Origin of the sequence: Pseudodesulfovibrio cashew, assembly GCF_009762795.1 — a bacterium.
In the GTDB taxonomy this organism is placed as follows: Bacteria; Desulfobacterota; Desulfovibrionia; order Desulfovibrionales; family Desulfovibrionaceae; genus Pseudodesulfovibrio; species Pseudodesulfovibrio cashew.
In genome coordinates, this window is sequence record NZ_CP046400.1 from 57,672 (window position 1) to 115,342 (window position 57,671).

The 57,671-nt window shown below is 63.2% G+C and carries 41 protein-coding genes (2 of these 41 cut by a window edge); 31 read left to right on the forward strand and 10 right to left on the reverse strand.

The window, feature by feature from the left end:
• Positions 1–3,853: the 3' portion of an alpha-2-macroglobulin family protein gene (locus GM415_RS00320; RefSeq protein WP_158945654.1), read on the forward strand. 1,457 nt of this gene lie to the left of the window's left edge; the window shows 3,853 of its 5,310 coding nt (coding positions 1,458–5,310); its start codon lies off the left edge, out of view; its stop codon occupies positions 3,851–3,853.
• 6 nt (positions 3,854–3,859) lie between these two features.
• Entirely contained in the window at positions 3,860–6,172 is a 2,313-nt protein-coding gene (pbpC, locus tag GM415_RS00325) for a penicillin-binding protein 1C (RefSeq protein ID WP_242012299.1), read from the forward strand.
• 15 nt (positions 6,173–6,187) lie between these two features.
• Here pbpC and GM415_RS00330 read toward each other — a convergent pair whose 3' ends face one another.
• The 6 genes from GM415_RS00330 to GM415_RS00355 form a co-directional block, all read right to left on the reverse strand.
• The gene (locus GM415_RS00330) at positions 6,188–7,531 is read right to left on the reverse strand and encodes a sigma-54-dependent transcriptional regulator (protein ID WP_158945656.1); all 1,344 of its coding nucleotides are present in this window, start codon (positions 7,529–7,531) and stop codon (positions 6,188–6,190) included.
• A gap of 9 nt (positions 7,532–7,540) precedes the next feature.
• Positions 7,541–8,785 (reverse strand): PAS domain-containing sensor histidine kinase, encoded by a 1,245-nt coding sequence (locus GM415_RS00335; protein WP_158945658.1) that lies wholly within the window; start codon positions 8,783–8,785, stop codon positions 7,541–7,543.
• 1 nt (position 8,786) lies between these two features.
• On the reverse strand, positions 8,787–9,929 hold the full coding sequence (locus tag GM415_RS00340) for an iron-containing alcohol dehydrogenase (protein ID WP_158945660.1): 1,143 nt from the start codon (positions 9,927–9,929) through the stop codon (positions 8,787–8,789).
• A 167-nt stretch (positions 9,930–10,096) separates the two neighbouring features.
• A complete protein-coding gene (locus GM415_RS00345) occupies positions 10,097–11,494 on the reverse strand; it encodes a B12-binding domain-containing radical SAM protein (protein WP_158945663.1) in 1,398 nt (465 codons plus the stop codon).
• A gap of 181 nt (positions 11,495–11,675) precedes the next feature.
• Positions 11,676–13,820, reverse strand: coding sequence for an aldehyde ferredoxin oxidoreductase N-terminal domain-containing protein (locus GM415_RS00350; RefSeq protein ID WP_158945665.1), 2,145 nt, complete (start codon positions 13,818–13,820; stop codon positions 11,676–11,678).
• Positions 13,821–13,845: 25 nt separating this feature from the next.
• Positions 13,846–14,511, reverse strand: a complete 666-nt coding sequence (locus GM415_RS00355) for a 4Fe-4S dicluster domain-containing protein (protein ID WP_242012300.1) — start codon at positions 14,509–14,511, stop codon at positions 13,846–13,848.
• 403 nt (positions 14,512–14,914) lie between these two features.
• Between GM415_RS00355 and GM415_RS00360 the strand changes: the two genes are divergently transcribed.
• The 7 genes from GM415_RS00360 (at position 14,915) to GM415_RS00390 (ending at position 23,887) form a co-directional block, all read left to right on the forward strand.
• Positions 14,915–15,691, forward strand: coding sequence for a LytR/AlgR family response regulator transcription factor (locus GM415_RS00360; protein ID WP_338419781.1), 777 nt, complete (start codon positions 14,915–14,917; stop codon positions 15,689–15,691).
• A 19-nt stretch (positions 15,692–15,710) separates the two neighbouring features.
• A complete protein-coding gene (locus GM415_RS00365) occupies positions 15,711–17,426 on the forward strand; it encodes a LytS/YhcK type 5TM receptor domain-containing protein (RefSeq protein ID WP_158945667.1) in 1,716 nt (571 codons plus the stop codon).
• A 191-nt stretch (positions 17,427–17,617) separates the two neighbouring features.
• Entirely contained in the window at positions 17,618–19,354 is a 1,737-nt protein-coding gene (locus tag GM415_RS00370; RefSeq protein WP_158945669.1) for a carbon starvation CstA family protein, read from the forward strand.
• Positions 19,355–19,412: 58 nt separating this feature from the next.
• Positions 19,413–19,889, forward strand: coding sequence for a hypothetical protein (locus tag GM415_RS00375; RefSeq protein ID WP_158945671.1), 477 nt, complete (start codon positions 19,413–19,415; stop codon positions 19,887–19,889).
• 3 nt (positions 19,890–19,892) lie between these two features.
• Entirely contained in the window at positions 19,893–20,183 is a 291-nt protein-coding gene (locus GM415_RS00380; RefSeq protein ID WP_158945673.1) for a DUF7990 family protein, read from the forward strand.
• A 14-nt stretch (positions 20,184–20,197) separates the two neighbouring features.
• Positions 20,198–21,112, forward strand: a complete 915-nt coding sequence (locus tag GM415_RS00385) for an ArsA family ATPase (protein ID WP_158945675.1) — start codon at positions 20,198–20,200, stop codon at positions 21,110–21,112.
• Positions 21,113–21,265: 153 nt separating this feature from the next.
• Positions 21,266–23,887: a PAS domain S-box protein gene (locus GM415_RS00390; RefSeq protein WP_158945677.1), complete on the forward strand. Its 2,622-nt coding sequence runs from the start codon at positions 21,266–21,268 to the stop codon at positions 23,885–23,887.
• 185 nt (positions 23,888–24,072) lie between these two features.
• On the opposite strand, the gene GM415_RS00395 is transcribed toward GM415_RS00390, so the two are convergent.
• The 3 genes from GM415_RS00395 to GM415_RS00405 are packed head-to-tail and all read right to left on the reverse strand — an operon-like array spanning position 24,073 to position 27,496.
• Positions 24,073–25,089 carry an HD-GYP domain-containing protein gene (locus GM415_RS00395; protein WP_158945679.1) on the reverse strand — a complete coding sequence of 339 codons (1,017 nt, stop codon included), beginning with the start codon at positions 25,087–25,089 and terminating at the stop codon, positions 24,073–24,075.
• Positions 25,086–26,237 (reverse strand): HD domain-containing phosphohydrolase, encoded by a 1,152-nt coding sequence (locus GM415_RS00400; RefSeq protein ID WP_158945681.1) that lies wholly within the window; start codon positions 26,235–26,237, stop codon positions 25,086–25,088. Before GM415_RS00400 ends, GM415_RS00395 begins: the two co-directional genes overlap by 4 nt.
• 2 nt (positions 26,238–26,239) lie before the next feature.
• Positions 26,240–27,496 carry a response regulator gene (locus GM415_RS00405; RefSeq protein WP_158945683.1) on the reverse strand — a complete coding sequence of 419 codons (1,257 nt, stop codon included), beginning with the start codon at positions 27,494–27,496 and terminating at the stop codon, positions 26,240–26,242.
• A 385-nt stretch (positions 27,497–27,881) separates the two neighbouring features.
• On the opposite strand from GM415_RS00405, the gene GM415_RS00410 reads away from it, so the two are divergent.
• The 10 genes from GM415_RS00410 (at position 27,882) to hydA (ending at position 40,065) form a co-directional block, all read left to right on the forward strand.
• Positions 27,882–29,852, forward strand: coding sequence for a HAMP domain-containing methyl-accepting chemotaxis protein (locus tag GM415_RS00410; RefSeq protein ID WP_158945685.1), 1,971 nt, complete (start codon positions 27,882–27,884; stop codon positions 29,850–29,852).
• A 189-nt stretch (positions 29,853–30,041) separates the two neighbouring features.
• A complete protein-coding gene (locus tag GM415_RS00415; protein ID WP_158945687.1) occupies positions 30,042–31,103 on the forward strand; it encodes a TOBE domain-containing protein in 1,062 nt (353 codons plus the stop codon).
• Between the two features lie 704 nt (positions 31,104–31,807).
• Complete coding sequence (gene modB, locus GM415_RS00420; protein ID WP_158945689.1) at positions 31,808–32,497, forward strand: molybdate ABC transporter permease subunit; 690 nt, start codon at positions 31,808–31,810, stop codon at positions 32,495–32,497.
• A gap of 21 nt (positions 32,498–32,518) precedes the next feature.
• Entirely contained in the window at positions 32,519–33,283 is a 765-nt protein-coding gene (gene modA, locus GM415_RS00425) for a molybdate ABC transporter substrate-binding protein (protein WP_158945691.1), read from the forward strand.
• 15 nt (positions 33,284–33,298) lie between these two features.
• Positions 33,299–34,042, forward strand: a complete 744-nt coding sequence (locus tag GM415_RS00430) for an ABC transporter ATP-binding protein (RefSeq protein ID WP_158945694.1) — start codon at positions 33,299–33,301, stop codon at positions 34,040–34,042.
• 738 nt (positions 34,043–34,780) lie between these two features.
• Positions 34,781–35,857, forward strand: coding sequence for an ABC transporter substrate-binding protein (locus GM415_RS00435; protein WP_158945696.1), 1,077 nt, complete (start codon positions 34,781–34,783; stop codon positions 35,855–35,857).
• Between the two features lie 3 nt (positions 35,858–35,860).
• A complete protein-coding gene (locus tag GM415_RS00440) occupies positions 35,861–36,976 on the forward strand; it encodes an ABC transporter ATP-binding protein (protein ID WP_158945698.1) in 1,116 nt (371 codons plus the stop codon).
• Entirely contained in the window at positions 36,973–37,860 is an 888-nt protein-coding gene (locus GM415_RS00445; protein ID WP_158945700.1) for an ABC transporter permease, read from the forward strand. The genes GM415_RS00440 and GM415_RS00445 overlap by 4 nt, the downstream gene beginning before the upstream one ends.
• Positions 37,860–38,645, forward strand: a complete 786-nt coding sequence (locus GM415_RS00450; RefSeq protein WP_158945702.1) for an ABC transporter permease — start codon at positions 37,860–37,862, stop codon at positions 38,643–38,645. The genes GM415_RS00445 and GM415_RS00450 overlap by 1 nt, the downstream gene beginning before the upstream one ends.
• 13 nt (positions 38,646–38,658) lie before the next feature.
• Entirely contained in the window at positions 38,659–40,065 is a 1,407-nt protein-coding gene (gene hydA, locus GM415_RS00455) for a dihydropyrimidinase (protein WP_158945704.1), read from the forward strand.
• A gap of 406 nt (positions 40,066–40,471) precedes the next feature.
• On the opposite strand, the gene GM415_RS00460 is transcribed toward hydA, so the two are convergent.
• Positions 40,472–42,229, reverse strand: coding sequence for a sigma 54-interacting transcriptional regulator (locus GM415_RS00460; protein WP_158945706.1), 1,758 nt, complete (start codon positions 42,227–42,229; stop codon positions 40,472–40,474).
• Positions 42,230–42,597: 368 nt separating this feature from the next.
• On the opposite strand from GM415_RS00460, the gene GM415_RS00465 reads away from it, so the two are divergent.
• The 12 genes from GM415_RS00465 to GM415_RS00520 all read left to right on the forward strand — a co-directional run.
• Positions 42,598–43,146 (forward strand): TRAP transporter small permease, encoded by a 549-nt coding sequence (locus tag GM415_RS00465; protein ID WP_158945708.1) that lies wholly within the window; start codon positions 42,598–42,600, stop codon positions 43,144–43,146.
• Entirely contained in the window at positions 43,140–44,423 is a 1,284-nt protein-coding gene (locus GM415_RS00470; RefSeq protein ID WP_199244316.1) for a TRAP transporter large permease, read from the forward strand. The genes GM415_RS00465 and GM415_RS00470 overlap by 7 nt, the downstream gene beginning before the upstream one ends.
• A 30-nt stretch (positions 44,424–44,453) precedes the next feature.
• A complete protein-coding gene (locus tag GM415_RS00475) occupies positions 44,454–45,488 on the forward strand; it encodes a TRAP transporter substrate-binding protein (RefSeq protein WP_158945710.1) in 1,035 nt (344 codons plus the stop codon).
• A gap of 74 nt (positions 45,489–45,562) precedes the next feature.
• The gene (locus GM415_RS00480) at positions 45,563–46,828 is read left to right on the forward strand and encodes a threonine synthase (protein ID WP_158945712.1); all 1,266 of its coding nucleotides are present in this window, start codon (positions 45,563–45,565) and stop codon (positions 46,826–46,828) included.
• Between the two features lie 47 nt (positions 46,829–46,875).
• Complete coding sequence (locus tag GM415_RS00485) at positions 46,876–48,351, forward strand: pyridoxal-phosphate dependent enzyme (RefSeq protein ID WP_158945714.1); 1,476 nt, start codon at positions 46,876–46,878, stop codon at positions 48,349–48,351.
• A gap of 1 nt (position 48,352) precedes the next feature.
• The gene (locus tag GM415_RS00490; RefSeq protein WP_158945716.1) at positions 48,353–49,546 is read left to right on the forward strand and encodes a YgeY family selenium metabolism-linked hydrolase; all 1,194 of its coding nucleotides are present in this window, start codon (positions 48,353–48,355) and stop codon (positions 49,544–49,546) included.
• A gap of 40 nt (positions 49,547–49,586) precedes the next feature.
• The gene (locus tag GM415_RS00495; RefSeq protein ID WP_158945718.1) at positions 49,587–51,188 is read left to right on the forward strand and encodes an N-acyl-D-amino-acid deacylase family protein; all 1,602 of its coding nucleotides are present in this window, start codon (positions 49,587–49,589) and stop codon (positions 51,186–51,188) included.
• A 229-nt stretch (positions 51,189–51,417) separates the two neighbouring features.
• On the forward strand, positions 51,418–53,331 hold the full coding sequence (speA, locus tag GM415_RS00500) for a biosynthetic arginine decarboxylase (RefSeq protein ID WP_158945720.1): 1,914 nt from the start codon (positions 51,418–51,420) through the stop codon (positions 53,329–53,331).
• Positions 53,332–53,376: 45 nt separating this feature from the next.
• Positions 53,377–54,567, forward strand: coding sequence for a saccharopine dehydrogenase family protein (locus tag GM415_RS00505; protein ID WP_158945722.1), 1,191 nt, complete (start codon positions 53,377–53,379; stop codon positions 54,565–54,567).
• A complete protein-coding gene (gene nspC, locus GM415_RS00510) occupies positions 54,567–55,736 on the forward strand; it encodes a carboxynorspermidine decarboxylase (protein ID WP_158945724.1) in 1,170 nt (389 codons plus the stop codon). The genes GM415_RS00505 and nspC overlap by 1 nt, the downstream gene beginning before the upstream one ends.
• Positions 55,737–55,747: 11 nt before the next feature.
• Positions 55,748–56,602, forward strand: a complete 855-nt coding sequence (speB, locus tag GM415_RS00515; protein ID WP_158945726.1) for an agmatinase — start codon at positions 55,748–55,750, stop codon at positions 56,600–56,602.
• Between the two features lie 248 nt (positions 56,603–56,850).
• A protein-coding gene (locus tag GM415_RS00520; protein WP_158945728.1) for an ankyrin repeat domain-containing protein crosses the window boundary here: on the forward strand, positions 56,851–57,671 show its 5' portion. Its footprint extends 463 nt past the window's final position; 821 of the gene's 1,284 nt are visible here — the first part of the coding sequence; the start codon lies at positions 56,851–56,853; its stop codon lies beyond the right edge, outside the window.

A 57,671-nucleotide genomic window follows, 5' to 3' on the forward strand; every position in this document is an offset into this window, starting at 1 on the left:
ACTCGGCAGGGCGGTGACCGGCAATTACGGCACGGCCAGCCTGAAGCTGCCGGAAAACAACGACGACGGCTCCCCCTATCTGATCATGGCTGAAGGCCAAAGCGGGGACTTCACCTTTTTGCTGCTCTCCCGCTTCGGCGTGGACACCACCGGGCTGGACGTATCCGGCGTGCGCACCTCGCGCACCGGCATGCGCGCTTTCCTCTACGGCGAACGCGACCTGTACCGCCCAGGCGAAACTTTCAAGGGCATGGCCGTGGTACGGCAGAACGACCTTGCCGCGCCCCCGTCCCAGCCGCTGGTGCTCGTCCACCGCGACTCCAAGGGACGCGTGGCCCGCAAGATACGGTTGACCACAGGCAAGGACGGCACGGCGGACTTCACACTGGCCCTGCCCGCCTACGCCCTGACCGGCACCCACTCCCTGGCCCTGATGGCCGGAAAAACAGTCATCGGCACCTACCGGTTCAAGGTCGAGGAGTTCATCCCGGACCGCATCAAGGTGGAGCTGCTGACCGGCAAGACCGCCTATGAACCCGGCCAGGCCATCGGGCTTAACGTCAGGAGCAGCTATCTGTTCGGGCCGCCCGCCGCCAACCTGCCGGTGACCCTGCGCGGCGTGCTGCGGGCCGCACCCTTTGCGCCCACCGGGCTTGAGGACTACGTCTTCGGCGATCCGGAACGCGAGTTCCAGGCCCAGGAGTTCTACGCCTCGGACGGCACCCTGGACGCCAACGGCACTCTCTCCGGCTCCCTGCCGGTGCCCGAGGGGCTCACCCCCCCCGCCGCACTCGAAGCCGTCCTTTACGGACGGGTAAGCGAGGCCGGAGGACGCGGCGTGACCGCCGGAAAAACCGTTCTGGTCCACCCCTACGCCTATTACCTCGGCCTCGGCAGGCTTGAGCGCAACGGCCTTGATCCGGGCAAGCCCATCTCCTTCCGCTACGTGGCCGCCGCACCGGGCGGCAATGTCTGCGCCCACGGCGAACTGACGGCCAAGCTGTATCGCGACCGGTGGCGCACAGTGGTCCGCCAGGCCCCCTCGGGCGGGTTCCGCTACGAGTCCGTCAACGACCCGCAACTGGTCGATTCCTCGACCATACCTCCGGGCGAGGGCAAGGGCGAGGTGATGTTCACCCCGCCAAGCTACGGCAGCTACCGCGTAACCATCGCCGCCGCCGATTCCGGCGCGTCATCCGCAACGGCATTCTATTGCGGCGGCTGGGGCTACTCGCCCTGGGCGTTGAAAAACCCGGCGCGGCTGGAGCTGGCCACGGACAAGGACCAGTACCAGCCGGGTGAAACCGCCGTGGTCCAGATCCGCGCTCCGTTCCCGGGCCGGGTCCTGGTGGCCGTGGAGGGAGACACCGTCCACGACACGCAAATCGTTGACCTCGAAGGCAACACCGGCGAAGTCCGTCTGCCGGTCAAACAGGCTTACGCGCCCAACGCACACGTCACCGCCCTGCTGGTGCGCAAGGCCGCTGATGTGGACGAAGGCTCGGTGGGCCGGGCCTTCGGCGCCGTCCCCCTGCTGGTGGACAACCTCTCCAACAAAATGGCGCTGCAAATCGACGCCCCCGAGGAGATTCGCCCCGAGTCCGAACTCACGGTCCGGATCAAGGCCGACCCCGGCGCGGTGGTCACCGTCGCCGCCGTGGACGAGGGCATCCTGCAACTCTCGGGCAGCAATGACCCCGACCCGTTCGGCTTCTTCTACGCCCGCCGGGCGCTGGGCGTGCACAGCTACGACACCTTCGCCATGCTCTACCCGGACATGGCCCGCGTCATGGGCCACGCCAAGGCGGGCGGCGGCATGGCCATGATGGCCGAGAGCCAGTTCATGCGCACCGGCAGCATCCTGCGGGTCAAGCCTGTCTCCTTCTGGTCCGGCCCGCTCAAGGCCGACGCGAAGGGCGACGTTTCGTATACCGTGCGCCTGCCCGATTTCCAGGGCGCGCTCCGGCTGGTGGCCGTGGGCCTCGACGGCAAGCGGTTCGGCCTGAGCCGGTCCATGACCCGGGTCCGCTCCCCATTGGCAGTGACCCCGACCCTGCCGCGCTTCCTGGCGGCGGGAGACACCATGGAGATGCCGGTCACCCTGCGCAATGATCTGGGCAGGGACGGCGCCGTGACCATGGACGTCACGGCGGAGGGAGCCGTGGAAACGGACGCCCAGCCCATAACCAGGGATATCGCCGACGGCAACGAGACCACGGTCTACGTGCCGCTGAAGGCCAAACCCGGCGCTGGCGGCGCGGCCAAAATCACCATCCACGCCACCAGCGGGGACGAATCCCGCCGCATCGTGGTGGACCTGCCCGTGCGCCCCGCCCTGCCCTACCGCAGGGACGCCGCCTTCGGCGTGCTCAAGGACAAGGAGGGCGAACTGCTCCCGGCTCCCGAAGGCTTCGTGCCCGGCACCGTCACCCGCACCGTGACCCTGGGCGCGCTGCCCATCTCCGGTTTCGCCGGGAAGCTCGAATACCTGCTGCGCTACCCCTACGGCTGCGCCGAGCAGACCACGTCCAAGGCATTCCCCCTGATCCGCTTCAACGCCCTGGCCCGGGCCTTTGCCCCGGACCTGCTGGGCGAGACGGGTGCCCCCTTCATGGTCCAGGCGGCCCTGTCGCGGTTGTCCGCCATGCAGACGGACAGCGGCGGCTTCGCCTTCTGGCCGGGCGGACGCGAGGCCAACCCGTGGGTCAGCGCCTACGTCGCGCACTTCCTGCTGGAGGCCTCCCAGGCCGGCTTCGGCGCGGACTTCATGTTGCCGCGCGCCCTGAACTACCTGCGCGTCCTGCCCTCCACACGGAACAGGAACCTTGATACTGTGTCCTACGCCCTCTTCGACCTGGCCAAGGCGGGCGAACCCGAGCGGGGGGCCATGGACGAGCTGCGAGACAAACACGCGGACAAGCTCTCGGCAGCGGGCCGCACCCTGCTGGCCTGCGCCTACGCGTTGTCCGGCGACCCGGACTCCTTCAATGCGCTGCTGGCCAAGCTGCCAGAACTGCCCGAAGGCAGGGAGCACGGAGGAGGCATGGGCTCGGGGTTGCGCGACGCCGCGCTCATGCTCATCACCCTGGCCGACGCCGCGCCGGATGACAGGCTGGTGCCCGAGCTGGCGGCAAAGGTTTCGCGCCTCATGCACGTCAGCCGCTGGGGCACCACCCAGGAGAACGCCCTGGCCTTCACCGCTCTGGGCAAGACCCTGGACACGGCCGACCCCGGTCCGTTCAGCGGCATGCTGGTATCCGGCGACACCGAATATCGCTTCGATGACGTGCCCACCTTCTCCAAGCGGGACATCCCGTCCGGCGGCCCGATCCGGGCGGCCATGGCCTCGGACAACGCCACGGTCTACTGGTCAGCGACCACGCGCGGCGTGCCCGAACCGGAGACCGTCAAACCGGTCTCCAACGGCCTGGAGATCCGCCGCACCTTCCTCGACCGGGAAGGCAACCCGCTCAAGGCGACCAGCCTGCGGCAGGGCGACCTGGTGATCATGAAGACCGAACTTCGGGCAACGGGCACCGCCGTGGAAAACGTGGTGGCACAGCTACTGCTGCCCGCCGGGCTGGAGGTGGAGAACCAACGCCTGGCGACCACGGAGACCGCCGCGTTCGCGCCCAAGGGCGAGCGCGCCATCTCCGGCCACCAGGACATGCGGGACGACCGCATCCTGTTCTTCACGGACCTGCGCCGCACCGGCTGGCACGCCGGATACACGCAACTTCGGGCCGTGACGCCGGGCTCCTTCGCCCTGCCTCCGGCCCAGGCCGAGGCCATGTACGATCCGGCCATCATGGCCCGAGGCGAGACCGGGCGCATGGACGTGACCCGGAGGTAGGCTGAAGTGAAGCGGCTTTCAAGCTTGGGGCTCGGGCTTGCATCGGGCCTCATGGCCGCGCTGCTGGTCTTCATGGCCTTGAACGCGCTCTTCCCGTTCCCGGAGGAGCGGCTTTACCCGCCGTCCGGCATGCGGGTGCTGGACCGCAATGGCACGGAGCTGCGCCGCTTTCCGGCGTCCGATACCATGTGGCGCTTTCCGGTCACTCTGGACCGGGTCTCGCCGCAACTGATCGAGGCCCTGATCGAGTCCGAGGACCGGTGGTTTTACGTCCATCCGGGCGTGAACCCCCTGGCCGTGCTCCGCGCCGCCTGGGGCAATCTCCTGGCCGGGCGCGTGGTCTCCGGGGCGTCGACCATCCCCATGCAGATCGCCCGAATGACCGAACCCAGCGAGCGAACTCTCGCTGCCAAGCTGGCCGAGGCCTTCCGCGCCCTGCAACTGAGCCTGACCCACTCCAAGAAGGAGCTGCTCGGAATCTACCTGAACACCGCGCCCTTCGGCGGCAACATCGTGGGCGTGGACGCGGCCTCGCGCCTCTACTTTGGCAGGCCGCCGGACCGCCTCTCCCTGGGTGAATGCGCCCTGCTGGCCGTGCTGCCGCGCTCGCCCAACCGGTATGACCCGGCCCGCCACCCCGAGGCGGCCATGCGCGTGAGAGACCGCGTCCTCAAGCAACTGGCTGAACGCGGCGCGGTGGATGCGGAGGAAGCCCGCCGGGCCATGCGCCAGCCCATGGTGGCCCACCGCCGCCCCTCGCCCATGCTCGCCCCCCACTTCACCCTGCTGGCGAGGCAGCGTCTGGGCGCGGAGACGGAGCTGCGGACCTCGCTGGACCTCGCAGCCCAACACACCGTGGAGCACCTGCTGGCCCGGCATATTGCCCGCGTAAGGCAGCAGGGCATTTCCAACGGGGCGGTCGTGGTCCTCGACAGGCGCACGCGCCAGGTGCTGGCCATGGCCGGGTCCGCCGACTTCTTCGACGACCAGCGCCAGGGGCAGGTCAACAACGGGCTGGCCCCGCGCTCGCCGGGTTCGGCCCTCAAGCCGTTTCTCTACGCCCTGGCCTTTGACAAGGGACTGGCCATCCCCGAGTCCCGGCTGCTCGACGTCCCCACGGACTACGCGGGCTACGCGCCGGAGAATTACTCAGGAACCTTTTCCGGCCAGGTCACCGCGTCCGAGGCCCTGGCCCGCTCCCTCAACGTCCCGGCGGTGCGCCTGTTGGCCCGCACCGGGCTCAAGGAGTTTCACGCCCTGCTCCGAACCGGCGGACTGGAGACCGTGGACCGCCCGGCGGCCAGCTACGGCCTGCCCCTGGTCCTCGGCGCATGCGAAGTCCGGCTCGTGGACCTGGTGAACCTGTACGCCACCCTGGCCCAGGGCGGGACCCACCGCCCCTGGCGCATCACCCCCGGTGAGCAGAAAACGGGCACGCCGTTGTTCTCGACCGAGGCCGCACGCTCCGTTGCCGACATCCTGACCACCGTGACCCGGCCGGACATGCCTGAGTCCTGGCGGCTGACACGGGACAGGCCCGCAGCGGCGTGGAAGACGGGCACCTCCTTCGGCCATCGCGACGCCTGGGCCGTGGGCTTCGGCCCCACCCTGGCCGTAGGCGTATGGGTGGGCAACCCGGACGGTACGCCGGTCAAGGGTATTTCTGGCGCAACCCACGCCGGCCCACTCTTTTTTGATATCTTGCACGCTCTGGAGTCCCCCTCGCGCGACCTGCGCCTGCCGGATGCGCCCGACCTGCGAAAGGTCCGGCTGTGCGCCTTCAGCCGCATGCCCGCCGGGCCGGACTGCCCGGAGACGATCACGGCCATGGCCGGACCGAAAATGATCCTGCCACGCTGCACCGCCCACAAGCGATACATGGCTGACCGGAAGACCGGCCTTAGGCTCCAGGGGAGCTGCCTGGCCCTCAGGCCCGCCGTATCCCGCGTGGCAGCAACCGTGCCCCCGGAGCTGGCCGCCTGGCTCAAGGCGCAGGGAAAGCCGGTCCCGGCCCTGCCCGCGCTCAGCCCGGCCTGCACCGACGTGCCCGAGGGGAGCGGCCCGAACATCCTCTCACCCTCGGCCAGGACACCCTACGTAATGCGCCACGACGCCCCGGCCCGCTTCCAGCAGATCGCCCTGCGCGCCGAGACTGCCGACCCGGACCAGCCTTTATGGTGGTATGTGGACGGCGATTTTGCGGGCAGCGCAAAGCCCGGCGCGCCGCTCTTCCTGCCCATGGTGCCGGGCGAGCACGCCGCATCCGTCACGGACAGCCAGGGCCGGACGAACTCGGTCCGGTTCACGGTAATTGAATAAGGAAAATCGACAGACTCAGACCACACCGAAGGACTGGAGCTTGCGGTAAAGCGTCTTTCGCCCGATGCCGAGAATCCCGGCCGCCTTGGTGCGATTGTGCCCCGTGTGTTCCATGACACGCAGGATGTACTGCCGCTCGTGCTGAGCCAGGGTCGGAAGCGCGCAGCACTCGCCCTCCTCCGGGGAGTCGGCGATATCCAGAGGCAGGCACTTGGCCGTAATCAAATCGTTTTCTGCCAGGATGATGCCCCGCTCGATGACGTTGCGCAGCTCGCGGACGTTGCCCGGCCAGTCGTAGGCGATCATGCACTCCTTGGCCCGCTTGGACATGCGGTAGGGCGGACGGTCCGGATAGAGCTTCTCCAGAAAATGCTCCAACAGGGTGGGGATGTCCTCCTTGCGCTCCCGCAGCGGGGGGATGGCGATGCTGAACACGTTGAGGCGGTGATAGAGCGCCTCGTGAAAGCGCCCCTCCTCCACTTCCACGGAGAGGTCCCGGTTGGTGGCGAAAAGGAAGCGCACGTCCACGGAGCGCTCCTCGCGGTCGCCCACGCGCCGGTACTTCTGGGATTCGAACACGCGCAGAAGCATGGCCTGGACCTCCAGGGGCAGTTCGCCCACCTCGTCGAAGAAGATGGTCCCCTTGTCCGCCTGGGCCAGGACGCCCTCCTGGGAGTGCTCCGCGCCGGTGAAGGCTCCCTTGCAGTAACCAAATAGCTCACTGCGCAGCAGGTCCTTGTTGAACGAACCACAGTTCTTGATGATGAGCGGCATGTCCGCGCGCAGGCTGCGCGAGTGCAGGACGTTGACCACCACGTTCTTGCCCACGCCGGACTCGCCGGTGATGAGCACCGGGGCCTCGGTGGGCGCGACCTTGTCCACCAGATATTCGACATGGCGCATGGCCGACGAGGAGCCGATGATCCGGTGCATGATCTCGCCGCCCTTGCGCCTGCGCAACTGGCGCAGCTCACGCTGCATGAGCTTGCGCTGGTAGGCCCGGTCGATGAGCATGTTCATACGGTCCAGGGAGAAGGGCTTGGTCACATAGTCGTAGGCCCCCATCTTCATGGCCTCCACGGCGCTGTCCACCTCGGAGTAGCCGGTGATCATGATCACCTCCACGTCAGCCAGGTTCTCGCGGAAATGCTCCAGCAGGCGGATGCCGTTGCCGTCGGGCAGCCGGACGTCCAGCAGGACCACGTCGAAGTCCTGCTTTGCGGCGAGCTTCATGGCCTGGACCGCGTTGTCCGCCGTGGTCACCTCGCGGCCCGGCAGGGCCAGCTCCCGTTCGGCAAGCTTGCGGATGAAGAATTCGTCGTCGACAACCAGGACGCGTATGGATTTCGTCTTTTCCATGGCACACCCCTATTCGCTGAAGAAAGGCAGAATGACCTCGAAGACCGCGCCCTCGCCCTCTTCGCTCGAAGCCGTGATCTCGCCGCCGTGCTTTTTGATGATGTTGTAGCAGGTCGAAAGACCGACGCCGATGCCCTGCCCCGGCGGCTTGGTGGTGAAGAACGGCTCGAACAGCTTGTCGATGTTCTCCTGGGCGATGCCATGGCCGGTGTCGATGACCCGAAGCAGGACCATGCTCCCCTCCACCTCGCTATCGATGGTGATGGAGCCCGACTCCCGCACCGCGTACAGGGCGTTGAGAATCAGGTTGAGCGCCACCTGCATGAGCTCGCCGGGGTGTCCCATGACGCACGGTTCTTCATCTGAGAGGGAGAGCGAGATGATCCCGGGCGGCAGGGCCGAGAGCCTGGGATGCAGCAGCTTCAGGCAGTTGAGGATGATGTTGTTGACGTTGACGATGGTCATGGCCCGCACGTCGCGGTGCCCGAAAGAGAGCAGGTTCTGGACGATCTCGGAGCAGCGGTTGCACTCCTTGAGCACGATGTCGAGATACTCGGCGAAGACTTCCAGCAGGTCGGTGCACTCCTCACCCTCGCGCAGGCAGGAGCCGAGCCGTCCCATGTACCCGGACAGGGCCTCGGCAAACCCCCTGATGCTCGTCAGCGGGTTGTTGATCTCATGGGCAACGCCCTCGGCAAGCACGCCGATGGTCGCCATGCGTTCGGCCTGAAAATACTTGGCCTGATACTGCTTCTCCATGGTCACGTCGCGGTGCAGGAGCAGGACCTTGTCCGGATTGCCCTCGGTCCCGGACATGAGCGCGGCGGAGCACTCGATCTGCCGGTTCTCGCCGTCCACCTGCATGATCTGCAACTGGCGGCAGACCTTCTTGCCCTCCTTGCGGGCCATGAGCAGGGGGCACGGCGAGCACGGCCCGTCCGCGCCCTTGAAGACCTTGTAGCAGGGCTCGCCCAACGGATCGTCCGGGCTCCGGTACGTCTCGAAAAAAGCGTTGTTGACCGAGAGCAGCCGGTAGTCCGGCGAGACCACGGCCACCACGTCCGGGATGCCGTTGAGAATGTCCTGAACGTCGCGCCGCTTCTGCTCAAGTTCAATGTTCGATGCCTTGAGCTCGTTGATGGTCTTCTGGACTTCCTTGAAGAACCCGAGCTTGATGGAGTCGATTCCGATGATGTCCTCGATACCCGCCTTCCTGCCGCGTCCGCCCCCTTCGTCCGATCCGTGCCGTGTCATATCACCACGCCTCGTAGTACAGGTTGAGGATGTCCTTCCACGTGGCCTCGCGCGGGTTGGTCAGCATGCAGATGTCCTTGACCGCGTTGTGGCTGGCCTGGGACAGCATGGTCCTGTCGGGCAGGATCTCGCGCAGACGGCACGGGATTCCCAACTCCTCGCGCAGTTCCTCCAGGGCCGCGATGCCGGCCATGGCCGTCTCCTCGTCGCTCCCGTAGCGCTTGCCGGTGATAATTTCACCAATCTTCGCCATCTTCTCCTTGCATGCCGGCAGGTTGTAGCGCATCACCACGGGCAGCAGTAGGGAATGGGCCGTGCCGTGTACCACGTCGAACATGCCGCCGAGGGAGTGGGCCAGAGCGTGCCCCAGCCCCACGCTGGCGTTGGTGAAAGCCATGCCCGAGGAAGACCCGGCGATGGCCAATTGCTCCAGGTCGTCGATATGCAGGTGCTCCAGAGCCGGGCGGATGTGCCGGATCAGCAGGTCCAGCCCCTTGAGGCTCCAGACCTCGGTGAACGGGTTGGCAATGGGCGAGACGTAGGACTCGACGGCGTGGGCCAGCGAGTCGTACAGGGGCGGAATGAGCAGCTCGCGGGTCAGTGTGCCCAGAAGCAACGGGTCGGAGATGGAGATATTGGGCACCAGAGTCCGGCTGATCAGGGTCATTTTGACCCGGCGCTCCAAGTCGGTGATCACCGTGAACTGGGAGATGTTCGACTCGCTGCCCATGGTGGTGGGTATGAACACCATGGGCGGCAAGGGATTGCGAACCTGATTGGCCCCTTCGTAGTCCCGGATGTCACCGCCGTTGCTGACGATCAGGGCAATGCCCTTGGCCGTGTCCATGGGGCTCCCGCCCCCCAGGGCCATGATGACGTCGGCCTCTTCCCGCTGGTAGAGCTCCACCCCCTTGCGGACCTGGAAATCCCTCGGGTTGGGCGACACGTCGCAGTAGTAGACGAAATCGAGGTCCTCGGCCCTGAGAACGTCCAACAGCTTCTCCACCCATCCGGCTTCCTCCACGCCCGGGTCGGAAACGACGAAAATCTTCGACGCGCCCAGCCGCTTGGCGCAGATGCTGGCATACTGAAGGCTCCCCCGGCCGAAAATGAATTCCGGCGTCGCAAACTTGAATACATCCACACTCGTTTCCTTTTGCTTCACCACACCGGCCCGTCCCGTTCCCTCCGCTCCGAAAAGCTCCTGTGCCTCGGCGCGAAGCCGAGACCTTTCCGGTCCATATTCTCCCGACTAGGGGAAACTGGCAAGGATAATTGCGAAAAAATCGCAATGAACCGTGCCCTGTATCCCTACGTCCGGGCGGCGAAATCCCTGGCCATGCGCCGCATGAGAAAGTATTTCTCGTCAAATCCCATCTCGCACATGTGTGCATAGACCTCGGGTGCGATGCCCTTGGTCAGCATCATCTGCATGTAGATCAGGTCATCCACGTCGTGCTCTGCCGTATAGAGCGGCGGGGCCTCGTCCGAGAGCCAGTACTCGTCTGAGATGAGCCGCAACTCCTTGGCCCGTGAATACTGGGCCGAGGCGGGCAGAATCGTGTTGATGCCCAGGATGGGCATGGTGGCGGGACGAATGTCGCGGATGAGCTCCACGGTCTCCCCGATGGTGTCCATGGTTTCACCGGGGTTGCCGACCATGAGGAAACAGCAGGGCTCCATGCCGGCCTGATGGGTGAAGCGAAAGGCGTCCCGCACCTGGTCCGGAGTAAACCCCTTGTTGGCGGTCTTCAGGACACGGGGACTGCCGGACTCCACGCCGTAGTAGATGCGATAGCACCCGGCCCGGCGCATCCAGGCAAGGAGTTCCTCGTCCACCAGATCCACCCGGGTCTCCGCCATCCAGAGGAACTCCAGCTTGCGGTCGATGATCTCCCGGCACAGGGAGATGACCCGCTCCCGGTTCAGGGAAAAGAGGTCGTCGGAAAAATAGATGTGGCGCACGTCGAACCGCTCCATGAGCATCTCGATCTCGCCGATGACGTTGAGGGGCGACCGGGAGGCCCACCGTCCGTCGAAAAAGCTATGCACCGAGCAGAAGTTGCACTGGAACGGACACCCCCTGGAGGTCAGGATGTGCGTGCCGGTCAGTCCCTGGTACTGGGGGGGAATCTCCGGGGATTTGTACTCGGAGAGATCGAAGGTATCGTAGACCGGCAGGGCCAGGCCGTTGAGCACGGTGCCCCGCTTGCGGGGCGGCGTCCTGACGAACGAATTCCCGGCCCGAAGGGCCAGCCCGCGCACGCGATGCACGTCGCCCCCCTGCTCGAAGCAACGGACCAGCTCAACGATGGTCTCCTCGCCCTCTCCCAGGGCCACCACGTCCACGGCCTTGTTCCTGAGCATGTGGCCGGGGAAGAACGTGGCGTGAGGTCCGCCCATGACGATGCGGGCCTCGGGCAGGACCATCCGCGCCAGGGTTGCCAGACGCAGGGCGTGGGCGCGCCCCAGGGTGAAGCAACTGATGCCCACCACGTCGGGCTGCTCGCGCTCCAGCAGCTCGGCCGCCGCCATCCAGGTATACGAGTGGAGGTCGTAGCAATGGGCCTCTATCCCGTCCATGCGGAGCGCGCCGGCCAGATAGGCGATGCCCAGCGGCACCCAGGTCTTGGGAGGCAACAGGTCCACTTCGGCCGTGGCCGGATTACGCAGTTTGGGCGCGGGCGGAGTCAGCAACAACACTTTCATGCGAAAAACCTCCTGGTAGAGCACGGGCTCGGTCGGAATTCCAACCCACCTCCAGTTGGCCGAGATGCTTCGTTTGTGCCATGAATCGCCCCGGCTTCCCCGCGAGGCGCACGGTGAAGGGGAAGCCGGGGGCTTGTTTTGTTCCTATGTGAGGAGGTGTCTCAGGAACATTGATCCATCATCACGAGGGGAGACGGAACGCCTTCTTTTCGAAGGAGGCGATCACGTCCTCCATGCCGAGCCGCTTCATGGTCTTTCTGGTCGGGAGCCCCGTCTCTCCATCCCAGCCCATGAGTTTGTAGTACTCGTCCTTCACCGCTTCGAAGTTCTCGCGGACGAGCGGCGGATGCGGGTGTTCCGCCGGTGGGTAAGGCGGCAGCAATCGCGTCTCCACGGCTGCGAAGAAGTGCGGAGGCAACTGGTCGTGTTCCTTGCGAAGGTTGACCTTTCTGCCGCCGCCCCATTCTATGGCGGTCAGCAGACGGTGCAGGACCCAGATCCTCGCGGCCTTGTCGTCGAGCGATTGCTGGGTCATCTTTTCCCCGGTAACCAGCTCGAACAACTTGTATTCCACGGAGATGTCCCCGGCGTAGTCGCGGTCCTTGCGCCCGCTGGTCATGATCGGGAAGACCCAGTCGCAGACCGTGATGCTGTCCTTGACGCAAGCCCGATAATGAATGAACTGCCCCAGGTAGGCATTGGCCTTGGCCGACTTGTCCCCGTTCCAGGTCAGGGGCTCGTTGCGATCGCGGTGCAGGTCGCTCAGGCCGTTCTCCGCGATCTCGCGTCCCCAGTGGCGGGTTGCCACGGGCAGGGCCTGTTCAAAGGTCAAGCCGGTCCACTCCAGCAGGTTGGTCATGGAGTGACGGTTGGGGTCGCGGTTCTCCACCGCGAAGTTGACCGCCCAGTAGTAGCCGAAGGTTCTCGGGTCATAGTGGGCCGACATGCCCCAGCCGCCGTTGCCGCCGACGACGCCGCCCATGATGCCTTCCATGTTCTCGAAGTAGAGGACCCGCTTGGCGGCCTCCTTCATGTGCAGGGACTCGAACTTGGCGGCGATGATGTCCACGGCCCGGCGGAAGCCTTCCGCCAGTGCGTCGCCCAGGAAGTCCGTGCGGAAGGTGATCATGTTCATCAGGGTCTCAAGGCCCACGGTGCTCAGGTCGCCCTTGGGCGGGTAGTGGCCCTTTTCCAAACCCTTCATATTGTCATTGCTGACCAGCTTGTGGGCGTTGAGGTGCCGGAGCAGGCTCTTGCCGTCGATCTCCTCGTCCTGCAGGTGCCAGACGAACTGGATCATGGGGAACATCTCGAAGGTGTCGATGCCCAGCTTGTTGGCCAGCTGGTTGGCCAGGAAGGTGGCCTTGTCGCGGTTGCCCATCCAGGAATAGAACCACTGGGTGCAGCTCACCGCACCGCCGCCCATGCCGTCCACGTTCATGTACGAGTAACAGCCCTGGGGGCAGGAGTAACAGGACTGGGACTTGATATGGTACTTGTTCAGCCAGGGTGCGCAGCTCTCGGTCTGGTCGAAGCGCAAGGCCTGCTTGTTGATGTCCTTGGGGTCGATGTGCTTCTCGGTCCAGCTCAGCGGACCGGTGGAAAGCGGCGTGGAGCCCAACGGACCGGGCTGGAACTCGCGCACGCTCTTCACGTACTTGACCAGGTTCTTCTTGTCCGCCACCTTCACGCCCTTGGTGCCGCGCACGGCGATGGCCTTGAGGTTCTTGGACCCCATGACCGCACCGAAACCGCCCTGACCCGCCGCGTTCCCGATGCGGTGGATGATGGGGGAAATGCGGACCAGGTTCTCGCCCGAGGGACCGATGACCGCGATCTGGACCTTTTCGTCGCCGACCTTGGCCTTGATCATGTCCTGGGTTTCGAAGGTGTCCTTGCCCCACATGGGCTGGGCGTCCTCGATGGTGACCTCGTCGTTGTTCACATTGATGAACACGGGCTTCTTGGCCTTGCCGTGGACCACGATGGCGTCGTAGCCGGCGAACTTCAGCTCGGCGCCCCAGTAGCCGCCGAAGCCGCTCCGGGTCACTAGCGGACGCTTGGACCCGGGCGCGTAGACGTGGGGAGAGATGGAGATGACCTCGGAACGTCCCGTGGAAGGTGCCAGGGACCCGGTAAGCGGGCCCACGGCAAAGACGATCCGGTTCTCCGGACTGAAGGGATCGACGGCGGGGGCCTCATCGTAGATGACCTTGTAGCCGATGCCGATTCCTCCGGTGTACTTGATATACTTGGACGTATCTTCCGTCTTTATGGAGCCGTCGTCCAGGTTGACTCGCAGAATCTTTCCAGCCCATCCATACATTGTGCTGTCTCCTTGCATATTGTGATTAGCCCAGTTCGATGAACTTGAGGGCGTCGGCCGGGCAGTACTTGACGCACTGCGGATCGCCGCCGCAGAGGTCGCACTTGGAGAAGATTCCCCTCTCCTCGTTCTCGATGATCATGTCGTACGGGCACGCCGCGAAGCACTCGCCGCACCCTTCGCACTTGGCCGGGTCGATGATGCGGGCACCGGTCTTGGGGTCCAGGATCAGCGCATCGTATTCGCAGGCCAGGTAGCAGTCGGCCATGTTGCACTGGCGGCAGACGTCGGGCATGACCGCCAGCTTCGCCAGGGTGTGCTGTGGATCATAGATGGTGTGAATCCGGGCCAGGGAAGGCTGACAGGCATCGTCATGCCCCAGGGAGCAGACTATCTCGCAGGTCCGGCAGCCAACGCAGGTGGTCGGGTCCGACACGAGCCAGGCGCGGGTGCCCGGAAGCTGGTCCGGCGTAATGCCCCTGTTGTAGTGCTCGGGCTTGAAGTTCTTGGGCGCGGCGATGGCCGCGGTGGCGAGGGTTCCGGCCACGACCTGGACGCCGAGGAACCCCAGCATCTTGCGTCGTGAAATCCCCGTCTTCTCGGGCAGGGACGTCTCTTCCATCGCCAGTTCTTGCCTGGCAGCCTCCTCCGTGACCGGAGCCGGGCTTTTCAGTTGGTTGGTAGTGCTCACAAAGGCCTCCTGTTGAGTTACGCATTGAATCGCATGCCCTCTTTTGAGCAAATCCAGGACCAGCACGGCGGAGGCCTCCGGGGCCGGATTAAAATTGCACGATTTGGGCATAATACTAGATTCGAAAATCCGGCATGTTGTGAAAATTTACAAAAATTTTAATGGGTAGGAAAAACGGTGCCACAGGCCTCGGCGAGCGTTCTCCGAATCGTGTCAGAGTGACCCGAACGGGGGGAACGGACCGGGTCGGAGTGACTCGATATTTCGGAGCCTCATGGGAAGACGGTAGCGAAAACGAATTCGAAAAGACGGCTCCCGGGATCTTCCGGGTCGGAATTGACACGGGGGTGACGCCGGGAGTAAGGCTGGCTTAACTGGACTAAAATCCAAGACAAACCGCAGCATGATGAAAATACGCACGCTCATAGTCGACGACGAGGCCCCGGCCCGCAACGAACTCGCCTACCTGCTGACAAGCTTCCCGGACATAGAGTGCCGTGAAGCCGGAACCGCACGGCAGGCCCTGGAGCTGATCCGAAACGACTCGCCCGATCTGGTCTTCCTCGACATCCAGATGCCGGGAAGGGACGGTTTCGACGTGCTCCGGGAGGCGCGTTGCCTGCCTGATCCGCCCCTCTTCGTCTTCGTCACCGCCTATGACCAGTATGCCATCCGCGCCTTTGAGAAGAACGCCGTGGACTACCTGCTCAAGCCCCTGACCTCGGAGCGGCTCAAGGTCAGCGTGGAGCGGGTCCGAGACCTGCTAGGCGGCAGGGAGCCCGGGGCCGACCCGCAGCCGGAGTTGAACACTCTCCTGGCCGCCAGGCCCGAGAGCGCTCCCCTGCCCCGCCTGACCGTGGAGCGCAACGGGCGGCTCCAGCTCATCGATTACGAAGACATCGTCTATTTCGAGCTGGTGGAGCGCAAGATCGTGGTCAACACCTTTGACGGGAGCTTTCCCTGCCATGGTCTGGCCACCCTGGACGATCTGGAGGCCCGCGTGGGGGGCGCGCCATTCCTGCGTATCAACCGCAGCGCCGTGGTCAACCTCAACCGGGTCAAGGAGTTCTCTCCCTGGACCGGCGGCAAGTACAACCTGATCCTGGATGACGACGGGTCCACGGAACTGACCCTCAGCCGGGGCCGGGTCAAGGACTTCAAGCAGCGTCTCGGGCTCTAGGAAACACGGCGGGGACCCCATGTTCGAATACATCCTCACGCTGCTGATGACCCTGGTGGGCCGTTTCGGGGCCATGCTCGCCATCGGCCTCTTCGTGCTCACCCTGGCCCCCATCGGCAAGCTCGGGGTCAACCGGCGGCCCGAGCGGCAATACCGCTGGCTGCTCGGCCTGCTCTTCGGCTTCCTGGGCATCATGGGCACCTACGGCGGCGACATCGTCTTCGACTCGTACGCCAACCTGCGCGGGGTCTACGTCATCACCGGCGGCCTGCTCGGCGGCCCGCTGGTGGGCTTCCTCGCCGGGCTCATCGCCGGGGGCCACCGCTTCCTCATCGACATCGGCGGGTTCAGCACCATCCCGTGCAGCCTGGCCACCTTCCTGGAGGGCATCGCGGCGGGCTACGTCTCCCTGCACCTCAAGGAAAACAACCTCAACTGGAAGGCCGCCTTCGTGGTGGCGCTGGTGGGCGAGTCCATCCACCAGATGATGGTCCTGACCATGGCCAAGCCCTTCGAGCAGGCCGTGGAGCTGGTCAAGGTCATTGCACTGCCCATGATCGCGGTAAACACCTTCGGCGCGGTGCTCTTCATCCAGACCCTGTACCTGCTCTTCGAGTACCGCTCCCGGCGCGACTCCAGCCGCATCAGCCAGGTCATGGACATCGCCAGCCAGACCGTGTCCCACCTGCGCTTCGGCCTGAACGAACAGTCCGCCCTGGAGACGGCGCGAATCATCTGGGACCGCGTGCCCGTGGCCGCCGTGGACATTGCCGGGCAGGACCGCGTCCTGGCGCACCTCGGCGCGGGTGACGACCACCATGTCCAGGGCCAGCCCCTGCGCACCAAGGCGACCCTGAAGGTAATGCAGACCGGCGAACCCGTGTTCCTGCGCTCGCCCAAAGCCATCGGCTGCGATCACCCGGACTGCCCGCTCCAGTCGGCGGTCATCGTGCCCCTGCGCAAGGGGGAGCAGATCGTGGGCTGCCTCAAGCTCTACGGCACCGAGGACATCAAGCTGCACAAGGTCCACTTCGAGCTGGCCAAGGGGCTGGGGGCGCTCTTCTCCACCCAGCTGGAGCTCCAGGACATCCAGACCAAGAACCAGCTTCTTGCCAGTGCGGAGATCCGCCGTCTCCAGACCCAGATCAACCCGCACTTCCTGTTCAACTCCCTGAACACCATAGGCTCCTTCACCAGGACCAACCCGGACAAGGCGCGCGCCCTGCTGGCCGAGCTGGCCATGTACATGCGCCGCAACCTGGACGCCGAGGACGGCTTCACCCGCATAGGGTCCGAGCTGGACCAGATCCGCTCCTACCTCAAGATCGAGCAGGCCCGGTTCGGAGACCGCGTGCGCAGCGAGTGGAGCCTGGACGAGGGCGTGGAGGACATCGAGATCCCGTCCCTGATCATCCAGCCCCTGGTGGAGAACGGAGTCAAGCACGGCATCCTCGGGCGTGACGAGGGCGGCACCATCGCCATCCGCATCGCCAGGGACAACGGCTTGCTCATGGTGGAGATAGCCGACGACGGCGTGGGCATGAGCCCTGACACCCTGCGCCAGGTGCTCCTGAGCGAGGGGGAATTCGCCGACGAGGACCACATCGGCGTACGCAACTGCAACCAGCGGCTGCAGCAGATTTACGGCCCGGCCCATACCCTCTCCATCGCCAGCCAGCCGGACCGGGGCACACGCGTCTCGTTCACCATTCCGTACGCCTCGGCGGCCGCGTAACCGCCAACGCTTCAGACGCGGTTTTCCGCAGTTCAATCCCCAAAATCGCAATTCCTGTCCTGCGCCGAGATTTTTTCCGGCTCTGGAGCTATTCCTTTCGATGTTGTGAGAGGAGGCGTCTCAGGACGCGTGCGCCCCCTTCCTTGGGGGGGAGGGGGCGCCATACCGCTTTTTAGACGAAGGAGTTACGTATGGATGCCATGCTCATGATGCTGGCGGCCTTTGCCGGGTACATCGTCATGTACCAGCTCTACGGCCGCTACATCGGAAGGAAAATCTTCGCCCTGTCGGGCCAGGCCCCCGTGCCTGCCAAGGAAATGGAAGACGGGGTCGACTACGTGCCGACCAAAAAGGAAATCATCTTCGGCCACCACTTCACCTCAATCGCGGGAACCGGCCCCATCGTGGGACCGGCCATCGCCGTCATCTGGGGCTGGGTCCCGGCCATGATCTGGATCTTCGTGGGCTCGATCATGATGGGCGCCGTGCACGACTTCGGCGCGCTGATCCTGTCCATGCGCAACCAGGGCAAATCCGTCTCGGAGATCACCTCCAAGTATATCAACCCGCGCACCAAGCTGTTCTTCTTCGTGGTGGTCTTCCTCGACCTGCTGATCATCACCGCCATCTTCGGCCTGGTCATCGCGGTCATCTTCAACATGTATCCGGCCTCGGTGCTCCCGGTCTGGCTTGAAGTGCCCATCGCCATGTGGCTCGGCTTCATGATCTACCGCCGCGGGGCCAACGCCCTGACCTGGTCCATCGTCGCCCTGGTGCTCATGTACGCCACCGTGGTCCTCGGCACCTACCTGCCCATCAAACTGTCGGCCATCGGCGGCCTGCCGCCCACCGGCATCTGGACTGTGGCCCTGCTGGTCTACGCCTTCATCGCGTCCACCCTGCCCGTGACCACGCTGCTCCAGCCGCGCGACTTCATCAACTCCCACCAGCTCCTGGTGGCCCTGGCCCTGATGGTCATCGGCGTGTTCGCCGCCACCTTCTCAGGCTCCCAGCTGCACATCGTGGCCCCGGCAGTGCAGGCCGCTCCCGAAGGCGCGCCGCCCATGCTGCCCTTCCTGTTCATCACCATTGCCTGCGGCGCCATCTCCGGCTTCCACTCCCTGGTCTCGTCCGGAACCACGGCCAAGCAGGTCGAGAGCGAAAACGACTCCCTGTTCGTGGGCTACGGCAGCATGCTGACCGAAGCCGTGCTCTCCACCCTGGTCATCGTGGCCGTGGCTGCGGGCATCGGCCTGGGCTATCACACCGGCGAAGGCGCTACCCTGACCGGCATCGACGCATGGTCCACCCACTACTCCTCCTGGGCCGCGGCCAAGGGGCTGGGTTCCAAGATCGCCGCATTTGTCTACGGCGCCGCCAACATGATCGAGGCCGCCGGCATCCCGCACGCCGTGGCCCTGGCCATCATGGGTGTGTTCGTGGCCTCCTTCGCGGGGACGACCATGGACACTGCCACACGTATCGAGCGCTACGCTCTGACCGAGCTGTTCAGCAACAGCCCGATCCGCATCTTCGAGAACAAGTACGTGTCCACCGCCGTGGCCGTGTTCCTGGCCGGTTGCCTGGCCTTCTCGTCCGGCGGCGACGGCAAGGGAGCCCTGTCCCTGTGGCCGCTGTTCGGCTGTATCAACCAGATCCTGGCGGCCCTGGTGCTGACCACCGTGACCGTCTACCTCAAGCAGCGCGGCGGCCTGAGCTGGATCATCTCCGGCATCCCGGCGATCTTCCTCGGGGCCATGACCGTGTGGGCCATCCTGATCAACCAGGGCATGTACATGGAGAAAGGCAACATGTTACTGTCCTCCCTGAACCTCCTGGTGCTCTGCGTCTCCCTGTGGGTCGCGGCGGAGGCCATCATCAAGTTCCTCAAGACCGAAGCCGGAACTCCGGCAACGGAAGCAAGCTAACCCAAACCCTATCCCCCCGGCCGGACAGGCTCCGGCCGGGGGACAACAAGGAAATCAAATGGCAGACGCACAGGCCATCGACGCCGTCCGGAAAACACTCTTCCGCCGCTACCTGCTCATGCTCACTCCAGCGGCCATCCTGTTTGCCGCGTGGGCGGCCTGCCGCCAGGCCGGGCTTGTCCCCGCATCGGACAAGGCGCTCACCGACCTCGTCGGTCCCGCCGCATTCATTGCGGCCATCGTCCTGGCCGTGGCCGCGCCCCTGCTCTACCGCATCCGCTTCGTCAAGCGGGTGGAGGGGAGCCCGCACGTGGAGGCGGAGACGTTCACCGCCTTCCAGCTCTCCCTCACGTCCCTGGCCCTGCTCGCCCCCTATGCGGCGGCTGCCGGGTACATGGCGGGCGTATCCACTTTCCATTTTTCCGGCGCGTTCCTGGCCGCATTGTACGGCGCCTATTACTATTTCCCGTCCCAGAAGCGGGTGGCCCAGGAAATGCGCCTCTTCCGCGTGCCCACGGCAGGCGGGAAGGGTTGATACATGAAGAACGGATGCAAGCGAATCGTCCGGGCGGTCAAGAACGGCTGGCGTTTCATGGACGAACTCCACCGGTCCAAGGCCACGGAGAGGCTGGAGTGGGAAACCCGGGAACTGGAGAACATCTTCGCCCTGCTCACCCTGGGCGCGTTCGTGGGCATGCAGGCCCCGCCCATGCATATTTCCCTGGAGCTGCTCCCGGACATGGAGCAGGAGCTGGTCTACATGACCAACCGCGTCTGCGTGTCCAGGGATCCCCTGGCCGACCTCTTCTCCATGTTCGACGCCCTGTAGGCACAAGGATGACCATGCCGGAACAACACTACTATTTCCACGCGGGCAAGGGCGGAGTCGGCAAATCGACCACCTCGTCCCTCTCTGCCATGCACCTTGCCCGGACCGGGCGCGAGGTTCTGCTGGTCTCTCTGGACCCGGCCCATAACCAGACCGACATCTTCGACACCCCTTTCACCGGAGACCCGAAACGAGTGGCCCCGAACCTGCGCGTGGCCCAGGCGGACATCGACCGCTGGGTGAGAGAATACCTCAAGGGCGTGGAAACCCAGATCAAGGCCAACTACACCTACCAGACCGCCTTCAACCTGGAAAAGCACCTGAGCGTGGTCAAACACTCGCCGGGCATCGAGGAATACGGGCTGCTCCTGGCCTTCCAGCACTACCGCAAACAGTTCCCCGAAGCGGACGCAATCATCTTCGACATGCCGCCCACGGCCCTGACCACCAAGTTCTTCAACCTGCCCCAGCTCTCGCTCATCTGGCTTGAGCACCTCCAGGACCTGCGCTCCGAGATCATCAGGAAGAAGGAGCTCATCACCAAGATCAAATTGGGCAAAAAAGAGATCGAATGCGACAAGGTGGCCTCCCGGCTGACCCAGCAGAACGAATTCTTCACGGAGCTCCGCGGCCTGTTCCGGTCGCCGGACCGATGCTCGGTCAACCTGGTGGTCAATCCCGACCGACTTTCCTTTGCCGAGGCCGAGCGGATCGACACGGCCATGGGCGAGATGGGCATGGAGCTGGCCAATGTGATCATGAACAAGGTGGCGGAAGGAGCAGCTTGGGACGGGGGTTCTTCGCTCCTCTCCAGCCACCGGGTTCGGCCGCTCCCCCTCTCGCCCGTCCCGCTCATCGGCAGTGACACCTTGGGCGATTACCTCGATGCCAATGGCGACGGGTTCGCTTTCCTCGAGGGCACACCCTGAACACAAGCCATGAGTAAACCCGGGCATCCAGGGAAAATCATGGAACCTTTCCGAGTTATCATGCTAGGTTCGGCTTGAGCCTTTATGCAGGCACGAAACCTGTCGCCGCCTGCAGCACGACTGACAACCTTCAGAAACGGAAGGATCGGCAGCATGATCGCCCGGAAAAAACGATTCGTCATCCTCGCTTCGCTCATGGTCCTGCTGGTGGGAGCCATGGCCGCATTCAGCACCAGACTTCTCTACAACACGGCACTGAATGAGCAGGAAAAGCGCCTTTCCGAGCTGGTGCAAAGCCAGGCGGCGCTCGTATCCGAGATGGGCTGGCTGGCCCTGCAGCTGCAAATTTCCGGCGGCCCCAAGGTCTCGCAGCACGTCATCCTCCACCACCTGAGCCATTCACACAAACAATTCATGCTGGGAAGCGACAGCGGCGAGTTCGTAGTGGCTGAACGCAGGGGGGATGGAATCCGCATGCTCCTCATGGACGACCACGGCACGGACGAAAACCATTGGTCGCCGGCCATTCCGCTAGACAGCCCCCTCACCGAACCGGCCAAGCTGGCTCTCGAGGGCAAGACCGGGACCATCGTGGCCAGGGATTACAAGGGGAACACGGTACTCGCAGCCTACTCCCCTCTGAAACTGGGGACCGCCCCGCTCGGCCTGGTCGCGAAGATCGACATCGACGAGATCCGGACACCGTTCATCGAGGCCAATTTCAAGATCATGGCCATGGGCATCACTCTCACGGTCATCTGCCTCATGATCTTTTTCAAGATCAGCGAGCCGATCATCCGGGACATGCAGATCAGCGAAAGAAAATACAGGGACCTGGTTGAAGGACTTAACGTCATCATCATCAGGGTCAACAGGCGGGGGGTGATAACCTTTGCCAACGGCTTCGCGGAATCCCTGTTCGGGCATGACGACGACTCGGTCACGGGCAAACGATTCTCCTCCTTCATCATGGAGCTGCCTGACGCCCTCTCCCTGGAAGAACTCGTGGAACGGGTGGGCGAAAAGCATTTCGGCACCGAAGTCCCGGTTTCCAAAGCTGACGGAAATATAGGCTGGGTATCATGGACGACCAAGCCAATATACGAGCAAGGCGAACTGATCGAGCTGCTGTGCATCGGCAACGACGTCACCCGCACCCACCTCGTCAACGAGTCTCAAAAGGAAATCGAAGAGCGGTTCCGCGGCATCGCCAAGGCGTCGCCCGTGGGCATCGTGATCACTGACCCGACAGGCAACCTGACATACGCCAACGAGCGCATGCACACCCTGACCAAGACCTCGGCCACAGACCTCGTGGGCAGGGGATGGTTCGAGAGGATTCACCCCGAAGACAAGCCCGAGCTGCAACAGCAATGGTTCGGCACGAGACCGGGGAATCGCGGCAGGCGGGAGTTCAGGCTCATCTCCAAGGACGGCGACGCCCTCTGGGTGCTGGGGCAGATTGTGGCCCTGACCAATTCCAAGGACGAAATCTACGGCGACATCATCACCTTCACCGACATCACTCCCACCAAGGAAGCGGAGCTCGCCCAGAGACGCCTGACCGCAGCCATCAACCAGGCTGCCGAGATGATCATCATCACCGACCTGGATGCCAGGATCACCTACGTCAACCCGGCCTTCGAGGAAACCACCGGCCATTCCCGGCTCAGCGTGCTGGGCAAAAAAACGAACATCCTCAAGAGCGGCGAGCAGGACGAAGCCTTTTACCGAGACCTCTGGGACACCATCGGCCACGGCAAGATATGGAAGGGCCGCTTCATCAACAAGCACAAGAACGGACGGCGTTATACCCAGGAATCAACCATAGCTCCCATCCGGGACGATTCGGGTAAAAACATCGGCTACGTGAGCGTGTCGCGCGACATCAGCGATCAACTGGTGGTGGAAGCGCAACTGCGCCAGTCACAGAAGCTCGAATCCATCGGCGAGTTGGCTGCGGGCATCGCTCATGAAATCAATACGCCCACCCAATACGTGACCTCCAACCTCCAGTTCCTGGAGGAGGCATTCATCACCTATGCGAACATGCTGGAGGGGGCCCGGGCCTTCCTGGAGAAGCTCAAGAGCAAGGAATACGACTGCGTGGATGATGTCCTCCGCCGGGCCGTATCCGACGTACTGGACGACAAGGAACTGGAATACCTCTCCGAAGACGTGCCCAACGCCCTGACGGAATCCGCCGAGGGGCTAAAGCGGATCACCAACATCGTCCAATCCGTAAAGCAGCTCGCCCATCCCGGCGAGGTCCGGAAATCCTTCCACGATCTGAACACCATCGTGCGCGACGCCGCCACGGTCTCCACCAACGAGTGGAAGTACATGGCCGACGTGGTCTATGAACTCGACGAGAGTATGCCCAGGATAAACTGCCTCAAGGGCGAGATCGGCCAAGTGGTGCTCAACCTCATCGTCAACGGCGCCCATGCCATCGACGCAGCCAGGAAGGCCCCCGAAGACAGGGGCACCATCACCCTGAAGACATATGAGGATGAGGGATATGCCGTCCTGGAGGTATCCGATACAGGAACGGGCATCCCCAAGGAGATCGTCGGCAAAATCTTCGATCCGTTCTTCACCACCAAGGAGGTGGGCAAGGGGACCGGCCAGGGGCTGGCCATCACCTATAACGCCATCGTCAACATGCACCAGGGAAAGGTCGACGTGGTCACCCAAGAGGGCAAGGGGAGCACCTTCATCGTCAAGTTGCCCCTGGAGGCCGACGGCACGGAAGAGCCGGAAGACGAAGCATAGGCGGTTGCCGGGGCGCAGCGGAATGTGTCGCCAAGAAATGCCCGTCGCGCGTTGTGCGTATGGCCGCGACGACAGGACAAAGGGAAAGTGGATGCAGGCATGGCTTCAACCACGTCAAGCCGCATCTGCCACTGGTCACGAGGCTGGTTGGAATCGGAAATGAAACGAGCCGCAGCTGACAGAACCTAGGAGAGGACCTTCTCCTCAATCTCGCCGCTGCTCAGCATGGCGATCCCCACGGCGGCCACGGCGGGGTCGAAACGGGTCCCCCGGCCTTCCTTGAGTACGTCGATGGCGCTCTGCCCCCCCAGCTTCTGCCGGTAGGGCCGATGCGACATGACCGCGTCTATCACGTCGGCCACTGACAGAATCTTGGATTCCTCCAGCAGCTCGTCGGCGGTCAGCCCGTGCGGGTAGCCGCTTCCGTCGATGCGCTCATGGTGCTCGACAATGATCCTGGCAATGGGCCACTCCGTCTCCAGAGTGCGAAAGACTTCCTCCCCGACCAGGGGATGAGCCTTGATCAGGGAAAACTCGGCATCGCTCAAAATCCCAGGTTTGTTGAGGATACCTGCCGGGACAGCTATCTTGCCGACGTCATGCACCAGCCCGGCCAGCCGGAGCCCTTCCACCCGGTCCGGATCCATCCCCATCCGCTCGGCTATAAGCTCCGCTATCCGGGCCACGCGGTCCATGTGCCCGGCGGTATACGGATCACGAAACTCCACCAGCCGGGCAAAGGCGAGCAAGGTTCCTTCGAACCCCTCTTTAAGGCGGCGCATGGCGGCCAACTCGCGGGAGGCCATGATCATGCCGTGCTGCTTGTCGGCGGCGGTAATGGCGGCGAGCAGGTGCTCTCTGTCGCACGGCTTGGTCAGGAAACGAAAGATGTCACCGTTGTTGACGGCCTCGATGGCCACGTCCAGGTCCGCGTGTCCGGTCAGGACCATACGGACGGTGTCGGGATGGAGCTCCCTGACCCGGCCCAGAAATTCAATGCCCGACATGACCGGCATCTTGATGTCCGAGACCACCACGGAAAAGGGACCTTCATCCTCCAGCATGGCCAGCCCGACCTCGCCGCCAAGGGCGACGTGTACCTCGCACCTGCCGCGCAGGGCTCGCTGATAGCCGTTTAGCAGATTGCTATCATCGTCAACCATGAGAACCCTGAGGCCGGTGGTTTCGTTTGATTCCGTCACTCTTCCCCCTTTTCCGGAACGAGAACCGTCAGCTCCGGCTTGATGCCGACCTTGCCGGCGAACAGATGGATGCGATCAATCTTGTTCTTGTCCAGTTCAATGCTCTTCCTGAGGAGCAACGCGCCCTGGTCGGACACGACCTCTTCGTGCAGGACCATACCGGGAGTCAATTCGGACAGCGGCAGGGTTCGGATCTCGTAACGGGCCTCCACTCCGAGCATACCCTCAAGGTAGTAGAGCAACTCCGGATCATAGAATTCCGCGTTGTGCTCGAGGCTGAGAAAGGCCTGTTGCGGATTCTCCCGGGTCTGCAGGGCCAGGTCGTAGTCCAGGGCGAGACGCAGGACCCTGCCCCCCAGGGGGATCTGGTCCTCCTTGACGGCGTCCCGGGGCGTTCCCGAGCCGTCGAATCCCTTGAGCTGGTAGGCGATCATGTCGCCGATGGAGGACATGCGGGGCAGCTTGGACAGCAGATTCTGGGCGATGAACGGATGCATCTCGAAAATCTGTTCCTGCTCGGGTGTCAACTCCTCGCCAGCGAAGACGGCGTCCATGGTGCCGGGCGGCAGGATCAACGTCCCCAGCTGCGAGAGCATGGTGGCAATGTCGTAGCGCCACAAGTCGGTGACGCCCATCTTCCCGGCCAGGTAACGGACATAGCGCCGGACGCGGTTGATCTGCTCTCCGGCCTTGGGGTTGACCATGGAGGTGATTTCGCTGAGCAATTCGACGCTGCCCTTGAGGGTCTTCTCCAGGAGGTCCTTCTTGAGGGTGAGCAGCTCGAACTGGCTCACGGCCTCCTCCACGTTCTTGCGCAGGGTCTCCCGGTCGCATGGCTTGGTCAGGAAACGGAAGACGTTTCCGTCGTTGACGGCGCTGATCGCGCTCTCCAGATCGGCGTAGCCGGTCAGCATCAGCCGTGTGGTGTCGGGAGAGTGTTCCCTGACCTTTTGAAGAAACTCAACGCCATTGAGCTTGGGCATCCGGTAGTCGGAGATGACCACGGCAAAGGGATGCTTTTTGTCCAGACTCTCCAGGGCCTCCACCGGGTCGGTCGCCATGGAAATCTCGTACTTGTCGCGCAACTGGCGCCGAAGGCCGGAGAGCACATTGGGTTCATCGTCTACAAGAAGGATCTTTGCTTGCATGCTCACTCCCCGTCGGCCAATTCGGTGACGATATCGGCGTCCAGAGGCCTGAACGCCGCCAACTCGGACCAGTGTTCGCCCAGGTAGCGCATCCACCGCTCCATCCTCTCCCTATCCCGGACCAGGGGGGCCAGGCTCGCGTTGAGCTTGATCCGCACGTAGTCTTCGTTGAGAACCACACAATGGTGGTCGATGACGTTGGCCACGGACAGATACATGGTCGCGCTTTTGTCCATCTGGTCGTAGTCGTGATGGAAGCCGATGGCATGCACCACGTTTCCGGAGATGCCCCAGAGCCCCATGAGGTATGCCCCCACTTCGGCGTGGGTGGTCCCGTAAATCCGCTCTTCCACCGTACAGATGGGGCCCCCGCCCTCCGCCATGGTCTCGAGGACCTGGCCGTACCGCTCAGGGAAGAAGGTGCACAGGATCAGCTTACCGATGTCGTGTAGGATACCGGCCATGCGGCACTGCAACAGTGTTTCCCGGTCCACGCCGTCGCACTCGGCGATGAGGTAGGCGATGTTGGAGACCCGGAAGCAGTGCGCCCACAGCTTGTTCAGCGAGAACTTCGGCAAGGGCTTGGAGTCGTACATGGAGAAGAGGTGCGAGGAGAGAACCAGGGCCTTGATGGTCTCCAGACCGAGCAGAGTGATGGCCTTATGCAGGGAATCCACATGCGCCGGGAGCCCGAAGTAGGGGGAGTTGACCAGCTTGATGATCTCGGCCACCAGCCCGACGTCCTTGGCGATGTGCTCCGCAATACGGTTGATGTCGGGCTCCTCCTTGGCCAACTCCTTCTCGATTTCAAGAAAGACCTGCGGCACCACGGGCAGGGCGTCAATCTCGGTCACCAGCCGGAGCAGATTCACATCGGTGAGGACCCGCCTGGAATGAAGCGCCCCCTCGATCTTGTCGATAAGGTATTCGGCGTTGCAGGGCTTGGTGATGTACTGGTGCACTGCCCTGATGCTGTGAATAACCTCGTTCAGGTCCACTTGGCCGGACAACGCGATTCGAATCATTTTCGGATACGATTCCTTGACCCTGTTCAGCAACTCCGCGCCGTCCATGCCAGGCATTCTGATATCCGAAATCACCACGTCGAAGATGCCGTCCTTCAGCTTTTCCAACGCTTCGAGCCCGGACTCGACAAAAACCATTTCCCATTCATCGCGCTTGGAACGGAGCATTCTCTTGAGCGCGGCCAGTATGTTGGGTTCGTCATCGACGAAAAGGATACGGGGCCTTGCGGTCATCATTCTCCCCTTGGGTGTGGCCCTCCATCCGAAGCGCGGCACTCTCGCGGCGCCTCGGCGAAAAAGGCATCAACTATCCATTACATGAATAGCATCACAGGGAAAAAAGGTAAACGCCATTAGAAATTGAAGCAGGATCGATCAGGTATTGCCGACCAACACTATGCCACTGAAGACACAATATCGACTCATTATTTTTTTAACAAGAATATTGCCAGTCCGGGCTCGTTATCATATCCAACATGTTGTCATCCGTTCAACAAACGGGTGAAGTCATTCTCATCCAGCCCGTCGCTGCCGAAGGCATGTACCGAAAAAATGCCGTCGCTCCGGCTGCGGACCAAAAATCCGGCCATACCCGGATCCATATTCCCAAGGAGTCGACATGCTTAACAATCTGCGCTTAGGGGTCAAACTAGGTATTGGTTTCGCGCTTGTGCTCGTCCTGACGGCTGTTGTCGCCTTCATCGGCTATAGCGCCATGCTCGGGATTCAGGACCGCGTGGACAAGGCTGACGACGTCAACCGCCTCGTCCGCTTCATCCTGGAGGCAAGGGTTCAGGAAAAGAATTTCATGCTCCGCAAGGACGAGAAGAGCGCCGCGGCACAAGCCAAGGTGCTCAAGCAGCTTGATGAACAGGGCGCACAGACAAGCGCCAAATTTGCCGACCCCGCCAACAAGGCCCAGATGGCCGAGGTGAAACAATCCGTTGGGCAATACGAGCAGGCATTCGGCAAATTCAAATCCCTGGAAGCGGACAAGAATGACGCCATGGCCAAGATGCAAAACAATGCGCAGACCGCACTCCGCCAGACCGAGGCCCTCAGGGCCGACCAGAAAGCGGAGTTCTCGGCACTGCTTTCTTCCGGAACCGCCTCGCAGGCCGAATTGAATGACAAGCTGGCCAAGGCCGATGACGCCAACAGGATGATCAAATGGTTTCTTGAAGCCCGCAAGGATGAAAAGAACCTGATCATCACCCATGACGAGAGCCACCTCAAAAAGAATCATGAGAACCTGGCCTCCATCCTTACCCTCATGGCCGACCTCAAAAAGCGCTTTCACAACAAGGACAACCTGGCTCAACTGAATTCCGCCGAGGAGGCGCTCCGCAACTACCAGGCCGAATTCGAAAGTTTCGTTGGCAGCATGAAGGCCCAGACCCAGGCCGAGGCCGCCATGGTCGACGCCGCCCGCAAGGCCGACGAGGTCTGCCGGGCCGCACGCGCCGACCAGAAGCAGAAGATGCTGGCCCAAATGGAAACGTCCAACATGCTCAACCTGATCATGACCGCCCTGGCCCTGATCCTGGGCTCGCTGGCAGCGGTTTTCCTGACGCGCGCCATCACCAAACCCGTGGGCATGGGCGTCCGGTTCGCCGAGGCCATGTCCGGCGGCGACTTCACCAGGACGCTCGACATCGACCAGAAGGACGAGATCGGCAACCTGGCTGCCGCCCTGAACAACATGGTCCACCGGCTCAGGCAGGTGGTGGCCGACGTGGGCAACGCCACCGACAACATCGCGTCGGGCAGCGAGGAGCTCTCCTCGTCCTCCGAGGCCCTTGCAGAAGGCGCAACCGAACAGGCCGCCTCCATCGAGGAAGTCTCCTCGTCCATGGAGCAGATGGCCTCCAACATCGGCCAGAATGCCCAGAACGCGGAGGAAACGGACGCTCTGGCCACCAAGGCTGCAAAAGACGCCAAGCAAAGCGGCGAGGCCGTCCGCCAGACGGTGGACGCCATGAAGAGCATCGCTGAAAAGATCTCCATCATCGAGGAGATCGCCCGCCAGACCAACCTGCTCGCCCTGAACGCGGCCATCGAAGCCGCGCGCGCCGGGGAGCACGGCAAGGGGTTCGCGGTGGTCGCCGCCGAGGTGCGCAAGCTGGCCGAGCGCTCGGGCACGGCCGCGGGCGAGATCAGCGAACTCTCCTCCTCCAGCGTGGAAGTGGCGGAAAAGGCCGGGGCCATGCTCGAATCCCTGGTGCCGGACATTGAAAAGACCGCCACGCTGGTGCAGGAAATCTCCGCGGCCAACAACGAGCAGAACGCCGGAGCCGCGCAGATCAACAAGGCCATCGACCAGCTCGACATGGTCATCCAGCAGAACGCCTCGGCCTCCGAGGAGATGGCCTCCACCAGCGAGGAACTGGCCGGACAGGGCCAGCAACTGCAACTGACCATGTCCTTCTTCAAGGTGGAGGCAAATCCAGTCCAGCAGCATCGAAGCGTGGCGGTGACCCGGAGCGCACCCGCAGCCCTCCCCAGGGCGAAGCATCACAAGCCGACAAAACCCGCGGGCATCGACATGCGGATGGAAGACGACTCCGATGAGGACTTCGAACGCTTTTAGCTGAAGGCTTCGCCCAGGACGGCCACTCGTCCGGGCAAGACACGATATAGCATTCCGACCCCGGCGGGGCGACGGCTTAGGCCGCCGCCCCGCCGCACTTGTTTCTTGGCTGGAAATCCCCTAAGAGAGTTGGCTAATTCGACACATGAACAACGATGCCCTCCGTTCCGGCGGGCAAGAGGCAGAATCATGAAAGAGACCAGGACTTCCGATAAGGTCTGCCCCCGCGAGTTCTTCAACGTCTCGGAGCACGTCAGCTATCTGGAGCCCCATCAGATGCAAGAGCTCGACGAGGCCTTCGGGAAATGGAAGGACTCTGCCAAGCGCGCCGACAGCGTTCTCGGGCGCGCCCGCATGTGGCTGATCTTCAAGCTGCTCCGATACACCGGAGCGCGGCTTGGGGAGATATTGGCCCTGGACGACACGACCTGCTTCGACCAGGTCGACCTGCTGGTCCGCCTCGGCGGCGAGGACCGGGAGCGAATGGTCCCCATCCCCGAGGAAGCCTTTTCCCTGATCATGAAAACCCTGGACGGCCCCCTGGGTGCAGGCCTGCGGGGTACCTTCTTCCAGGTGGACCCCGGCTATTTCCGGCGCATCTGCTACGCCAGGGGCAAGGAGTGCGGTCTGTCCAAGGATCAGGTCTGCCCCAAGGCCATCCGCAACACCAGGGCCGTGGAGATGCTGCGCAACGGCGTGCCCATCACCATCGTGCGGGACGTGCTGGGGCAATCCTCTCTCGACCTGACCGCCAACTTTCAGCAATTTTCCCAAGGCGACATGCGCTCCATCGTGCGCACCGCGCACCAGTCCATGCGCAAACGGACCAGTGCCCGTAACTCGTTCGTGGGACACGTGACCGGGGTGGTGGCCGATGACGTCATGGCCGAGGTCATGCTCGAAACCAGGACGGGCATCCGGCTCAGCTCCGTAATCACCGCCAACAGCCTGCACAAACTGCGCATCAAGGAAGGCAGTCCCGTCATCGCCACAGTCAAGGCCCCGCTGGTCAACGTGCTCGTCGGCGGCAAAGGACTGACCGGCAGCGCCCGCAACCGGCTCTCGGCCTCCGTCCTCCGCGTGACCGAATCCCCCGTCATCGCGGAAGTCCTCGGCAGGCTCCCGGACGGCAGCGAGGTCTGCGCCCTCATCTCCGGCCAGAGCGCCGAAGAACTCGCGCTGCAACCGGGTGACGAAGTCGAATTCTGGTTCAAGGCCATGTCCGTGGTCCTGAACACCGTCCAGCTCTGACCGAGCCGCTCCCGACAGCGCCCCAACCCCACTCAAAAAGCTCTGAGGCCCGCCCTTTACGCAAAGGGCGGGCCTCATCTTTCAACACCCCGACCGAAGGAACAAGGTCGGGGCGTCCCACCGGATACTGCCCCCATGGATAGGAGAACATGAGTCGCAATGGCCGCATCCGGCGTCACGGGAAGGGCGGCAGGCGCCGGTGCCGTCCGCCCCTGCTGCGAGGGACAAAGGTCCGACTTACGGTCTCCGCGCCGGAGAAAAATCGCGGGGCCGTCCTGTCATTGTAAGCATAATGCGTGCCCATGGCGAAAGAACGCCACATCTCGAATCTCTTATTGTTGCAGACAACAAAAGTGTATCACATACATTGTACATTGATACACTACTGTATCTTGCTACAAAAAAACCACTCTACCAATGAGATTCCAAACTCTACCCAAATAGTATGAAAGTATATGCGGCATACCTTCAATGTGAGTTGGCGTAATTCTTGAAACCATCATGGCGAAAGTACCAACTGTCACGCTTTTTAGGATATTCGTGACAGTTAATATGCGCTTTACAACATACTTTTTGTGTGCATAATACTCCCTGGCAAATTCGGCAAGAGGTGAAGAATCTCTCACCGGGCATGGCGAAAACAAGCGGACGGCGGGGCCGCGACACACCATGCCGCTATTACGACTCCCGCATACCGGAAGACCATGAACATCGTTTGGATCGACTTTACCAACCCCTCTTTCCTCAGCCCTCTGCTCCTGACCCTCAAGGTGGCGACATTGGCCACCGTGTGGTCGCTGATCCTCGGCGTGGCCGCAGCCTATGTCCTGGCGCGCTGGGACTTTCCCGGCAGAGACTTCGTGGACGCGGTCTGCACATTGCCCATCGTGATGCCCCCCACAGTGCTCGGCTACTACCTTCTCGTCTTCATCGGGAGGCGCGGCATCATCGGACAATGGCTCCAGCAGACCTTCGGCGTAAGCCTGATGTTCACATGGCAAGGAGCCACCATCGCGGCCACGGTGGTGGCGTTCCCACTGGTCTTCAAGTCGGCGAGGGCCGCCCTTGAGGGCGTCGGCAAACAATACGAGAACGCCGCCCGCACCCTCGGCCAGGGGGAACTGTCGGTATTTCTACGCGTGTCGCTGCCTCTGGCCTTTCGCGGCGTGCTCTCCGGCGGCATGCTCGCCTTTGCCCGGGCAATGGGAGAGTTCGGCGCCACGCTGATGGTGGCGGGCAACCTCCCGGGTAGAACCCAGACCCTTTCCCTGGCCGTCTACTCAGCGGTCCAGGCAGGCAACGACGCCCTGGCCAACACCCTCGTACTGATCATCAGCATCGTCTGCGTGATTATCCTCATGACAACCAGCAAATTGCTGAAACCTCAATTCTAACCCAAGTAAAGGAGAATCCCCATGAAACGCGCTCCCCTCTTTGCGGCCGTCGCGCTCACCCTCGCCCTTGTCATCGGGTTTGCGGGAAACGCACTGGCCCAGGAACTGATCGTCTCGGCGGCAGCCAGCCTCACCGACGCCTTCAGCGACATCGAACCCGCCTTTGAAAAAGCCCACCCCGGCGTTGACGTGGTCATGAACTTCGCTTCCTCCGGCGCACTCTACCGCCAGATCGAGCAGGGCGCCCCCGCCGACGTCTATGCCTCGGCCAACCCCAAGTGGATGAAAAAGGCCGTGGAAAACGGCTTCGTCATCAAGGGTGACGACCAGATCTTTGCCCGCAACTCCCTGGTCCTGGCCACCCCGGCCGACAATCCGGCCAAGGTAACCACCCTGGCCGACCTCACCGGCGGCTCCGTCCAGTCCATCGGCATCGGCACCCCCGAGACCGTTCCCGCCGGCCAGTATGCCAAGGGTGCGTTGACAGCCAAAAAGCTTTACGGAACACTTACCCCCAAGATGATCTTCGCCGAGTCCGTGCGCCAGGTCCTGGACTACCTCTCCCGCGGTGAAGTGGACTGCGGCTTCGTCTACGGCACCGACGCGGTCAAGGCGGGCAAGAAAGTGACCATCATCGAGGAAATTCCTCTCGAGAAGCCGGTCACCTACCCCATCGCCGCACTCAAGGAAGCCACCGACCCGGCACTGGCCAAGGCCTTTGTCGCCTTCATCCGCAGCGACGAGGGTATCGCCCTGCTGGAAGCCCGCGGCTTCAAGAAACCCTAAAGACCAACGGAATACATGCAATTCGAACTCGACATAACCAAACGGCTGCGTAGCGGAGGGGAGGAGTTTCTCCTCCGCTCGCGCTTTTCCACCACGGACAGGGCCCTGGTCCTGTTCGGCCCCTCCGGCTCGGGCAAGACGCTCACCCTGCGGGCCATCGCGGGGATGCTCAAGCCGGACGAAGGATACATCAAGCTCAACGGCAATGTGGTCTTTGACTCGGCCAAGGGCATCAACGTGCCCACGCGGGACCGCAATGTCGGCTACGTATTCCAGGACTACGCCCTGTTTCCACACCAGACAGTGCGGCAGAATGTGGGATTCGGTCTCAAACCGCTGTTCGGCAAACTGCACCCGGCCGATGCCGAACGCGTGGAGGAACTGATCCAGGTTTTCGGGTTGGCCTCGGTGGCATCCAAGAAGCCGGTCGCCCTTTCGGGAGGCCAGCAGCAGCGCACTGCCCTGGCCCGGGCGCTCGCCACCTCGCCCAACCTGCTCCTGCTCGACGAGCCCTTCAGCGCACTGGACCAGCCTCTGCGCCTGCGCATGCGGGACGAGCTCGCCAGCGCCCTGGAGAACTTCAACATCCCTTTGATCATGGTCACCCATGACTCGGACGAGGTGGAATCCTTTGCCGAAACCATTGTGGTCTACCGGGACGGCAGCGTCACCGACGTCCACTCCGCGCGCGAAATCTCGGATTCCGGGCTCAGCCTCACTGAAACGCTGCGCAAACAGGTCGCCCTGGCCTACCAGTAGTCCACGGCGCGCTTTTCTCCATTTCGCCGACAGTTATCCTGCTGTCTGTCGGCGACCATCGGCCCCGGCCCCGCAGCACCCGACGCTGCGGGGCCGACAGGTTGCCCCCCCCAACGCCTCACACATTCACAGCCACTCCTGATTCCGGAAACACCGGATCAACACCCTCAGCACAGCCCCCTCTCTTCCAGCTCCGAGCCATGGCGGCTCGTCAGGTGTCGCGCCGCAACCACTCGCCCGGCCTCCCGCTTTGACCAGAGAGCCAGCCCCGACAGGCCACCCCGGCCACTTTCGAGGGCCTCTCTACACACATATTTGTCAATCACAGTATCAAAACGATAAACCAACACAACCCTCCTTTCACGTCGCGAAAAAGGCGGTATTCCGGCAAACTATACATCGTCCCCCGGGCGCAGCCACCCAATCCGGTCTCAAAACGATACCCACTGTAGCCAAGCGGTCACACTCAACTGCCCCAACCAGCCACTCAGTCTCCTCACAAGAGGCAAAAAACACAAATCCAGCCCGGATTCCGACAAAACACTTACTGCCACTGGCATTTCTTTAAATAACAAAAATGGGAAACAAGCTATTCTAGTGAGCTTTTTTGACCCAATTATACGCTAAAATTGGCAAAACAGGACCATTTCACCAGGTGTGTGGCATACAAGTTGCTCATTCCGTTTCCTCAGAGATCAACCGCTACCGGCTTAACCGACTTTTTCACTAGGAGGAACTATGCGCAGAAGAGATTTCATGAAACTGGCGGCCATGGGAGCCATGGGCACCATGATCGGCGGCTTCCCCGGCGTGTCCATGGCGGGCGCGGCCAAACAGGTCAACTGGCTGACCTGGGAGAACCTGGCCTACGACAAGTACATCGCCGATTTCATCAAGAGCAGCGGCATCAATATTCAAAAGGGGTTCATCGGTTCCGACGACGAACAGTTCGCCAAGATCCGGGCGGGCGGCGGTGCCGACTGGGACCTGATCACCCCCGGCCTGGACAAGGTGGAGCTCTACGTGGCCGCAGACCTGCTCCAGCCCCTGGACCTCGACAAGATCCCCAACGCGGCCAAGCGCTACGCCCCGTTCATGAACACCAGCCTCGGCAAGAAGGATGGCCAGGTCTACGGCATCCCGTTCTACTGGGGCATCAACCCCATCGTTTACCGTGCCGACCTCATGGATGAGGAACCCGATTGGTCCACCCTTTTCGAGGGCACCAAGTACAAGGGCCGCCTGGCCATGCGCGACTACGCCCTGGAGGCCATCGCCATCGCCGCCATGTACGTGGGCATCGACCGCGACCGCATCTTCAAGATGGACGACAAGGAGCTGGCCGAGTGCAAAAAGGCCTGCATCGCCCAGAAGAAGCTGCTGCGCACCTACTGGAACTCCATCGCCGACCTGACCAACCTGTTCGCCGCCGGCGAGGTTGTCTGCGCCTTCTCCTGGGTCCCGCCCTACTACGACCTGCGCGCCAAGGGCATCGACATGGGAATGGCCAAGCCCAAGGAGGGCGTCATCGGCTGGTGCGACACCTGCGCCATCCCCAAGGACGCCAGCCCGGAGAGCGCCGCTGCGGCCCACGAGCTCATCAACTACGTGCTCGGCCCGGACTACGGCTACAAGCTCGCCCTGGACGGCCCCTACGCCATCAGCACCTCCACGGCCCGCGCCAAGCTCACCGACGAGCAGCAGGAGCGCGTCTTCATCAAGGACATCGGAATTATGGACAGCTTCCTGTGGAAGGAAAACCCCACCGACTACGGCAAGTGGGTCCGCATCTGGAACGAAGTCAAGGCAAGCTAGTACATGTCGAACACGAAAGTACCCCCGGCCTCCGGCGCACTGCTGGAGGCCCGGGGCCTCATCAAGGATTACGGTTCGTTCCGGGCGGTCCACGGCGTGGACTTCGATATCCCGGACAACTGTTTCGTGACCATCCTGGGCCCCTCCGGCTGCGGCAAGACGACCATCCTGCGCATGATCGGCGGGTTCGAGTCCGTCAGCGGCGGCAGCCTGGTCCTGCGGGATGATCCGCTCATGGGCGTCATGCCCTACGAGCGGCCCATCAACACCGTCTTCCAGAACTACGCCCTGTTCCCGCACCTGCGCGTGGCCGACAACGTGGCCTTCGGCCTCAAGCTACGCAAACTGCCCGCCGATGAGGTGGACCGTCGCGTGGACCGCGCCCTGGAGACGGTCAAGATGCAGTCCATGGCGTCCCGCTACCCCTCCCAGCTTTCGGGCGGACAGCAGCAGCGCGTGGCCCTGGCCCGCGCCTTTGTCAACGAGCCGGAACTCCTGCTCCTGGACGAACCTCTGGGTGCGCTGGACCTGAAGATGCGTCGCCACATGCAGGTGGAACTCAAGGACCTCCAGCAGCGTCTGGCCATGAGCTTCCTCTACGTCACCCACGACCAGGAAGAGGCCTTTGCCCTGAGCGACCTGATCATCGTCATGAACAACGGACGCATCGAACAGCAGGGCTCGCCCGAGGACATCTACCACCGGCCCGCCAACGCCTACGTGGCCGACTTCATCGGAGGAGCCAACCTGCTCCCCGGCGCGGTGACAGGCGTGGACAAGGGGAGAGCCGCCATCACCACGGCCCTTGGCCCTGTGGAGGCCGACTGCAGCGACACCGTGGCAATGGGCGAACCGGCCAGCCTGTGCATCCGGGCAGAGGACATCCAGCCCGTGGACGATCCCGGCCAGTACAGCCTCGCCTTCAGGGCCGCCGTGACCCACGTGGTATTCCAGGGCAGCGTCAAGCTGGTGGAGGTCGAGGTCTCCGGCCAGAAGATCGTGGCCCGGCTCGGCCATGACGTGCCCACCGCAGTGGGCGATCCCGTCACCCTGGGCGTGCCCGACCACCGTATCCGCATCGTGCATGGCAATCCCCCCGAGGGAGGCGGCGCGTTATGAGCCTGAAACGAATCGACATGGCCCGGCGGCTCTCGCTGCTGGCGCTCATCGGGCCCAACGTCGTCTTTATCGCCCTGTTCTGCGCCGTGCCCCTGGGCGTGCTCTTCAGCTACAGCTTCTTCCAGGTGGACTTCGTGGCCATCATCCGCGACCCCACCTGGGACAACTACGTGCGCGTGCTCCAGAACGGCACATACATGGGCCTCATCCTCAAGGCGCTCCTCTACGGCATCGGCATCGCCGCCATCTGCGCCACCATCGCCTACCCCCTGGCCTTCTTCATCGCCAAGCGGGTCCGGGTGTACAAGGCCGCCCTGCTCACCCTGCTTCTCATCCCCCTGTACACGGGCGACCTGATCCGCATCTTCGCCTGGCGCGTGGTGCTGGGAGCCGAGGGCGTGCTCAACTCCTTTCTCCTCTGGCTGGGCATCATCAAGGAGCCCATCTGGGTGCTGCTGTTCAGCCCCTTCGCCACCACCGTGGTCCTGACCTACAACTACATCCCCTTCATGGTCCTGCCCCTGTGGGCGGCCCTGGAGGCCATGGACGACTCCTACCTGGAAGCGGCCATGGACCTCGGTTGCCGCCAGTTGTCCGTATTTTTCAAGGTGGTCCTGCCCCTGACCGGGGCCGGGCTGGTGGCCGGATTCCTGATGGTCTTCGTCCTGGTGGTCGGCGACTACCTGACCCCGCAGCTCATCGGCGGGTCGTCCGGCGTGACCGTCACCAGCGCCATCCACGACATGTTCGGCGCGGCCTTTGACTGGCCCACGGGCTCTGCCCTGGCCTGGCTGCTGCTCACGGCCATGGCCCTGTTCATAACCGCCGTGACATGGCTCTTCTACAAGTCCCCGTGGGGACGCGGCATCCGGGGAGCCAAATAATGCGCTTCAACGGCTGGGCCGCCCTGCGCGGCTACACCTTCCTTGTCTACGCCTTCGTCTACCTGCCGATCATGCTCATGGGCCTGTTCTCGCTGAACTCGTCCGACCTGATCGCCTTCCCTCTGACCGGCTTCACCCTGGACTGGTACGATCAGATCCTGCACGACTCGCGCATCTTCACCGGCCTGCTGACCACCATGTCCGTGGCCTTCCCGGTGACGCTGATCACCACGGTCTTCGGCAGCATGGCCGCCCTGGCCCTGACCCGCCACAAGTTCAAGGGCAAATTTGCGTTCCTCGCCCTGCTGGTCCTGCCCTTCTTCGTGCCCAAGCTCATCTTCGCCATCGCCCAGGTCACCTTCCTGAACGACATCGGCGTGGGCAAGGGGCTCTACACCGTCTGGATTTCCCAGGCCCTGATCATCCTGCCCTTCGTCACCGTGATCATTGCCTCGGTCCTCTTCCGGGTGGACAAGAAGCTGGAGGAGGCCGCCGGGGACCTCGGGGCCACGCCATGGCAGACCTTCCGCCTGGTCACGCTGCCCTTGATGAAAAACGGCATCCTGGCAGGCTCCTTCATCTCCTTCGTGCTCTCCAATGCGGAGTACACGGTCTCGTTCTTCACCAGCGGCCGGGCGCAGCCCCTGTCAGTGCTTGTGGCCTCGGACTTCCGCTTCCACCTGTCGCCGAGCCTCAACGCCCTGGCCATGCTCATCGTCTTCTTCAATATCCTGGTCGTCGTGATCAGCGAATGGCTGCGCCGCAGAGGCGTGCAGCCCGAATAACGAGGGAATAGTAATGGATCTGCTCATAAAGGGAGGCACCGTTGTCAACGCGGACGACAGCCGCGAGGCCGACGTCCTCATCAGAAACGGACTCATCGAAGCCGTGAAGCCCGACCTCTCCCCCACTTCCGAGTGCCGGATACTGGACGCATCGGGCCTGCTGGTCATGCCCGGCGGCATCGACCCGCACACCCACCTGGAGATGCCCGTGGGCGGCAGCGACCTGCATACGGCTGACGGCTTCGAGAACGGTGGCAGGGCTGCCCTCTCCGGCGGCACCACCATGGTCATCGACTTCGTCAACCCGGTCCGGGGCCAGTCCTATCTGGAGGCCTGGGAGCAATGCATGGCCCGCGCCCGAAAGGCCACCTGCCACTACTCCTACCACGTCACCGTGACATGGTTCGACCAGAACGCCGCCGAGGAAATCCGCATCCTGACCGAGAAACACGGCGTCAACTCGCTCAAGCATTTCACCACCTACCGAAGCACCATCATGCTCGAACCCGACCAGATGCTGCAAAGCTTCTCCCTGGCCCGGGAACTGGGCTGCCTGTGCACGGTCCACGCGGAGAACGACGAAATTATCGTCTACCTGCAGCAGAAACTGCTCGAAAAGGGCATCACCCACCCCAAGGGGCACGTGCTCTCCCGTCCGCCCATCGCCGAAGGCGAAGCCACGGGCCGCGCCATCGCCCTGGCCCGCATCGCCGGAGTACCGCTCTACGTGATGCACATGAGCTGCTCCGAGGCGTTGGCCGCCGTGGTTACAGCCCGCGAAAACGGCCAGGAGGTCTATTCCGAGAGCCTGTGCGGACACCTGTTGCTGGACGACTCCGTTTACTACAACGACGACCCCGAGGTGGCGGCACGCTACGTCATGAGCCCGCCCTACCGCAGCGAATCACACCGCGAAGCCCTCTGGGAAGGCATCCGCGCCGGGCACATCCAGGCCACGGCCAGCGACAACTGCACCTTCACCCAGGCCGATCGCAACCGGGGCCTGCACGATTTCACCAAGATCCCCAACGGCTCCCCCGGCCTGGAGGATCGCATGCGCATCATCTGGAGCGAGGGTGTGGAGACCGGCAGGCTCACCCCCGAACAGTTCGTGGCCGTCACCTCCGCCAACGCCGCAAAGATCTTCAACATCCACCCGCAAAAAGGGATCATCGCCCCCGGCTCCGACGCCGACGTGGTCATCTGGGACCCGAAAAAACAGCACACCGTCTCGGCCAAGACCCACCGCCATGCCATCGACTACAGCGTGTTCGAGGGCATGACCTTCACCGGCTCGCCCGTTGCCACCATTCTCGGCGGCGAAGTGGTCTTCGAAAACAACGAAGTCACTGTCCGGCCCGGGCAAGGCAAGTTCGTGCCCCGCCCCACCCGGCAGCGCATCCCGCCCTGCCATAGCTGAGCGGGCTTATTGCGGTCAGTTTTGGGAATAGAATCAGGAGGGGAAGCCGCCTGCGGCGGAATTGTCAGGTGATTTCGCCTCCGGCGGGCAAGGGGTTGAGCCCCTTGCATCCCCGCTCGCGCACCTTTGGTGCGGATTCTTATCAATGTATAGCTTCTTCTCCGTCCTCTGCTCCAGCACGAATCTGAGCAAAGTGACAAATCCGCAGGACAGCGGATTTGGACGATGGCGATAGCCATCGCCCCGAAGGGGTGAGGGGCGAATCAACCTAGAGAGTTCAGGAGGGGCATGGAACCCTTTCCAAAGGATTCCATGGCCGTTGTGCTTCAGCCGTTAGCGAGTCATGGCTTTACGGATGAAGACAGCAGCGATAGACGCCCCGCCGACGAGGCGGCCCTCGAAAGGGCTATCCCAACTCATATTTCTTGATCTTCCGGTACAGCGTGGCGATACCGATGCCAAGCTTGTCCGCAGCCAGCTCCTTGGCGCTCTTGGAGGGCTCTTCGCCGCCGTAGGCCTTGAGGGCCTGACGGATGAGGCGGCGCTCCATGTTCTCGAGATTGTAATCGGTGAATTCGGTTTCCTGCGCGCCGGAGCGCACCTTGAGGGGCAGGTTCTCGCGCGTGATGACCGCCGGGGAATCGACCACGTTGGCCACATACTCGATGGAATTCTGGAGTTCGCGGACGTTGCCGGGCCAGTGGTATTCGCCCACCGTGCTCCAGAAGCTCTCCTTGATGGTCAGGATTTCCTTGTCCAGACGCCCCAGGCTCTGCTCCAGAAAGACCTTGCAGAGCAGGTGGATGTCGCGGGGCCGCTCGCGCAGGGGCGGGATGTGGATAGGGATGACGTTGAGACGATAGAAGAGGTCCTCGCGGAAGGTGCCGTTGTAGACCATCTCCTCCAGGTTGCGGTTGGTGGCCGAGACCACGCGGACGTCGATGGCGGTGGGCGTGTTGGAGCCCAGCCGGGTGACCTCCCGCTGCTCCAGGGCGCGCAACAGCTTGGCCTGGAGGTGCAAGGGCATGTCGCCGATCTCGTCAAGGAAGAGAGTGCCGCCGTTGGCCTGCTCAAAACGTCCCATCTTGCCCTTGGGGTTGGCCCCGGTGAAGGCCCCGCCCACGTAACCGAAGAGTTCGCTCTCAAGGAGTGTCTCGGGGATGGCCCCGCAGTTGATGGCCACGAACGGGCCATCCTTGCGCCCGCCCTCCTCGTTCAGGGCGCGGGCCACCAGCTCCTTGCCGGTGCCGCTTTCGCCGGTGACGAGGACCGAGGCGGAGGAGTCTGCGAAGCGCGCCACCTGTTCCTTGAGTGCGACGATGACCTCGGAGGTGCCGAGAATGGCGTCCAGGCCGAGCCGTTCATGGGACGAGGCCAGGCGCAGGGCGTCGTCGTGCATGAGCTGGGCGTCGCGGAACATGAACATGAGCTCGCTCTCGCCGTGTTGCAGGGGAAACTCGTTGCCCGCCACCTCGAAGGAGCGCCCGTCCACCAGCAGGGTGTACTCGGTGTATTGCAGCAGGCGGCTCTCGCCCCGGATGAGGTCCACCACGAGAGAGCCCTGATCCTCCAGCGGGAAATCCAGGATCTGGCGCGCGGCCATGTTTGAGCGGACGATGCGCCCGCCGCGAGAGAGCAGGATAACGCCCTCGTCCACCTTGTCGACCACGGTTTCGAGCAGCTCGCCCAGGGCGCGACTGCGGGCGTACTGCACGGATTCCACCACCTTGGAGGCGAGCAGGTCGGCCATCTGGGAAAGGAAATCGAAAAATGTTTCGAAGTTATCCTGAATATGCGCCTTCTGCGCCTCGGTGAAACAGACGAACCCGATGATGCCGACCACGGTGCCGCTGTAGAGGATGGGCGTGCTCATTTCAAAGGTCTCGTCGCAGGAGTGCCAGTTGGGGCACCCCGCGCAGAACTCGGAGAAGCCGGGCTCACGAATGACCAGGGGGCGACCGGTCCTGATCACCTGCTGGTAGACGCCGCTGGCCGCAGACATGCGCTTGCCGACCATGTCGGCGAACCGCCCGGTTCCGGCCACGCGATAGAGGCGGCTATCCACGATCTCCACGTCCACGCGCAACACCTTGGAGATGACCTCCGCGTATTTCCCGGCGGCCATGCTGATATTCCATAAATCCTTGGGCACATTCTGCGTCATGTAGTATTCCTACCCTGTACGGTCCGGCTCATTGTGGTATCAAAGCGATACCGCTCTGTATCAAAAACGATTCCACGGTAGACGGAAGAGCCCGGAACCACGGTTGATATCTCGAAGTTTTCAATGGGCCCACTGTCAGTATCATTTTGAAAACAAGGTTCACATAAACGTAATTGCGGCAATTTTCAAGCTCGGACACCATGAGGCAAGACAGGGCGAACACTCAAAAGCATAACTATTAACATATTAATATTATTAGAATTATCTTAATTTCACTTTTTTCATCAAATCGTCCACAGAAGCACCCAGAACTGGCACGGATGGTGCTCTATCGAGCCCATTCACAGACGCAAACGCACTGGAACGACATGCAAGAACACAACTCACCCTCCGCCCTACAAGGCGCCGCCCGGAAGCTGGAAACTCTGGCCTACCGGATCAACTACATAACGGAACGGATCTGTGCGCTGCTGGTTGCGGCCATGATCAGTGTGGTCTGGTTCGGCATCGCCGAACGCTACGCCCTGGCCCTGGGCGCCACATGGACCGAAGAACTGGCCCGATATATCATGATATGGGCCGCGCTCCTGGCCGTTCCCTGCTGCGCCTATCGGCGGGAGCATATCGGCCTGGACCTGCTCTTTTCCCGCTTTCCCCTGAGCTGGCAGAAACCGCTCCGGCTGCTTCTGGACTCGCTCGGGCTCTGTTTCTTCCTCTTTCTCGCCTTCTACGGCCTGTCCATGGCCAAGCAGGGCGCACATCAGTACGCGACCATCTTCGGCATGACCATGCTCGTACCCTTTACCTCCGTGCCGGTGACCGCCACGCTCACGGCATTCCAGATAGTGGTCACTATGTTCCGCGAGGCCGCCGGGGTCACGCCCCTGTTCGTGGAAAAGGAGGCAGCCAAATGCTGACCGTCGCCATCATCTTCTTCGGCCTGCTGCTCATCGGCGTGCCCATCGGCTTCGTCCTCGGCATAGCCGGCGTCGTCGGCCTGGTCCAGGTGGGCGGAGACAACTTCCTGGTCATGGCTCCCAAGCGCTTTTTCGAAGGGTTGGACCTGTTCACCTTCATGGCCATGCCCTTCTTCATCCTTGCGGGCGAGATCATGAACCGCGTGGGCATGACCCAGCGCATCGCCGGTCTGGCCGACTCTTTGGTGGGCTACATGCGCGGCGGGCTGGCCCACTCCAACATGCTCGCCTCGGTGCTCTTCGCGGGCATGACCGGCGCGGCCGTGTCCGACGCCGCCGCCTTCGGCAACACCCTGGTCCCGGCCATGGTCAAGAAGGGCTACAGCCGCCCCTTCGCCTGTGCGGTCACCGCCGCCGGGTCCATCATCGGCCCAACCATTCCGCCGTCCAACCTGATGGTCATCTACGGCTCCCTGGCCGGGGTCTCCATCGCCGGACTGTTCGCGGCGGGCATTCTGCCGGGCCTGCTCATCTGCCTGGTGTGCATGGCGCTCATCGTGGCCCTTGGCCGCAAGCTCGGCCTGCCCAAGCAGGAGGGAAGTCCCTCCCTGCGCGAGATTCTCTACGCCTTCCGGGGCAGCCTGCTCGCCCTGATCATGCCCGCCATCATCCTGGGCGGCATCCTGGGCGGCATCGTCACTCCCACGGAAGCGGCGGCCATCGCCGTGTTCTACGCCCTGTTCGTGGGGCTGTGCATCGAGCGCACCCTGCGCTTCGACGACATCGTGCAGATGCTCATCCGCACGGCCCGGATTACCGGCGTGGTCTTCCTGATCATCGCCTCGGCCTCCATCCTCAGCTGGTGGATGACCTTCATGCAGATCCCCCAGCAGATCGCGGACGCGTTCCTGTCCCTGTCCACTACGCCGTGGATGGTCAAGGGCATGATCCTCATCCTGCTGCTGGGCATCGGGATGTTCATGGACATCAACGCGGCCCTGATCATCCTCACCCCCATGCTCGGCACCCTGACCCACGCCATCGGCATGAACCCGGTGCACGCGGGCGTGATGATCGTCCTGACCCTGAACATCTCGCTCATGACCCCGCCAGTGGGAGCCTGCATCTTCGTGCTCTCCTCGGTCACGGGCGAGCGCATCGAAAAGATCAGCGCGGCCCTGTGGCCGTTCATCCTCGTGGAGGTGGGCGTCCTGCTCGTCACCACCTTCTGGACCGATCTGGCAATGTTTTTCCCCAAACTTCTGCTCGACATGTAGCGGAACAAACCAAGAGAGAGAGAGGTTCTCATGAAATTTGGAAAACGACTTTCCATCCTGTTCGTCGCCGCCGCCCTGCTGCTGTTCTCGGCACAGGGAGCCCTGGCCGCCAAGGTCATCAAGATGCACCATCTGAACAAGAACGGCGCCTTCGACAACCCGTCCGGGGCCGCCGCCGTGGTCTTCAAGAACCTGGTCGAATCCGGCACCAACGGCTCCGTCCAGGTCCAGATCTTCCCCAGCGGCCAGCTCGGCAAGGACGCCGAAGTGGTCCAGCAGGTCAAGGCCGGCATCATCCAGCTCGGCGTCCACTCCGTGGGCGGCGTGGGCAGCGTCTACCCCATGATCTCCGTGCTCGACGTGCCCTTTGCCTTCCCCAACCACGCCGTGGCCTATGAGGTCCTGGACGGTCCCTTCGGCCAGAAGCTGGGCGCTGACATCACCGCCAAGACCGGCCTCAAGTGCCTGGGCTTCAGCGACTCCGGCGGCTTCTTCCAGTTCACCAACTCCAAGCGCCCCATCAAGACCCTCGAGGACATGAAGGGGTTGAAGATCCGCACCATGGGTCTGGAGACCCACAAGAAGCTCGTCGCCAGCCTGGGCGGCCAGCCTGTGTCCATCGCCTGGTCCGAGGTATACACCTCCCTGCAGACCGGCGTTGCCGACGGCCAGATGAACCCGGTGCCCATCGTCGAGTTCGCCAAGCTGTATGAGGTCCAGAAGTACCTGACCATCTCCAATCACCTGTTCGCCCCGCACGTCTGGCTGATGAACGCCGACTTCTACGGCTCCCTGACCGACGCCGAGCGCGCCGTCGTGGAGAGCGCCGCCAAGACCGCCATCGTGGTCAGCCGCGGTATCGCCAACGCCATCGAGGCCTCCGACCGTGGCCTGCCCTTCCTCTCCGAGAAGATGGAAGTGTACACCCTGCCCGAAGCCGAGAAGGAGCGCTTCCGCGCCGCTTCCCTGCCCGTGGTCAAGGAGTACCTGGAAGGCGCCTTCGGCGACGAAGGCAAGGCCATGCTGGCCTCCTTCCTGGACGCCATCAAAGCGGCTTCCAAGTAACCCGATTCCAACAGCCGGGCGGCGGGACAACCCCGCCGCCCGGCCTTTCCAAAAAACGCAGCACAACAAAGACAATGCAGACAACCAGACAGCCGGAACACATCACCCGAATGCGGTGCACGATCTGCGGCAAGGCCTACCTGCCCGGAGAGCACCCTTACATCTGCCCCGACCACGGCAACGAGGGCATCCTCGACGTCGAATACGACTACGAACGCATCCGGCAGGAAATTTCCCCCCGTCTGCTCTCCGAGAACAGGACCTGGAGCCAGTGGCGATACCGCCCCCTGCTCCCTGTGCTGCAGGACACCCCTGTCCCGCCCCTGGCCGTGGGCTGGACCCCGCTCTACGAGGCCCCGCGCCTGGCAAAGGCGCTCGGCATGCGCTCCCTGTGGATCAAGGACGACTCGCGCCAGCCCACGGGCTCGCTCAAGGACCGTGCCAGCGCCCTGGCCGTCATGAAGGCCCGCGAGGCAGGAGCCTCGGTCATCACCACGGCCAGCACCGGCAACGCTGCCGCCGCCCTGGCGGGCATGTGCGCGGCGGACGGCATGCCCTGCGTCATCTTCGTGCCCCATACCGCGCCCAGGGCCAAGGTAGCCCAGCTGCTGGCCTACGGAGCCCATGTCTATCTGGTGGAAGGCAGCTACGACGACGCCTTCGAGCTCTGCCTGGAGGCCGCCGCCGAGTTCGGCTGGTACAATCGCAACACCGGCTACAACCCATACATGGCCGAGGGCAAGAAGACCGTGGCCTTCGAGATCGCCGAACAGCTCGGCTGGAAGGTGCCGGATCGGATCTTCGTGGGCGTGGGCGACGGCTGCATCATCTCGGGCGTGCACAAGGGATTCCGCGACATGACCCGGCTGGGCTGGATCAAGAGGACGCCCAAACTCATGGGCGTGCAGGCCGAGGGCAGCGACTTTCTCCACCAGGTGTGGAAGGCCGGGGCCGACCCGGTCACCTTCCCGCCCATTCAGGCCGAGACCGTGGCCGACAGCATCTCCGCCGGGCTGCCGCGCGACCGGCGCAAGGCCCTGAACAGCGTGGTCGAGACCGGCGGCGGATTCGTCCGCGTACCGGACCAGGCCATCCTCGACGCCATCCCGGAGCTGGCCCGGACCACCGGTGTCTTCGCCGAACCGGCTGGCGCCTCGCCCCTGGCCGGACTGCGCCGCGCCCTGGCAGACGGCGACATGTCCCCGGACGAGACCGCCGTGCTCGTGGTCACGGGCAGCGGCCTCAAGGACGTGGACGCCACCATCCGGGCCTGCGACACGAAGCCCACCACCGTGGCCCCGAGCCTCGACGCGGTCCGCGCGGCCATGCCCAAGCTTTAGGCAAAACGAATTTTCACCATAACCAGTAGTTACAAGGACAAACCGACATGCTTGATCTGACCATCAACGAACAGGGCCTGGAAAAGGCCGTGGCATGCGCCCGCGAAAAAAATATCATCATCCCCACCCTGGAGCAGATGTGCGACCCGGAGAAGATCCCCGCCGCCGTCAAGGAGAAGCTCGGCTCCCTGGGCCTGTGGGACCTCGACCCGCTCAACCTCTTCCGCATCACCTGGAAGAACGAGGACAAGGAAACCGGCGGCGCCTACGCCGGGGTCAACCACATCGAGCTGCCCTCCTCCCTGACCGGTGTGCCCGCGCGCATCGTCATGCTGGTGGGCAAGTGGTTCCCCACCGGCGCGCACAAGGTAGGCGCGGCCTTCGGCTGCCTGGCTCCCCGCCTGGTCACCGGCCAGTTCGACCCCACCAGCCAGAAGGCTGTCTGGCCTTCCACCGGCAACTACTGCCGGGGCGGCGCCTACGACTCCAACCTGCTCGGCTGCGAGTCCATCGCCATCCTGCCCGAGGGCATGAGCCAGGAGCGTTTCGACTGGCTCGCCGCCGTGGCCGGCGAAGTCATCAAGACCCCTGGTTCCGAGTCCAACGTCAAGGAAATCTTCGACAAATGCTGGGAGCTGCGCCAGTCCGGCGACGACATCATGATCTTCAACCAGTTCGACGACATGGGCAACTACCTGTGGCACTACACGGTCACGGGCCGCGCCATGGAGGAACTGGTCAACGGCCTCACCGAAGACGCGCAGAAGCGCTTCAAGGGCGTGATCCTTTCCACCGGCTCGGGAGGCACCCTGGCCTCGGGCGACTACCTCAAGCAGCGCTTCCACGGCGTCAAGATCGGTGCCTGCGAGGCGCTCCAGTGCCCCACTCTGCTCAACAACGGCTTCGGCGACCACCGCATCGAGGGCATCGGCGACAAGCACGTGCCCTGGGTACACAACGTCCGCAACACGGACATGGTCATCGCCGTTGACGACGAGGTGCCCATGAACCTGATCCGCCTGTTCAACGAGCCTGCAGGCGTCCAGGCCCTCAAGGACAACGGCGTCCCGGCGGAGATCGCGGATAACCTGCACCTCCTCGGCATCTCCTCGGTGGCCAACATGGTCTCGGCCATCAAGTTCGCCAAATACTACGAGCTGGGCGAGGACGACGTGGTCCTGTCCGTGGCCACGGACTCCATGGGCATGTATCAGAGCCGTCTGGCCGAGCTGACCGCCGAGCGCGGCGAATACGCCGTGACCGACGCGGCCTACTCCCGCGCCGTGCTGGACAGCGTCACCGTCGACAACATGCAGGAGCTCGGCTACTACGACCGCAAGCGCATCCACAACCTCAAGTACTACACCTGGATCGAACAGCAGGGCATGGCCTTCGAGGACATCCAGGCCCAGTGGTACGACGAGTCCTATTGGGAGAACGTCCAGAAGCTGGCCCCCAAGGTGGACGAGCTGATCAACGAATTCAACCGGCGCACCGGCCTGCTCGAGGAAATGGAGGCGTAGCATGGGCAACAAGACCGAATACACCCGCCTGAGCGTCACCCTCTGCCAGGAACTGGTCTCCATTCCCAGCCTCTCCGGTGACGAGGGCGATGTGGCCAAGGCCCTGTCCGCAGCCATGCACGCCAACGGCTTCGACCGAGTGGACGTGGACCGCTACGGCAACGTGGTGGGCCGCATCCTCGGCAACCGCCCCGGTCCCTGCATTCTCCTCGACGGCCACATGGACACCGTGCCCGTGCCCGACCCGTCGGTCTGGTCCCAGGACCCGTTCGGCGGCGACGTCGTGGGCAACAAGATCTACGGACGCGGCACCTCGGACATGAAGGGCGCCCTGGCCGCCATGGTCGGTGCCGCGGCCTGGTTCGCCGACGAGAAGGGCCGCGACTTCGCCGGGCAGGTGTGCGTGGCGGGCGTGGTCCATGAGGAGATGTTCGAGGGCATCGCCGCCCGCGAGATATCCGCCGCCATCAAGCCCGACTTCGTGGTCATCGGCGAGGCCTCGGAGCTCAATCTCAAGATAGGCCAGCGCGGCCGGGCCGAAATCGTGGTCGAGACCTTCGGGGTCCCGGCCCACTCGGCCAACCCGGAAAAGGGCGTCAACGCCGTACACAAGATGAACGACCTGACACGGGCCATCGAGACCATCGAAGCGCCTGAGCAGGACGTGCTCGGCAAGGGGATCTGCGTGCTCACCGACATCAAGTCCACCCCCTACCCCGGCGCGTCCGTGGTGCCCAGCGGCTGCCGCGTCACCTATGACCGCCGCCTGCTGGTGGGCGAGACCCCGGAGAGCGTGCTGGCTCCCATCAACGAGATGATCGGCAAACTGTCGGAGAGCGACCCTGACTTCAAGGCCAAGGCTTACTTCGCCAAGGGCAAGGAGTCCTGCTACACCGGCAAGGACATCGCCGGGGAACGCTTCTTCCCGGGCTGGCTTTACGGCGAGGACGAGCCCTTTGTCAGCGGCGTGCTGGACGGCCTGAAACAGGCCGGGCTCACCCCCGAGATATCCCACTACGCCTTCTGCACCAACGGCAGCCACTACGCCGGGGAAGCTGGCATCCGCACCCTGGGCTACGGCCCCTCGCGCGAAAATCTGGCCCACACCATCGACGAGCACGTGGAAATCGAACAGCTCGAAAAGGCCACCCTCGGCTACAAGGCCATCATCGAGGCCCTGCTGAAAACAGACTAACCCGCCGCGCCCAGCCCCGCGCCGGGCGCGCCTTCCGCCCATGAGCATCCGCATAGACAACGCACAGATCATCGACGGCACCGGCGCTCCCGCATACCCCGGCAGCATCCTCATCGAGGGCGAACTCATCATCGCCGTGGGCGACGTCAGAGCCGAGGCCGCCCGGGTCATCGACGCCGGAGGGAACGTGGTCTGCCCCGGCTTCATCGACACCCACAGCCACTCCGACCTGGTGGTCATGGAACAGCCCTTCATCTGGCCCAAAATCCGCCAGGGCGTGACCACCGAGATCCTCGGTCAGGACGGCATATCCATGGCCCCGCTGCCAGAGGCGCACATCCCGGCCTGGCGCAAGAACCTGGCCGGGCTGGAAGGCGAGTCCGACACCCTGGACTGGCGCTACGCCACCACCGGCGGCTACCTGGATGCCCTGGAGCGAAGCGGCGTCGGGACCAACATGGCCTACCTCGTGCCCCACGGAAACGTGCGCATGGAGGCCATGGGACTGGATGACCGCAAGGCTTCGGACGCGGACCTCGAAACCATGGGCGACATCCTGCGCCGCGAGTTCGAGGCTGGGGGCTTCGGCCTGTCCACCGGGCTCATCTATCCGCCGTGCACCTACGCGGACAAACGTGAAATGGAGGCCCTGTGCACCGTGGCCGCCGAGTACGGCCGTCCGCTGGTCATCCACCAGCGCAGCGAGGCCGACACCATCCTGGAGTCCATGGCCGAAGTCCTGGACATCGGGCGCAAGACCGGCGTGCACGTTCACTTTTCCCATTTCAAGGTCTGCGGCAAGAACAACGCGGACAAATTCGAGCCGGTCATGGCGCTGCTGGATCAGGCGGCGGCAGAGGGACTCCGGGTCACCTTCGACCAGTACCCCTACGTGGCGGGCTCGACCATGCTCGGGGCCATTCTCCCGCCCTGGGCCCACGCCGGGGGCACCGAGCGGCTCCTGGAGCGGCTTGCGGACTCCGAAGCCCGCGCCCGGATGCTGCACGACATCAAGCACGGCATTGACGGCTGGGACAACTTCGTGGCCTTTGCCGGGCTGGACGGCATCTTCGTCACCAGCGTGCGCACCGAGGCCAACGCGGACACCATCGGCAAAACCCTGACCGAGATCGGGGCCATGCGCGGCAAGCCCGGCCTGGAAGCCGCCCTGGACCTAATGCTCCAGGAGGAGAACGCCGTTGGCATGGTCGATTTCTACGGCCTGGAGGAGCACGTCATGGCGATAATGTCCCGCCCGGAGATGAACGCCTGCACCGACGGCCTGCTGGGCGGCACGCCCCACCCGCGCACCTTCGGGGCCTTTCCGCGCATCCTGGGCAAATACGTCCGGGAGGAGAAGGTCATGTCCCTGGAGGAGGCGGTCCGCAAGATGACCGGCAAGCCCGCCGAGACCTTCGCCATCGAGAAACGCGGCATTCTCAAGCCCGGTAACTTCGCCGACGTGGTGATCTTTGACCCGAAAACCGTGCGCGACAAGGGGACCTACACCAACCCGGCGAGGCACCCATCGGGCATCGAACTGGTCATGGTCAACGGGAGCGTGGTCCACGGCAGGGAAACCACGGAAACACCGTGCGGAAAAGTGCTCAGACTCGGGCTCGAACGCCCAGTTTTCGCCTAGACTTACTCAATTTTATATACAATTATTAAAGGCAGATACAACAAAATACCCCTGTGAGGCTTTTCCAAGCCCTCAGGGGTATGGTTTTTTTTGCCACTCAGGTGCATATTCGTATTGACTTTGCGGTTATGAAAAACTACTTCCGCATTCGGTTCGCGGACGGAGCCCTGTCCGATTCCGCGCCGTACCGGTATCATGCCGGAATCTTACCTGGATGGAGGATGTATGAGTGACCCCTACCCTGGAGAGATGGACCGTTGAACGGTCCAGAGAACTGTACGGCGTTCGTGAATGGGGAGCCGGCTTTTTCGGCGTTTCCGATTCTGGCGAACTTCAGGTAACCGCCAAGCCCGGCTCCTTCGAGCACGCGGTCAGCATACCCGAAGTGATCGAGGGCATCCAGGCGCGCGGCCTGGACATGCCGGTGCTCCTGCGCATCGAGAATATCCTCGACACCCAGATTTCCCTGCTCAACGACAATTTCCGGTCCGCCATCGAGAGCCTTGACTACAAGGGCTCCTATCTCGGCGCGTACCCCATCAAAGTCAATCAGCAACAGCAGGTGGTGGAGGCCGTGACCCGTCACGGCAAGGCCTACCATCACGGACTGGAAGCAGGCAGCAAGGCCGAGCTCATCGCGGCCATGGGCATGCTTCGGGACACCGAAGCGGTGCTGGTCTGCAATGGCTACAAGGACGAGGAGTTCATCGACCTCGGCCTGCACGCCACCCAGCTCGGCTTCAAGTGCATCATGGTCATCGAGATGCCCGGCGAGCTGCCGACCATCATCAGCCGGTCCAAAGAGCTCGGCATCAAGCCGAACCTCGGCGTGCGCGTCAAGCTCTCCTCCCAGGCCAATGGCCTTTGGGCGGAGTCCGGCGGCGACCGCTCCATCTTCGGGCTCAACGCCGCGCAGATCATCGAAGTCATCGACACGCTCAAGGACGCGGAGATGCTCGACTGCCTGCAGCTGCTGCACTACCACCTGGGCTCGCAGATCCCCAACATTCGGGAGATCCGCAATGCCGTGGCCGAGGCCAGCCGCGTTTACGCAGGCCTGACCCACGAGGGCGCGGGCATGCGCTACCTCGACCTGGGCGGCGGCCTGGCCGTGGACTACGACGGCACCCAGACCAACTTCATGAGCAGCCGCAACTACACCACCGACGAATACTGCGTGGATGTGGTCGAGGGCGTCATGACCGTGCTCGACGAGCAGGGAGTGGAGCACCCGACCATCATCACCGAGTCTGGCCGCGCCCTGGTGGCCTACTACTCCATGCTGCTCTTCAACGTGCTGGAATCGGCCCGCTTCGAGGTGGAGCCCCTTCCGGATGCCCTGCCCGAAGAAACCAACATCCACATCCGGCACATCTTCGAGACCCTGCAAACCCTGAACCTGCGCAACATACAGGAGTGCTTCAACGACGCCCTGTACTACCGCGACGAGATCCGCCAGGCGTTCAGTCAGGGCAACATGTCGTTCCGCGAACGCGCCCTGGGTGACCGGGTATTCTGGGAGACCGTCAACCGCATCGCCTTGCTGGCCAAGGACCTGCCCAGCCTGCCCCACGAGCTGGAAGGCATCACCCAGGCCCTTTCGGATATCTATTACTGCAACTTCAGCGTGTTCCAGTCACTCCCCGACGCCTGGGCCATAGGACAGCTCTTCCCGGTCATGCCAGTGCATCGGCTGGAGGAGCGGCCCACCCGCGAGGGGCTGCTGGCGGACATAACCTGCGACTGCGACGGCAAGATCGACCGCTTCATCGACAGCCATGGCGTCAAACGGACCATGCCCCTGCACGAGCTCAAGGATTCCGAGGAATATTACCTCGGGGCCTTCCTCGTGGGCGCGTACCAGGAGACCCTCGGCGACCTGCACAACCTGCTCGGCGACACCAACGTGGTCACCATCAGGATTCGCGAAGGCGGCGGGTTCGACTTTGTCGGCGAATTGGAAGGCGATACGGTGGAGGACATCCTCTCCTACGTGGAGTACGACACCCGGATGCTCTTCAATCGTTTCCGCGAGACAGCGGAGAACGCCGTGCGGGAAGGCCGGATCACTCCGGTCCAGCGAAAGGAAACGCTCCAGGCCTACAAGAACGGGCTGCAGGGCTACACCTACTTCGAAAGATAAACTTACCGCTCTCCCTGGTGGAGGGCCGCCTGTGAGGGTACTACCATGTCCAAGGTTCTGATCATCGGCGCCGGCGGTGTCGGCAGCGTGGCGGTGCACAAGTGCGCCCAGGTTCCCGAAGTCTTCTCCGAAATCCATCTGGCCAGCCGGACCAAGTCCAAATGCGACGCCATCGCCGCGTCCGTGAAGGAACGTACCGGCGTGGACGTGTCCACCTATCAGGTGGACGCGGATAACGTGGCCGAAACCGTGACCCTGCTCAAGCAGATCAAACCCGACCTGTTGGTCAACCTGGCCCTGCCTTACCAGGACCTGCCGCTCATGGACGCCTGCCTGGAGGCCGGGGTCAACTACATGGACACCGCCAACTACGAACCGCCGGAAGAGGCCAAGTTCGAATACAAGTGGCAGTGGGCCTACCGCGAGCGCTTCGAGCAGGCCGGGCTCACGGCCCTGCTGGGCTCCGGCTTCGACCCGGGCGTGACCAACGTGTTCGCGGCCCACGCCATGAAGCACCATTTCGACGAAATCCACGTCCTGGACATCATCGACTGCAACGCGGGCGACCACGGCCAGGCTTTCGCCACCAACTTCAACCCGGAGATCAACATCCGGGAGATCACCCAGCGCGGCCGCTACTGGGAACGCGGAGAGTGGGTGGAGACCGATCCGCTGTCCTGGTCCATGGACTACGAGTTCCCCGAGGGCATCGGACACAAGAAGTGCTACCTCATGTACCATGAGGAGCTGGAGTCTCTGGTCATGCACATCAAGGGCCTGAAGCGCGCCCGCTTCTGGATGACCTTCGGCGACCAGTACCTCACTCACCTGCGCGTGCTTGAGGGCATCGGCATGACCTCCATCGAGCCCATCGACTACAAGGGGCAGCAAATCCAGCCCCTCCAGTTTCTCAAGGCCGTGCTGCCCGAGCCGGGGTCCCTCGGTCCGCTGACCAAGGGCCGGACCTGCATCGGCAACGTCATGACCGGCATCAAGGACGGCAAGGAGAAGAAGCTCTACGTCTACAACATATGCAGCCACGAAGACGCCTACGAAGAGGTCGGCTCCCAGGCCATATCCTACACCACCGGCGTCCCGGCCATGATCGGGGCCATGATGCTGCTCACCGGCAAGTGGTCCGGCAAGGGCGTCTTCCACATGGAGCAGTTCGACCCCGACCCGTTCATGGAAGCCCTGAACAAGCACGGCCTGCCCTGGCACGAAGTGGAACTGTAATGAACGGCGCCCTGGAATACCGTTTCGATCCCGAAGCGGTCCCAACGCCCGCCTACGTGGTGGACGAGGGGCTGCTGCGGGACAACCTGGCCGTGCTCGCCTCGGTGCGCGAGCGGGCCGGGTGCAAGATCCTGCTCGCTCTCAAGTGCTTCGCCATGCACGCGGTCTTCCCCATGCTGGCCGAGACCCTGGACGGCGTCTGCGCCAGCTCGCCCCATGAGGCGCGGCTGGGCCACGAGGAGTTCGGGCGCGAGGTCCACACCTTCGCCGCCGGATACTCCGAGGCGGACATCCGCGACCTGTGCGAAACCAGCGGGCACATCGTGTTCAACTCCTTTGCCCAGCTGGACCGGTTCCGGCCCCTGGTGCGGGAGCTGGCCGCGAAACACGGACGCGAGATCGAACTCGGCGTGCGCATCAACCCAGAGCACTCGGAAGGGGCCGTACCGCTGTACGATCCCTGCTCACCGGGCTCGCGCCTGGGCGTGCGCAACGCACATTTCGACAGGGACAACCTGGACGGCGTCACCGGGCTGCACTGGCACAACCTGTGCGAGCAGGACGCCGACTGCCTGGAACGGACCATCGCGGCGGTGGAGGCCAACTTCGCCGACGTGCTGCCGCGCATGCGCTACGTCAACTTCGGCGGCGGCCACCACATCACCCGATCCGACTACGATGTGGACCTTCTGGTGGACCTGATCGTCCGCTTCAAAAAGAAGTGGGGCGTGGAGGTCTACCTGGAGCCAGGCGAGGCCGTGGCCCTCAACGCGGGCTACCTGGTGGCCTCGGTCCTGGACGTGACCCAGGCGGACATGCCCCTGGCGGTCATGGACTCGGCCGTACCCTGCCACATGCCCGACGTCATCGAGATGCCCTACCGGCCGCACATCGTCGGCTCGGGCAAGGCCGGGGAAAAGGCGTGGACCTGCCGCATCGGCGGCCCCTCCTGCCTGGCCGGAGACGTGGCCGGGGAGTATTCCTTCGACCGCCCTCTCAAGTTGGGAGACAAGCTCATTTTCACGGACATGGCCATCTATACCATGGTCAAGAACAACACATTCAACGGCATCCCCCTGCCGTCCATTCACCGCTACAACCCGGAAACCAACGCCCTCGCCCTTGTCCGCTCCTTCGGCTACGAGGACTTCAAGAACCGGCTCTCGTAAGGAGATCAACCATGGCCGCGCATTTTCTCGACGGAGAAATCCGTAACGCCACGCCCGAAGAGGCGGGCATCCACGTCATCCCCGTACCCCTGGAGGCTTCGGTCTCCTATGGCGGCGGCACGGCGAAGGGACCTGAGGCGATCATCGGAGCCTCGACCCAGCTGGAACTGTGGGACGGCAAGGGTATTCCCGCCGAACTCGGCATCCACACCATGCCCCCGATCAACTGCGACGGCCCGGTGCACAAGGTCCTGGACCGCATTGAGGACGCCGTGGCCTTTGCCGTGGAGTGCGACGCCCTGCCCCTGGTCCTCGGCGGCGAGCACACCGTCACCCTGGGAGCGCTCCGGGCCCTGAAGCAGCGGTACCGCTTCGGCGTGGTCCAGATCGACGCCCACGCCGACCTGCGCAACACCTACGAAGGCTCGCCCTACAGCCACGCCTGCGTCATGCGCCGGGCCGTGGAAGACCTCGGCCTGCCCCTCTTCCAGATAGGGGTACGCGCCCTGAGCGCCGACGAGGCGGACTTCCGCAAGGAAAGTGAGATTCCCCACCTGGACGCCCGGGCCCTGCACCTCTCCGGCATCCCCAAGAAGATCCTCCCCATGGATTTCCCGGACCGGATCTACGTGACCTTCGACGTGGACGGCCTGGACCCCTCGGTCATCCGGGCCACGGGCACCCCCGTCCCGGGCGGCATCGGCTGGCAGGATGCACTGACCCTGCTGGAGCGGGTGCTTGACGGCAGGACGCTGATTGGTGCGGACGTGGTGGAACTCGCCCCGGCCCCCGGCGACCACGCCTCGGACTTTGCGGCGGCCCAGCTTGCCTACACCCTCATGGGCCTGCTCCCCGTCACGGAATAACCGTACCATCAGGGACGGCATCCCCTACATTGCTTTCCTACCCGACCCGGGCGCTCGCCCGGGCCGGGTCTTTGTTTTTGCGGAACGCATTGCCACGCTCCAGGTCATGTGCGAAAGTAGCGGCTAAGGCGGAATACCGTTTGCAACAGAGGGGGTGACCCGACTGGATAGCCGCTCACCATGATCCGGCAACCCGTCAGGATAACGACGGTTCCCCCCAATTCAACGCAACGAAAGGAGGCCACAGAATGCGCACTGAGACCCGAAAATGCACACCCCATGCTCCGTTTCCCCTCGCCCTGCTCCTAACCTTCGCAACCATCCTGCTCGCCACCTCACCGGCCGGCGCGATCATGCCGCCCGAGGTCTATGCCAAGGCGTCGCAGCAGTCGCGCATCAAGGCCATCGCCACCATCACGGCGGTCAGAACCCTCCGCATCGGCAAACGCGCCACAACAAAGTCGGTCACTTTCAAGCCGGAATTTTTCCTGGGGGCCGAGGGGGCCGATCCCTTCACCGGAATTTGCGAGTCCGTGGAAACAGCGGAACAAAAAGCCAACCTGATGGTCGGCGGCGACATCTATTTCTATCCTCATGCCAATCGGCGAGTCTTCGTCACGGTCAGAGATAACGGCGGAGTCATCACCTCCATGACAACCATGACCCCGGAACTGGAAAGAATTATCAGAGAGGAGCCCGAGCGGCTCCTCTACGGCATCGGCCGAGTCCGGATCAAGCCCGGATCAGTCGATACGATCACCCCGAGGCTGCGGGGCAAGGAACCGCTCCCAGAGAGTGAACGTCCCTCGTCCATCATCTCCCTGGAGGAACTCGGAGCGGCCAAGACGGAAAGGGGATACAAGGAGCCCAACGTGGCCGGGCGGGGCGAGTTTCCCACAGCCGGGGAGTTGCAGGGACGGCTCCAGCTCGCCTTGGGCATGGACGACCTGGAAGAGGCCAAACGGCTGCTGGACAGGGGGGCTGACCCCAACCGTCTGCCCGGCGGCGGACTGACGCCATTGATGGTCACCGAGACCGAGCCCATGGCCAACCTGCTGCTGCAATACGG

Bases quoted from the DNA above. Each gene is read 5' to 3' on its own strand.
- GM415_RS00330 (WP_158945656.1), bottom strand. From the start codon at position 7,531: ATGGAAAAGACGAAATCCATACGCGTCCTGGTTGTCGACGACGAATTC.
- GM415_RS00335 (WP_158945658.1), bottom strand. From the start codon at position 8,785: ATGACACGGCACGGATCGGACGAAGGGGGCGGACGCGGCAGGAAGGCG.
- GM415_RS00345 (WP_158945663.1), bottom strand. From the start codon at position 11,494: ATGAAAGTGTTGTTGCTGACTCCGCCCGCGCCCAAACTGCGTAATCCG.
- GM415_RS00350 (WP_158945665.1), bottom strand. From the start codon at position 13,820: ATGTATGGATGGGCTGGAAAGATTCTGCGAGTCAACCTGGACGACGGC.
- GM415_RS00360 (WP_338419781.1), top strand. From the start codon at position 14,915: ATGATGAAAATACGCACGCTCATAGTCGACGACGAGGCCCCGGCCCGC.
- GM415_RS00365 (WP_158945667.1), top strand. From the start codon at position 15,711: ATGTTCGAATACATCCTCACGCTGCTGATGACCCTGGTGGGCCGTTTC.
- GM415_RS00370 (WP_158945669.1), top strand. From the start codon at position 17,618: ATGGATGCCATGCTCATGATGCTGGCGGCCTTTGCCGGGTACATCGTC.
- GM415_RS00375 (WP_158945671.1), top strand. From the start codon at position 19,413: ATGGCAGACGCACAGGCCATCGACGCCGTCCGGAAAACACTCTTCCGC.
- GM415_RS00380 (WP_158945673.1), top strand. From the start codon at position 19,893: ATGAAGAACGGATGCAAGCGAATCGTCCGGGCGGTCAAGAACGGCTGG.
- GM415_RS00385 (WP_158945675.1), top strand. From the start codon at position 20,198: ATGCCGGAACAACACTACTATTTCCACGCGGGCAAGGGCGGAGTCGGC.
- GM415_RS00390 (WP_158945677.1), top strand. From the start codon at position 21,266: ATGATCGCCCGGAAAAAACGATTCGTCATCCTCGCTTCGCTCATGGTC.
- GM415_RS00400 (WP_158945681.1), bottom strand. From the start codon at position 26,237: ATGCAAGCAAAGATCCTTCTTGTAGACGATGAACCCAATGTGCTCTCC.
- GM415_RS00405 (WP_158945683.1), bottom strand. From the start codon at position 27,496: ATGACCGCAAGGCCCCGTATCCTTTTCGTCGATGACGAACCCAACATA.
- GM415_RS00410 (WP_158945685.1), top strand. From the start codon at position 27,882: ATGCTTAACAATCTGCGCTTAGGGGTCAAACTAGGTATTGGTTTCGCG.
- GM415_RS00415 (WP_158945687.1), top strand. From the start codon at position 30,042: ATGAAAGAGACCAGGACTTCCGATAAGGTCTGCCCCCGCGAGTTCTTC.
- modB (WP_158945689.1), top strand. From the start codon at position 31,808: ATGAACATCGTTTGGATCGACTTTACCAACCCCTCTTTCCTCAGCCCT.
- modA (WP_158945691.1), top strand. From the start codon at position 32,519: ATGAAACGCGCTCCCCTCTTTGCGGCCGTCGCGCTCACCCTCGCCCTT.
- GM415_RS00430 (WP_158945694.1), top strand. From the start codon at position 33,299: ATGCAATTCGAACTCGACATAACCAAACGGCTGCGTAGCGGAGGGGAG.
- GM415_RS00435 (WP_158945696.1), top strand. From the start codon at position 34,781: ATGCGCAGAAGAGATTTCATGAAACTGGCGGCCATGGGAGCCATGGGC.
- GM415_RS00440 (WP_158945698.1), top strand. From the start codon at position 35,861: ATGTCGAACACGAAAGTACCCCCGGCCTCCGGCGCACTGCTGGAGGCC.
- GM415_RS00445 (WP_158945700.1), top strand. From the start codon at position 36,973: ATGAGCCTGAAACGAATCGACATGGCCCGGCGGCTCTCGCTGCTGGCG.
- GM415_RS00450 (WP_158945702.1), top strand. From the start codon at position 37,860: ATGCGCTTCAACGGCTGGGCCGCCCTGCGCGGCTACACCTTCCTTGTC.
- hydA (WP_158945704.1), top strand. From the start codon at position 38,659: ATGGATCTGCTCATAAAGGGAGGCACCGTTGTCAACGCGGACGACAGC.
- GM415_RS00460 (WP_158945706.1), bottom strand. From the start codon at position 42,229: ATGACGCAGAATGTGCCCAAGGATTTATGGAATATCAGCATGGCCGCC.
- GM415_RS00465 (WP_158945708.1), top strand. From the start codon at position 42,598: ATGCAAGAACACAACTCACCCTCCGCCCTACAAGGCGCCGCCCGGAAG.
- GM415_RS00470 (WP_199244316.1), top strand. From the start codon at position 43,140: ATGCTGACCGTCGCCATCATCTTCTTCGGCCTGCTGCTCATCGGCGTG.
- GM415_RS00475 (WP_158945710.1), top strand. From the start codon at position 44,454: ATGAAATTTGGAAAACGACTTTCCATCCTGTTCGTCGCCGCCGCCCTG.
- GM415_RS00480 (WP_158945712.1), top strand. From the start codon at position 45,563: ATGCAGACAACCAGACAGCCGGAACACATCACCCGAATGCGGTGCACG.
- GM415_RS00485 (WP_158945714.1), top strand. From the start codon at position 46,876: ATGCTTGATCTGACCATCAACGAACAGGGCCTGGAAAAGGCCGTGGCA.
- GM415_RS00490 (WP_158945716.1), top strand. From the start codon at position 48,353: ATGGGCAACAAGACCGAATACACCCGCCTGAGCGTCACCCTCTGCCAG.
- GM415_RS00495 (WP_158945718.1), top strand. From the start codon at position 49,587: ATGAGCATCCGCATAGACAACGCACAGATCATCGACGGCACCGGCGCT.
- GM415_RS00505 (WP_158945722.1), top strand. From the start codon at position 53,377: ATGTCCAAGGTTCTGATCATCGGCGCCGGCGGTGTCGGCAGCGTGGCG.
- nspC (WP_158945724.1), top strand. From the start codon at position 54,567: ATGAACGGCGCCCTGGAATACCGTTTCGATCCCGAAGCGGTCCCAACG.
- speB (WP_158945726.1), top strand. From the start codon at position 55,748: ATGGCCGCGCATTTTCTCGACGGAGAAATCCGTAACGCCACGCCCGAA.